The organism is Enterobacter cloacae complex sp. 385G4 (assembly GCF_057320665.1).
In genome coordinates this window covers 169,271-225,266 of sequence record NZ_JBXWDD010000003.1, presented here as the reverse complement: position 1 = coordinate 225,266, position 55,996 = coordinate 169,271, and the positions used below count along the sequence as shown (strand labels likewise).

Annotated in this window: 55 protein-coding genes (2 of these 55 cut by a window edge); 32 read left to right on the top strand and 23 right to left on the bottom strand. The window is 59.0% G+C overall.

The annotated features are described in order from the left end of the window. From hpaE to AC2FAJ_RS11510, 14 genes are all read left to right on the top strand, one after another. Positions 1–600, top strand: the 3' end of a protein-coding gene (gene hpaE, locus AC2FAJ_RS11575; RefSeq protein WP_045631049.1) for a 5-carboxymethyl-2-hydroxymuconate semialdehyde dehydrogenase. Its footprint begins 867 nt before the window's first position; the window shows 600 of its 1,467 coding nt (coding positions 868–1,467); the start codon falls outside the window, past its left edge; it ends in the stop codon at positions 598–600. 2 nt (positions 601–602) lie between these two features. Further along, the gene (gene hpaD / locus AC2FAJ_RS11570; protein WP_485454173.1) at positions 603–1,454 is read left to right on the top strand and encodes a 3,4-dihydroxyphenylacetate 2,3-dioxygenase; all 852 of its coding nucleotides are present in this window, start codon (positions 603–605) and stop codon (positions 1,452–1,454) included. Between the two features lie 9 nt (positions 1,455–1,463). Continuing rightward, a complete protein-coding gene (locus AC2FAJ_RS11565) occupies positions 1,464–1,844 on the top strand; it encodes a 5-carboxymethyl-2-hydroxymuconate Delta-isomerase (protein ID WP_309257906.1) in 381 nt (126 codons plus the stop codon). An 8-nt stretch (positions 1,845–1,852) separates the two neighbouring features. After that, the gene (gene hpaH / locus AC2FAJ_RS11560) at positions 1,853–2,656 is read left to right on the top strand and encodes a 2-oxo-hept-4-ene-1,7-dioate hydratase (protein ID WP_485454172.1); all 804 of its coding nucleotides are present in this window, start codon (positions 1,853–1,855) and stop codon (positions 2,654–2,656) included. Positions 2,657–2,666: 10 nt separating this feature from the next. After that, a complete protein-coding gene (gene hpaI, locus AC2FAJ_RS11555) occupies positions 2,667–3,461 on the top strand; it encodes a 4-hydroxy-2-oxoheptanedioate aldolase (RefSeq protein WP_309257905.1) in 795 nt (264 codons plus the stop codon). A gap of 21 nt (positions 3,462–3,482) precedes the next feature. Then, positions 3,483–4,826 carry a 4-hydroxyphenylacetate permease gene (gene hpaX, locus AC2FAJ_RS11550; RefSeq protein WP_485454171.1) on the top strand — a complete coding sequence of 448 codons (1,344 nt, stop codon included), beginning with the start codon at positions 3,483–3,485 and terminating at the stop codon, positions 4,824–4,826. After that, positions 4,798–5,688, top strand: a complete 891-nt coding sequence (gene hpaA / locus AC2FAJ_RS11545; RefSeq protein WP_485454170.1) for a 4-hydroxyphenylacetate catabolism regulatory protein HpaA — start codon at positions 4,798–4,800, stop codon at positions 5,686–5,688. The genes hpaX and hpaA overlap by 29 nt, the downstream gene beginning before the upstream one ends. Before the next feature lie 195 nt (positions 5,689–5,883). Beyond that, the gene (gene hpaB / locus AC2FAJ_RS11540) at positions 5,884–7,446 is read left to right on the top strand and encodes a 4-hydroxyphenylacetate 3-monooxygenase, oxygenase component (protein ID WP_485454169.1); all 1,563 of its coding nucleotides are present in this window, start codon (positions 5,884–5,886) and stop codon (positions 7,444–7,446) included. A gap of 17 nt (positions 7,447–7,463) precedes the next feature. Beyond that, entirely contained in the window at positions 7,464–7,976 is a 513-nt protein-coding gene (locus AC2FAJ_RS11535; protein ID WP_041911318.1) for a 4-hydroxyphenylacetate 3-monooxygenase reductase subunit, read from the top strand. A 176-nt stretch (positions 7,977–8,152) separates the two neighbouring features. Further along, on the top strand, positions 8,153–9,070 hold the full coding sequence (locus AC2FAJ_RS11530; protein WP_041911319.1) for a helix-turn-helix transcriptional regulator: 918 nt from the start codon (positions 8,153–8,155) through the stop codon (positions 9,068–9,070). Between the two features lie 191 nt (positions 9,071–9,261). Continuing rightward, positions 9,262–11,415 carry a carbon starvation CstA family protein gene (locus AC2FAJ_RS11525; protein WP_088204609.1) on the top strand — a complete coding sequence of 718 codons (2,154 nt, stop codon included), beginning with the start codon at positions 9,262–9,264 and terminating at the stop codon, positions 11,413–11,415. Between the two features lie 54 nt (positions 11,416–11,469). Then, complete coding sequence (locus AC2FAJ_RS11520; protein WP_003856610.1) at positions 11,470–11,673, top strand: YbdD/YjiX family protein; 204 nt, start codon at positions 11,470–11,472, stop codon at positions 11,671–11,673. A gap of 10 nt (positions 11,674–11,683) precedes the next feature. Continuing rightward, entirely contained in the window at positions 11,684–12,637 is a 954-nt protein-coding gene (yjiA, locus tag AC2FAJ_RS11515; protein WP_193358556.1) for a GTPase, read from the top strand. Between the two features lie 186 nt (positions 12,638–12,823). Further along, a complete protein-coding gene (locus AC2FAJ_RS11510) occupies positions 12,824–14,671 on the top strand; it encodes a 3'-5' exonuclease (protein ID WP_193358557.1) in 1,848 nt (615 codons plus the stop codon). Positions 14,672–14,748: 77 nt separating this feature from the next. Here the strand turns inward: AC2FAJ_RS11510 and AC2FAJ_RS11505 are convergent, their stop codons facing one another. Further along, positions 14,749–16,107, bottom strand: a complete 1,359-nt coding sequence (locus AC2FAJ_RS11505; protein WP_485454168.1) for an esterase-like activity of phytase family protein — start codon at positions 16,105–16,107, stop codon at positions 14,749–14,751. A gap of 411 nt (positions 16,108–16,518) precedes the next feature. Between AC2FAJ_RS11505 and AC2FAJ_RS11500 the strand changes: the two genes are divergently transcribed. Both AC2FAJ_RS11500 and AC2FAJ_RS11495 read left to right on the top strand, forming a co-directional pair. Beyond that, a complete protein-coding gene (locus AC2FAJ_RS11500) occupies positions 16,519–17,064 on the top strand; it encodes a YfaZ family outer membrane protein (RefSeq protein WP_028015391.1) in 546 nt (181 codons plus the stop codon). After that, positions 17,064–17,384 (top strand): hypothetical protein, encoded by a 321-nt coding sequence (locus tag AC2FAJ_RS11495; RefSeq protein WP_028015390.1) that lies wholly within the window; start codon positions 17,064–17,066, stop codon positions 17,382–17,384. The genes AC2FAJ_RS11500 and AC2FAJ_RS11495 overlap by 1 nt, the downstream gene beginning before the upstream one ends. Positions 17,385–17,427: 43 nt before the next feature. Here AC2FAJ_RS11495 and AC2FAJ_RS11490 read toward each other — a convergent pair whose 3' ends face one another. Then, entirely contained in the window at positions 17,428–18,798 is a 1,371-nt protein-coding gene (locus AC2FAJ_RS11490) for an NAD-dependent succinate-semialdehyde dehydrogenase (RefSeq protein ID WP_060573262.1), read from the bottom strand. A gap of 151 nt (positions 18,799–18,949) precedes the next feature. Between AC2FAJ_RS11490 and AC2FAJ_RS11485 the strand changes: the two genes are divergently transcribed. The 3 genes from AC2FAJ_RS11485 to AC2FAJ_RS11475 are packed head-to-tail and all read left to right on the top strand — an operon-like array spanning position 18,950 to position 21,675. After that, a complete protein-coding gene (locus AC2FAJ_RS11485; RefSeq protein WP_193358559.1) occupies positions 18,950–19,693 on the top strand; it encodes a helix-turn-helix transcriptional regulator in 744 nt (247 codons plus the stop codon). Between the two features lie 47 nt (positions 19,694–19,740). After that, a complete protein-coding gene (locus AC2FAJ_RS11480; RefSeq protein WP_485454167.1) occupies positions 19,741–20,394 on the top strand; it encodes a LysE family translocator in 654 nt (217 codons plus the stop codon). 3 nt (positions 20,395–20,397) lie between these two features. Further along, positions 20,398–21,675 carry a DUF445 domain-containing protein gene (locus AC2FAJ_RS11475; RefSeq protein ID WP_047363829.1) on the top strand — a complete coding sequence of 426 codons (1,278 nt, stop codon included), beginning with the start codon at positions 20,398–20,400 and terminating at the stop codon, positions 21,673–21,675. Here AC2FAJ_RS11475 and AC2FAJ_RS11470 read toward each other — a convergent pair. Then, the gene (locus tag AC2FAJ_RS11470) at positions 21,656–22,519 is read right to left on the bottom strand and encodes a LysR substrate-binding domain-containing protein (protein ID WP_485454166.1); all 864 of its coding nucleotides are present in this window, start codon (positions 22,517–22,519) and stop codon (positions 21,656–21,658) included. The two genes, AC2FAJ_RS11475 and AC2FAJ_RS11470, sit on opposite strands and share 20 nt — an antisense overlap. A 97-nt stretch (positions 22,520–22,616) precedes the next feature. Here AC2FAJ_RS11470 and AC2FAJ_RS11465 point away from each other — a divergent pair, with 97 nt between their 5' ends. Both AC2FAJ_RS11465 and AC2FAJ_RS11460 read left to right on the top strand, forming a co-directional pair. Beyond that, the gene (locus tag AC2FAJ_RS11465; protein WP_028015385.1) at positions 22,617–22,925 is read left to right on the top strand and encodes a carboxymuconolactone decarboxylase family protein; all 309 of its coding nucleotides are present in this window, start codon (positions 22,617–22,619) and stop codon (positions 22,923–22,925) included. Next, positions 22,925–23,305: a tautomerase family protein gene (locus AC2FAJ_RS11460; protein WP_485454165.1), complete on the top strand. Its 381-nt coding sequence runs from the start codon at positions 22,925–22,927 to the stop codon at positions 23,303–23,305. The genes AC2FAJ_RS11465 and AC2FAJ_RS11460 overlap by 1 nt, the downstream gene beginning before the upstream one ends. Here the strand turns inward: AC2FAJ_RS11460 and AC2FAJ_RS11455 are convergent. From AC2FAJ_RS11455 to AC2FAJ_RS11425, 7 genes are all read right to left on the bottom strand, one after another. Continuing rightward, the gene (locus AC2FAJ_RS11455; protein WP_045259544.1) at positions 23,296–24,360 is read right to left on the bottom strand and encodes a DUF2955 domain-containing protein; all 1,065 of its coding nucleotides are present in this window, start codon (positions 24,358–24,360) and stop codon (positions 23,296–23,298) included. The two genes, AC2FAJ_RS11460 and AC2FAJ_RS11455, sit on opposite strands and share 10 nt — an antisense overlap. Continuing rightward, a complete protein-coding gene (locus AC2FAJ_RS11450; protein WP_028015382.1) occupies positions 24,350–25,417 on the bottom strand; it encodes an HlyD family secretion protein in 1,068 nt (355 codons plus the stop codon). The genes AC2FAJ_RS11455 and AC2FAJ_RS11450 overlap by 11 nt, the downstream gene beginning before the upstream one ends. Beyond that, entirely contained in the window at positions 25,414–25,884 is a 471-nt protein-coding gene (locus AC2FAJ_RS11445; protein ID WP_028015381.1) for a MarR family winged helix-turn-helix transcriptional regulator, read from the bottom strand. Before AC2FAJ_RS11445 ends, AC2FAJ_RS11450 begins: the two co-directional genes overlap by 4 nt. A 149-nt stretch (positions 25,885–26,033) precedes the next feature. Continuing rightward, entirely contained in the window at positions 26,034–26,729 is a 696-nt protein-coding gene (locus tag AC2FAJ_RS11440; RefSeq protein WP_485454164.1) for an ArsR/SmtB family transcription factor, read from the bottom strand. Beyond that, on the bottom strand, positions 26,722–27,099 hold the full coding sequence (locus AC2FAJ_RS11435; RefSeq protein ID WP_485454163.1) for an amino acid-binding protein: 378 nt from the start codon (positions 27,097–27,099) through the stop codon (positions 26,722–26,724). Before AC2FAJ_RS11435 ends, AC2FAJ_RS11440 begins: the two co-directional genes overlap by 8 nt. Continuing rightward, positions 27,092–27,415 (bottom strand): antibiotic biosynthesis monooxygenase family protein, encoded by a 324-nt coding sequence (locus AC2FAJ_RS11430; RefSeq protein ID WP_041911331.1) that lies wholly within the window; start codon positions 27,413–27,415, stop codon positions 27,092–27,094. The genes AC2FAJ_RS11435 and AC2FAJ_RS11430 overlap by 8 nt, the downstream gene beginning before the upstream one ends. A gap of 75 nt (positions 27,416–27,490) precedes the next feature. Beyond that, positions 27,491–28,903, bottom strand: coding sequence for an aldehyde dehydrogenase family protein (locus tag AC2FAJ_RS11425; protein ID WP_153656733.1), 1,413 nt, complete (start codon positions 28,901–28,903; stop codon positions 27,491–27,493). Between the two features lie 100 nt (positions 28,904–29,003). Between AC2FAJ_RS11425 and AC2FAJ_RS11420 the strand changes: the two genes are divergently transcribed. Continuing rightward, entirely contained in the window at positions 29,004–29,906 is a 903-nt protein-coding gene (locus tag AC2FAJ_RS11420) for a LysR family transcriptional regulator (RefSeq protein WP_041911333.1), read from the top strand. Here AC2FAJ_RS11420 and AC2FAJ_RS11415 read toward each other — a convergent pair. Next, complete coding sequence (locus tag AC2FAJ_RS11415) at positions 29,893–30,372, bottom strand: carboxymuconolactone decarboxylase family protein (protein WP_014882392.1); 480 nt, start codon at positions 30,370–30,372, stop codon at positions 29,893–29,895. The two genes, AC2FAJ_RS11420 and AC2FAJ_RS11415, sit on opposite strands and share 14 nt — an antisense overlap. Before the next feature lie 101 nt (positions 30,373–30,473). Here AC2FAJ_RS11415 and pdxR point away from each other — a divergent pair, with 101 nt between their 5' ends. Further along, a complete protein-coding gene (pdxR, locus tag AC2FAJ_RS11410) occupies positions 30,474–31,862 on the top strand; it encodes a MocR-like pyridoxine biosynthesis transcription factor PdxR (protein WP_447087825.1) in 1,389 nt (462 codons plus the stop codon). 37 nt (positions 31,863–31,899) lie between these two features. Here pdxR and AC2FAJ_RS11405 read toward each other — a convergent pair whose 3' ends face one another. Beyond that, complete coding sequence (locus AC2FAJ_RS11405; protein ID WP_032644967.1) at positions 31,900–32,061, bottom strand: DUF1127 domain-containing protein; 162 nt, start codon at positions 32,059–32,061, stop codon at positions 31,900–31,902. Between the two features lie 176 nt (positions 32,062–32,237). On the opposite strand from AC2FAJ_RS11405, the gene AC2FAJ_RS11400 reads away from it, so the two are divergent. Further along, complete coding sequence (locus tag AC2FAJ_RS11400; protein ID WP_045631067.1) at positions 32,238–33,653, top strand: aminotransferase-like domain-containing protein; 1,416 nt, start codon at positions 32,238–32,240, stop codon at positions 33,651–33,653. Between the two features lie 79 nt (positions 33,654–33,732). Here the strand turns inward: AC2FAJ_RS11400 and foxA are convergent, their stop codons facing one another. From foxA to AC2FAJ_RS11385, 3 genes are all read right to left on the bottom strand, one after another. After that, entirely contained in the window at positions 33,733–35,841 is a 2,109-nt protein-coding gene (gene foxA / locus AC2FAJ_RS11395) for a ferrioxamine B receptor FoxA (protein WP_485454162.1), read from the bottom strand. 121 nt (positions 35,842–35,962) lie between these two features. Beyond that, positions 35,963–36,916 (bottom strand): AraC family transcriptional regulator, encoded by a 954-nt coding sequence (locus AC2FAJ_RS11390; protein ID WP_319879604.1) that lies wholly within the window; start codon positions 36,914–36,916, stop codon positions 35,963–35,965. Between the two features lie 138 nt (positions 36,917–37,054). Then, complete coding sequence (locus AC2FAJ_RS11385; RefSeq protein ID WP_003863067.1) at positions 37,055–37,288, bottom strand: DUF2171 domain-containing protein; 234 nt, start codon at positions 37,286–37,288, stop codon at positions 37,055–37,057. Positions 37,289–37,507: 219 nt separating this feature from the next. Here AC2FAJ_RS11385 and AC2FAJ_RS11380 point away from each other — a divergent pair, with 219 nt between their 5' ends. Further along, positions 37,508–37,696, top strand: a complete 189-nt coding sequence (locus AC2FAJ_RS11380) for a hypothetical protein (RefSeq protein WP_028015370.1) — start codon at positions 37,508–37,510, stop codon at positions 37,694–37,696. Positions 37,697–37,734: 38 nt separating this feature from the next. On the opposite strand, the gene AC2FAJ_RS11375 is transcribed toward AC2FAJ_RS11380, so the two are convergent. After that, the gene (locus AC2FAJ_RS11375; protein WP_485454161.1) at positions 37,735–38,856 is read right to left on the bottom strand and encodes a ribosomal protein uL16 3-hydroxylase; all 1,122 of its coding nucleotides are present in this window, start codon (positions 38,854–38,856) and stop codon (positions 37,735–37,737) included. Between the two features lie 135 nt (positions 38,857–38,991). Further along, positions 38,992–39,594: an ATP-dependent Clp protease proteolytic subunit gene (locus AC2FAJ_RS11370; protein WP_045631072.1), complete on the bottom strand. Its 603-nt coding sequence runs from the start codon at positions 39,592–39,594 to the stop codon at positions 38,992–38,994. 272 nt (positions 39,595–39,866) lie between these two features. On the opposite strand from AC2FAJ_RS11370, the gene AC2FAJ_RS11365 reads away from it, so the two are divergent. Then, positions 39,867–40,484 (top strand): response regulator transcription factor, encoded by a 618-nt coding sequence (locus AC2FAJ_RS11365; RefSeq protein ID WP_041911341.1) that lies wholly within the window; start codon positions 39,867–39,869, stop codon positions 40,482–40,484. A gap of 4 nt (positions 40,485–40,488) precedes the next feature. On the opposite strand, the gene AC2FAJ_RS11360 is transcribed toward AC2FAJ_RS11365, so the two are convergent. The 5 genes from AC2FAJ_RS11360 to AC2FAJ_RS11340 form a co-directional block, all read right to left on the bottom strand. After that, the gene (locus tag AC2FAJ_RS11360; protein ID WP_485454160.1) at positions 40,489–46,071 is read right to left on the bottom strand and encodes a trifunctional serine/threonine-protein kinase/ATP-binding protein/sensor histidine kinase; all 5,583 of its coding nucleotides are present in this window, start codon (positions 46,069–46,071) and stop codon (positions 40,489–40,491) included. A 9-nt stretch (positions 46,072–46,080) separates the two neighbouring features. Continuing rightward, positions 46,081–46,461 carry a response regulator transcription factor gene (locus AC2FAJ_RS11355; protein WP_041911343.1) on the bottom strand — a complete coding sequence of 127 codons (381 nt, stop codon included), beginning with the start codon at positions 46,459–46,461 and terminating at the stop codon, positions 46,081–46,083. Between the two features lie 20 nt (positions 46,462–46,481). Then, positions 46,482–46,745, bottom strand: a complete 264-nt coding sequence (locus AC2FAJ_RS11350) for a XapX domain-containing protein (RefSeq protein ID WP_041911344.1) — start codon at positions 46,743–46,745, stop codon at positions 46,482–46,484. Continuing rightward, positions 46,742–46,963: a DUF1427 family protein gene (locus tag AC2FAJ_RS11345; RefSeq protein ID WP_047363984.1), complete on the bottom strand. Its 222-nt coding sequence runs from the start codon at positions 46,961–46,963 to the stop codon at positions 46,742–46,744. Before AC2FAJ_RS11345 ends, AC2FAJ_RS11350 begins: the two co-directional genes overlap by 4 nt. Before the next feature lie 61 nt (positions 46,964–47,024). Then, positions 47,025–47,711, bottom strand: a complete 687-nt coding sequence (locus tag AC2FAJ_RS11340) for a hydrolase (RefSeq protein ID WP_023331928.1) — start codon at positions 47,709–47,711, stop codon at positions 47,025–47,027. A 218-nt stretch (positions 47,712–47,929) separates the two neighbouring features. On the opposite strand from AC2FAJ_RS11340, the gene AC2FAJ_RS11335 reads away from it, so the two are divergent. From AC2FAJ_RS11335 to mcrC, 6 genes are all read left to right on the top strand, one after another. Further along, positions 47,930–49,801, top strand: coding sequence for an amidohydrolase (locus tag AC2FAJ_RS11335; protein ID WP_485454159.1), 1,872 nt, complete (start codon positions 47,930–47,932; stop codon positions 49,799–49,801). Next, positions 49,801–50,172: a DoxX family protein gene (locus tag AC2FAJ_RS11330; RefSeq protein WP_485454158.1), complete on the top strand. Its 372-nt coding sequence runs from the start codon at positions 49,801–49,803 to the stop codon at positions 50,170–50,172. The genes AC2FAJ_RS11335 and AC2FAJ_RS11330 overlap by 1 nt, the downstream gene beginning before the upstream one ends. Positions 50,173–50,204: 32 nt before the next feature. Next, positions 50,205–51,824, top strand: coding sequence for an MFS transporter (locus tag AC2FAJ_RS11325; RefSeq protein WP_485454157.1), 1,620 nt, complete (start codon positions 50,205–50,207; stop codon positions 51,822–51,824). A 30-nt stretch (positions 51,825–51,854) separates the two neighbouring features. Beyond that, complete coding sequence (locus AC2FAJ_RS11320) at positions 51,855–52,676, top strand: alpha/beta fold hydrolase (RefSeq protein WP_485454156.1); 822 nt, start codon at positions 51,855–51,857, stop codon at positions 52,674–52,676. Between the two features lie 131 nt (positions 52,677–52,807). Then, the gene (locus tag AC2FAJ_RS11315) at positions 52,808–54,760 is read left to right on the top strand and encodes an AAA family ATPase (RefSeq protein WP_485454155.1); all 1,953 of its coding nucleotides are present in this window, start codon (positions 52,808–52,810) and stop codon (positions 54,758–54,760) included. Continuing rightward, positions 54,757–55,890, top strand: a complete 1,134-nt coding sequence (gene mcrC / locus AC2FAJ_RS11310) for a 5-methylcytosine-specific restriction endonuclease system specificity protein McrC (protein WP_485454154.1) — start codon at positions 54,757–54,759, stop codon at positions 55,888–55,890. Before AC2FAJ_RS11315 ends, mcrC begins: the two co-directional genes overlap by 4 nt. Before the next feature lie 40 nt (positions 55,891–55,930). Here mcrC and AC2FAJ_RS11305 read toward each other — a convergent pair whose 3' ends face one another. Further along, positions 55,931–55,996, bottom strand: the 3' portion of a protein-coding gene (locus tag AC2FAJ_RS11305; RefSeq protein WP_485454153.1) for an MFS transporter. Its footprint extends 1,329 nt past the window's final position; 66 of the gene's 1,395 nt are visible here — the last part of the coding sequence; its start codon lies off the right edge, out of view; it ends in the stop codon at positions 55,931–55,933.

Genomic DNA, 55,996 nt, shown 5'->3' with positions numbered 1-55,996 from the left:
ATTTACCCGGAGTTCGTCAAGCGCTTCGCCGAACGCGCCAATCGCCTGCGCGTGGGCGATCCGACCGATCCGAACACCCAGATTGGCGCGCTCATCAGCCAGCAGCACTGGGAGAAAGTCTCCGGCTATATCCGCCTCGGCATTGAGGAAGGCGCCACCCTGCTGGCGGGCGGCCCGGACAAACCGGTCGATCTGCCTGCACACCTGAAAGGCGGCAACTTCCTGCGCCCGACGGTGCTGGCGGACGTCGACAACCGCATGCGCGTGGCGCAGGAGGAGATCTTCGGGCCGGTGGCCTGCCTGCTGCCGTTTAAGGACGAGGCGGAAGGCCTACGCCTGGCGAACGACGTGGAGTACGGCCTGGCGTCATACATCTGGACCCAGGACGTCAGCAAGGTGCTGCGCCTGGCGCGCAGCATTGAAGCGGGCATGGTGTTCGTGAACACCCAGAACGTGCGCGACCTGCGCCAGCCGTTTGGCGGCGTGAAGGCCTCCGGCACCGGCCGCGAGGGCGGCGAGTACAGCTTTGAAGTGTTCGCGGAGATGAAGAACGTCTGCATCTCCATGGGCGACCATCCGATTCCAAAATGGGGGATCTGACAATGGGCAAGCTAGCGTTAGTAGCAAAAATCACCCACGTGCCGTCGATGTACCTTTCCGAGCTGCCGGGTAAAAACCACGGCTGCCGCCAGTCCGCCATCGACGGGCATAAAGAGATCAGCAAGCGCTGCCGTGAACTGGGCGTGGACACCATCATCGTGTTCGACACCCACTGGCTGGTGAACAGCGCGTACCACATCAACTGTGCGGATCATTTTTCGGGCGTCTACACCAGCAACGAGCTGCCGCACTTTATCCGCGACATGACCTACGACTACGACGGCAACCCGGAGCTCGGGCAGCTGATCGCCGACGAAGCGGTGAAGCTCGGCGTGCGCGCCAAGGCGCACAACATCCCGAGCCTCAAGCTGGAGTACGGCACCCTGGTGCCGATGCGCTACATGAACGCGGATAAGCACTTCAAAGTGATCTCCATCTCCGCGTTCTGCACGGTTCACGATTTCGCCGACAGCCGCAGGTTGGGCGAGGCCATCGTCAGCGCCATCGAAAAGTACGACGGCACCGTGGCGGTGCTCGCCAGCGGCTCGCTCTCGCACCGCTTTATCGACGACCAGCGCGCGGAGGAAGGGATGAACAGCTACACCCGCGAGTTTGATCGCCAGATGGACGAGCGCGTGGTCAAGCTGTGGCGCGAAGGCCAGTTTAAAGAGTTTTGCAGCATGCTGCCGGAGTACGCCGACTACTGCTACGGCGAGGGCAACATGCACGACACGGTGATGCTGCTGGGGATGCTGGGCTGGGATAAATACGACGGCAAGGTTGAGTTCCTCACCGAGCTGTTCGCCAGCTCCGGCACCGGCCAGGTCAACGCCGTTTTCCCGCTTCCCGCATAAGGAGTCGTTATGCCGCACTTTATTGCTGAATGTACCGACAACATCCGCGCGCAGGCCGACCTGCCGGGGCTGTTCGCCAAAGTGAACGAGGCGCTGGCCACCACGGGGATCTTCCCGCTCGGCGGCATCCGCAGCCGCGCCCACTGGCTGGACACCTGGCAGATGGCGGACGGTAAGCATGATTACGCCTTTGTGCATATGACGCTGAAGATCGGCGCGGGCCGGAGCCTGGAGAGCCGGGAAGCCGTGGGGGAGATGCTGTTTGGGCTGATCAAAACGCATTTCGCGGAGCTGATGGCAAGCCGATATCTGGCGCTGTCGTTGGAGATAGACGAACTGCATCCGACGCTCAATTACAAACAAAACAACGTGCACGCGCTCTTTCGCTGAGGTCTTTTATGCTGGACAAACACACCCATACCCTGATCGCCCACCGCCTGCATCAGGCGGAACAGTCCCGGGAGCAGATCCGCGCGATCTCGCTGGAGTACCCGGAGATCACCATCGAAGACGCCTACGCCGTACAGCGCGAATGGGTGAGCCTGAAAATTGCCGAAGGCCGCGCGCTGAAGGGCCACAAGATTGGCCTCACCTCGAAAGCGATGCAGGCCAGCTCGCAGATTAGCGAGCCGGACTACGGCGCGCTGCTGGACGACATGTTCTTCCACGACGGCAGCGACATCCCCGTCGATCGCTTTATCGTGCCGCGTATCGAAGTGGAGCTGGCCTTCGTGCTGGCTAAACCGCTGCGCGGCCCAAACTGCACGATCTTCGACGTCTACAACGCCACGGACTACGTCATCCCCGCCCTGGAGCTGATCGACGCCCGCTGCCACAACGTCGACCCGGAGACCCAGCGACCGCGCAAGGTGTTCGACACCATCTCCGACAACGCCGCCAACGCCGGGGTGATCCTCGGCGGTCGTCCGATTAAGCCCGACGCGCTGGATCTGCGCTGGATCTCCGCCCTGCTCTACCGCAACGGCGTGATCGAAGAGACCGGCGTCGCCGCTGGCGTGCTTAACCACCCGGCGAACGGCGTGGCGTGGCTGGCGAACAAGCTCGCGCCGTACGACGTGCAGCTTGAGCCCGGACAAATCATCCTCGGCGGCTCGTTTACCCGTCCGGTTGCCGCCAGCAGAGGCGACACCTTCCATGTTGACTACGGCAACATGGGCTCCATCAGCTGTCGCTTTGTGTAAGGAGGCGACCATGCAAAACGCATTCAAAGCGGCGCTGAAGGCGGGCCGCCCGCAAATCGGTTTATGGCTGGGGCTGACCAGCAGCTACAGCGCTGAGTTGCTGGCCGGGGCCGGTTTTGACTGGCTGCTGATCGACGGCGAGCACGCGCCGAACAGCGTGCAGACCGTCCTGACCCAGCTCCAGGCTATCGCCCCCTATCCCAGCCAGCCGGTGGTGCGCCCGTCGTGGAACGATCCGGTGCAGATCAAGCAGCTGCTGGACGTGGGGGCGCAAACCCTGCTGGTGCCGATGGTGCAAAACGCTGACGAGGCGCGGCTGGCGGTAAGCGCCACCCGCTACCCGCCTGCGGGCATCCGCGGCGTCGGCAGCGCCCTGGCGCGCGCGTCGCGCTGGAACCGCATCCCGGATTATCTGCATCAGGCTAACGACGCCATGTGCGTGCTGGTGCAGATCGAAACCCGCGAGGCGCTGAAAAACCTGCCGCAGATCCTGGACGTGGAAGGTGTCGACGGCGTGTTTATCGGCCCGGCGGATCTGAGCGCCGACATGGGCTTTGCCGGCAATCCGCAGCATCCGGAGGTGCAGGCCGCCATCGAGCAGGCGATCGCGCAGATCCTCAGCGCGGGCAAAGCGCCCGGCATCCTGATGGCGAATGAACAGCTGGCGAAACGCTATCTCGGCCTCGGCGCATTGTTTGTGGCGGTCGGTGTGGATACCACCCTGCTCGCCCGCAGCGCCGAAGCGCTGGCGGCCCGTTTTACCGACGTCATCACAGCAATTGATAACAATAAATCCGTCTACTAAACGTACGATGTGGAGCGCAACATGACGACCTCAACCCTGCATAATAAAAATGTAGAACATCGCGCAATAAATAAGCTGTTCCGTCGTTTGATCGTGTTTCTCTTTATCCTGTTTGTTTTCTCGTTTCTCGATCGCATCAACATCGGCTTTGCCGGGCTGACGATGGGCAAAGATCTGGGCCTCACGTCGACCATGTTTGGCCTGGCCGCGACGCTGTTTTACGTCACCTACGTGCTGTGCGGGATCCCCAGCAACATCATGCTGGCGAAGGTCGGCGCACGCCGCTGGATCGCCGGGATCATGGTGGTGTGGGGCATTGCCTCCACCTGCACCATGTTCGCTACCAGCCCCGAAACGCTTTACGTCCTGCGCATGCTGGTGGGCATTGCGGAAGCCGGTTTCCTGCCGGGGATTTTGGTCTATCTCACCTGGTGGTTCCCGGCCTATCACCGCGCCCGCGCCAACGCGCTGTTTATGATCGCCATGCCGGTGACCATGATGCTTGGCTCGATCCTCTCCGGGTATATTCTGGCGATGGACGGGCTGTGGAACCTGAAGGGCTGGCAGTGGCTGTTTCTGCTGGAGGGGCTGCCGTCGGTGGTGCTCGGCGTGGTGACCTGGTTTTACCTCAACGACACGCCGGACCAGGCCACCTGGCTGGACGACGACGAAAAGCAGGCGCTGAAAACGATGATCGCCCGCGAGCAGGAGGTCGCCATCACCCAATCCGCCACGCCGCGCTCGACGCTGCGCGAGGTGCTGACGCCCGCCGTGCTGCTCTACACGCTGGCCTACTTCTGCCTGACGAATACGCTGAGCGCGATCAACATCTGGACGCCGCAGATCCTGCAAAGCTTCAACACAGGGAGCAGCAATATCGTGATTGGCCTGCTGGCGGCGATCCCGCAGTTTTGCACCATCCTCGGGATGATCTGGTGGAGCCGCCGCTCCGACAGGCTGAAAGAGCGAAAAAAGCACACCATCCTGCCGTACCTGTTTGCAGCGGCGGGATGGATGCTGGCCTCCGCGACCGATCACAGCCTGATCCAACTGCTTGGCATCATCATGGCCTCAACCGGATCGTTTACCGCCATGGCAATATTCTGGACCACCCCGGATCGGGTTATTAGCCTGCAATCCCGCGCGGTGGCGCTGGCGGTGATCAACGCCATCGGTAATGTCGGATCCGCCGTCAGCCCGCTGCTGATTGGGATCCTGCGCGACGCGACCGGCAGCTTCAGCTCCGGGCTGTGGTTCGTGGCGGGTCTACTGGTGGTCGGCGCGCTGGTGCTGACGCGCATCCCGATGACGCAGCGGGTTCAACAGAGGAACGATCATGTGCCAGAGCCCTATCGCCAACATTGATATCAGCAAGGAGTACGACGAAAGTCTGGGCACCGACGACGTGCACTATCAGTCGTTCGCCCGCATGGCGGCCTTTTTTGGCCGCGACATGCAGGCGCATCGTCACGACCAGTATTTTCAGATGCACTTTCTCGATACCGGACAGATTGAACTCCAGCTAGACGACCACCGCTATTCGGTGCAGGCGCCGCTATTCGTGCTGACGCCGCCGTCGGTGCCGCACGCGTTTATCACCGAATCCGACAGCGACGGCCACGTGCTGACGGTGCGCGAGGATCTCATCTGGCCGCTGCTGGAGGTGCTCTACCCCGGCACGCGGGAAGCGTTCGGCCTGCCGGGGATCTGCCTGTCGCTTGCCGACAGGCCTGACGAACTGGCGGCGCTGAAGCACTACTGGCAGCTCATTGCCCGGGAATCCACGGAACAGCTGCCGGGCCGTGAGCATACGCTGGTCCTGCTGGCGCAGGCGGTATTTACCCTGCTGCTGCGCAACGCGAAGCTCGACGACCACGCGGCCAGCGGGATGCGCGGCGAGCTGAAGCTGTTCCAGCGCTTTACCCAGCTGATCGACACCCACTATCACCAGCACTGGACGGTACCGGAATACGCCAGCGAACTGCACCTGACCGAATCCCGCCTGACGGACATCTGCCGCCGCTTCGCCAACCGCTCGCCGAAACGGCTGATCTTCGACCGGCAGCTGCGCGAGGCCAGGCGCCTGCTGCTGTTTTCCGACAGCGCGGTCAGCGAGATTGCCTGGCAGCTGGGATTTAAAGATCCGGCCTATTTCGCCCGGTTTTTCAATCGCCTGACGGGCTGCTCGCCCAGCGCGTATCGGGCGCAGAAAGTACCGATTTCCTGAGCGCATCGCGGTATGTAGGGCGGGTAAGCGCAGCGCCACCCGCCAAAAACCCGCACAGATCACAAATCCCAATCCCGCCCGAAAAGTACCCGCCGTTGTCCCAATCGTCCCTTCACGTTCCGCCCCTCTCACGCTTCAATTAAACAACAAAAACGAAACATAAATTTAACAACCATCTTCCGATACGAGGTCCCTATGAAGCCTGAAGATTTCCGCGCTGATGCCAAACGTCCGTTAACCGGCGAAGAGTATTTAAAAAGCCTGCAGGATGGACGCGAGATTTATATCTACGGCGAGCGCGTTAAGGACGTCACCACCCACCCGGCGTTTCGCAATGCGGCGGCGTCCATCGCCCAGATGTACGACGCCCTGCACAAGCCGGACATGCAGGACACGCTGTGCTGGGGCACCGACACCGGCAGCGGCGGCTACACCCACAAATTTTTCCGCGTGGCGAAAAGCGCCGACGACCTGCGCCAGCAGCGCGACGCCATCGCCGAGTGGTCGCGCCTGAGCTACGGCTGGATGGGCCGCACGCCGGACTACAAAGCGGCGTTCGGCTGCGCGCTGGGAGCAAACCCTGCTTTCTACGGTCAGTTCGAGCAGAACGCCCGCAACTGGTACACCCGCATTCAGGAAACCGGCCTGTACTTTAACCACGCCATCGTCAACCCGCCGATCGACCGCCACAAGCCGGCGGACGAGGTGAAGGACGTCTACATCAAGCTGGAGAAAGAGACCGATGCCGGGATTATCGTCAGCGGTGCGAAAGTCGTCGCAACCAACTCGGCGTTGACCCACTACAACATGATCGGTTTTGGCTCCGCGCAGGTGATGGGCGAAAACCCGGACTTCGCGCTGATGTTCGTCGCGCCGATGGACGCCGAAGGGGTGAAGCTGATCTCCCGCGCCTCGTACGAGATGGTGGCAGGCGCAACCGGATCCCCGTATGACTATCCGCTCTCCAGCCGCTTCGACGAGAACGACGCAATCCTGGTGATGGATAACGTGCTGATCCCGTGGGAAAACGTGCTGATCTACCGCGATTTCGACCGCTGCCGTCGCTGGACGATGGAGGGCGGCTTCGCCCGCATGTACCCGCTTCAGGCCTGCGTGCGTCTGGCGGTGAAGCTCGACTTCATCACCGCCCTGCTGAAGAAATCCCTGGAGTGCACCGGTACCCTGGAGTTCCGCGGCGTGCAGGCGGATCTCGGTGAAGTAGTGGCCTGGCGCAATATGTTCTGGGCGCTGAGCGACTCCATGTGCTCCGAAGCCACGCCGTGGGTGAACAGCGCGTACCTGCCGGACCACGCGGCGCTGCAAACCTACCGCGTGATGGCCCCGATGGCCTACGCGAAGATCAAGAACATCATCGAACGTAACGTGACCTCCGGGCTGATTTATCTGCCGTCCAGCGCGCGGGACCTGAACAACCCGCAGATCGACCAGTATCTGGCGAAGTACGTGCGCGGCTCCAACGGAATGGATCACGTCGAACGCATCAAGATTTTGAAACTGATGTGGGACGCCATCGGCAGCGAATTTGGCGGTCGTCACGAGTTGTACGAAATCAACTACTCCGGAAGCCAGGATGAGATCCGCCTGCAATGCCTGCGTCAGGCGCAAAGCTCCGGGAATATGGACAAGATGATGGCAATGGTCGACCGCTGCATGTCCGAGTACGACCAGCACGGCTGGACCGTGCCGCACCTGCACAACAACAGCGATATCAACATGCTCGACAAGCTGCTGAAATAGCGCAGCGGGAGGTTACAATGCATTCAGATGAACAACGCCTGCGTTTTCGCGACGCAATGAGCAGCCTGTCGGCGGCGGTCAATGTGGTCACCACCGAGGGCGATGCCGGACGCTGCGGCATTACCGCCACCGCCGTCTGCTCGGTGACGGATACCCCGCCGTCGGTCATGGTCTGCATTAACGCCAACAGCGCCATGAACCCGGTCTTTCAGGGCAACGGCAGGCTGTGCGTCAACGTGCTGAACCACGAGCAGGAGATCATGGCCCGCCACTTCGCCGGGATGACCGGGATGGCAATGGAGGAGCGCTTTGCCCTCTCCTGCTGGCAGAAAGGCCCGCTGGGGCAGCCGGTGCTGAAAGGCGCGCTGGCGAGTCTGGAAGGCGAGATTACCCAGGTGCAAACCATCGGCACGCATCTGGTTTATCTTGTCGAAGTGAAAAACATCATCCTGAGTGACGCGGGACACGGCCTGATCTACTTTAAGCGCCGTTTCCACCCGGTAATGATGGAGATGGAAGCCGTCGTGTGATCCCCCTCGCGCTGGCCTTTTTTCGGGCCAGCGCCGCTTTCTACAAAAATTCCTAAGGTTTCCGCTAAATCACGCCGTTATATATCCAAAAGAGAAATTTTCTGTGCCTGAATACTGACATCTCCGGTCAGTGCTTTTGCATTGTTCAGCGCATACCCAATATACAGGAAGACCTTATGGCTAAAACGACGCGGAGCCGCTCGGCTGAACGTCTGGTCGATATTCTCCTTGAGCTACATTTACACGGGGTGGTAAACCGCAGTGCGCTAATGGAGAGATTTAAAATTACCGAGCGTACCGTCTACCGGGATTTAAATGCGCTCTCGCCCATTGTTGAACATACCGGTAACGGGTTATATCGACTGATCCATTCCGCCCAATCTCCCGGCGGGCAGGGATTACATCATGCTCTGGCTAACTTCCTGAATGCCGATAACTTTTTCCCTGAAAGAAATACGGACTTCTGGCAAAAGCTGGAGGCGCGCGTCGACGAAAACCATATTCTTATCCTCGGTAATGACGCAGAGCACACGGTGCAGCGTGATATCCGCCGCCATTTAGCGAAAATCGAGAAATCGATTAAGAACCATAATGTCTGTCAGATCGTTTATAAGGGTAAAACCCGTCTGATTAATCCCTATAAACTCATTAACAAAAAAAATATATGGTATTTACAAGCTACCGAAAATAGCCGGTTGAAATCCTTTTCATTAAGCCAGATTAGCTGGTTTGATGTTCAAAAAACCTTTTTTACTCCTGATGAAAATGTTCGGGAACTGCTGGAAAAAAGCCTCGACCCGTGGGTGTCCGAAACTACTTTCACCGTGAAAATATTCATTAAGGATAATATTTCACATTACTTCCTGCGCCGCGATCTCCTGCCGGAACAGGAGCTGCTGGAGGAGCGGCGCGGCGGCGTCACGCTGCGCTGCCAGGCGGCACACGAAAACCAGATCCTGCCGCTGCTGTTCTACTGGCTGCCGAATATTCAGATCCTGGAGCCGAGCTGGCTGAAGGAGAAGCTCATCAAGACGCTGGAAAGCTACCTGTCGATGGAGCGCAGCCCGGAAAACCACGTGATCTCAATCACATAATTTCCCCGACCAGCGGCGAGCCTGAACCACTCGCCGCGTCCTTTGACCGCTCACCCGTCACTTTCAACCACTCACTCATTTACCGTCCTTTACGCGCGCGCGGATCTGGCACGATCGCTCCAGCATTAATCAATACCTCCTCACAACGAACCCTGACCCTTTTTTCTTTACATAAAAAACCAGGTCTTACTATGGATACTAAAAAACTACTTAAGCACGTGCCCTGGGCCTTACTCGGGATCCTCGGCGCTTTCTGTCTGGCGGTTGTCGCATTGCGCCGGGGCGAACACGTCAGCGCCCTGTGGATCGTGGTCGCGTCGGTTTCCGTCTACCTTGTGGCTTATCGCTACTACAGCTTATACATCGCGCAGAAGGTCATGAAGCTCGACCCGACGCGCGCCACCCCGGCAGTCATTAACAATGACGGTCTGAACTACGTGCCAACCAACCGCTACGTGCTGTTTGGTCACCACTTTGCCGCTATCGCCGGTGCTGGCCCGCTGGTTGGCCCGGTACTGGCCGCCCAGATGGGCTACCTGCCAGGTACGCTCTGGCTGCTGGCGGGCGTGGTGCTGGCGGGGGCGGTGCAGGACTTTATGGTGCTGTTTATCTCCTCGCGCCGTAACGGTTCGTCGCTGGGTGAGATGATCAAAGAAGAGATGGGCCGCGTGCCGGGCACTATCGCCCTCTTCGGCTGCTTCCTGATCATGATCATCATCCTCGCGGTGCTGGCGCTGATCGTGGTGAAGGCGCTGGCCGAAAGTCCGTGGGGCGTCTTCACCGTCTGTTCTACCGTACCGATTGCGCTGTTCATGGGCATCTATATGCGCTTCCTGCGCCCTGGCCGCGTGGGTGAAGTGTCGGTCATTGGTATCGTGCTGCTGGTCGCCTCCATCTACTTCGGCGGCGTGATTGCGCACGACCCGTACTGGGGCCCGGCGCTGACCTTTAAAGACACCACCATCACCTTCGCGCTGATCGGTTACGCGTTCGTTTCCGCCCTGCTGCCGGTGTGGCTGATTCTGGCTCCGCGCGACTACCTGGCGACCTTCCTGAAAATCGGTGTCATCGTCGGGCTGGCGATCGGGATTGTGATCATCAACCCTGAGCTGAAAATGCCGGCGGTGACGCAGTACATTGACGGCACCGGTCCGCTGTGGAAAGGCGCCCTGTTCCCGTTCCTGTTCATTACCATCGCCTGCGGCGCCGTGTCTGGCTTCCACGCGCTGATCGCCTCCGGCACCACGCCGAAGCTGATGGCTAACGAAACCGACGCGCGCTTTATCGGTTACGGCGCGATGCTGATGGAGTCCTTCGTGGCGATCATGGCGCTGGTTGCGGCCTCGATTATCGAGCCAGGCCTGTACTTCGCGATGAACACCCCACCGGCGGGTCTGGGCATCACCATGCCAAACCTGCATGAGATGGGCGGGGAAAATACCGCGCTGATCATGGCGCAGCTGAAAGAGGCCAGCGCACACGCGGCGGCGACCGTCAGCTCCTGGGGCTTCGTGATCTCGCCTGAGCAGATCATGCAGACCGCGAAAGACATCGGCGAACCGTCCGTGCTGAACCGCGCAGGTGGCGCGCCGACGCTGGCGGTAGGTATCGCACACGTGTTCCACAAAGTGCTGCCGTGGGCGGACATGGGCTTCTGGTACCACTTCGGTATTCTGTTCGAAGCGCTGTTCATCCTCACCGCGCTGGACGCCGGTACCCGTGCAGGCCGCTTTATGTTGCAGGATCTGCTGGGCAACTTCGTGCCGTTCCTGAAGAAAACCGACTCTCTGGTAGCGGGTGTTCTGGGTACTGCCGGGTGCGTAGGGCTGTGGGGCTACCTGCTGTATCAGGGCGTTGTCGACCCGCTCGGCGGCGTGAAGAGCCTGTGGCCACTGTTCGGTATCTCTAACCAGATGCTGGCAGCCGTTGCCCTGGTGCTCGGTACCGTTGTCCTCGTGAAGATGAAACGCACCAAATACATCTGGGTGACCGTGGTTCCTGCGTTATGGCTGCTGCTCTGCACCACCTGGGCGCTGGGCCTGAAGCTGTTCAGCACCAACCCGCAGCTGGAAGGCTTCTTCTTCATGGCTAACCAGTACAAAGAGAAGATTGCCGCAGGCGGCGCGGATCTGACCGCACAGCAGATTGCCAACATGAACCATATCGTGGTGAACAACTACACCAACGCGGGTCTGAGCATTCTGTTCCTGGTGGTGGTGTACAGCATTATCTTCTACGGCATCAAAACCTGGATGAAAGTGCGCAACACCGATGGCCGTACGGATAAAGAGACCCCGTACGTGCCGGTGCCGGAAGGCGGCGTGAAGACCTCTTCACACCATTAATCTGGTTGTATTCAGCCCCGCTTCGGCGGGGCTTTGTTCTTATCAGGATGGACTATGTTTGGTAACTTAGGCGAAGCAAAAAAATACCTCGGTCAGGCGGCGAAGATGCTGATTGGCATTCCGGACTATGACAACTACGTTGAGCATATGAAGACCAACCATCCGGATAAGCCGTACATGACCTACACCGAATTCTTCCGCGAGCGTCAGGAAGCGCGCTACGGCGGAAGTGGAGAAGGCGGCGTCCGCTGCTGCTAAAGGAGAGACCATGACCCCGATTGCCGTTACCCTGCTGACCGGTTTCCTCGGCGCCGGTAAAACCACCCTGCTGCGCCACATCCTGAACGAGCAGCACGGCTTCAAAATCGCCGTCATCGAAAACGAATTTGGCGAAGTCTCCGTTGACGATCAATTAATCGGAGACCGCGCCACGCAAATCAAAACCCTGACCAACGGCTGCATCTGCTGCACCCGCTCTAACGAGCTGGAAGACGCCCTGCTGGACCTGCTCGACAGCCGCGATCGCGGTGACATCGGCTTCGACCGTCTGGTGATCGAGTGCACCGGCATGGCCGACCCCGGCCCGATTATTCAGACCTTTTTCTCGCACGATATTCTTTGCCAGCGCTACCTGCTGGACGGGGTGATTGCCCTGGTAGACGCGGTCCACGCCGACGAGCAGATGAACCAGTTCACCATTGCCCAGTCTCAGGTGGGCTACGCCGACCGCATTCTGCTGACCAAAACCGACGTGGCAGGCGACAGCGAAAAACTCCGCGAGCGCCTGACGCGCATCAACTCGCGCGCGCCGATTTACACGGTGACGCATGGCGATATCGATCTATCCCAGCTGTTTAACACCAACGGCTTTATGCTGGAGGAGAACGTCACCACGAAACCGCGCTTCCACTTTATGGGAGACAAGCAAAACGACGTGGCGTCGATTGTGGTGGAGCTGGACTATCCGGTGGACATCAGCGAGGTCTCGCGGGTAATGGAAAACCTGCTGCTGTCGTTTGCCGACAAGCTGCTGCGCTACAAAGGCATGCTGTGGATCGACGGCGAGCCGAACCGCCTGCTGTTTCAGGGCGTACAGCGCCTGTACAGCGCCGACTGGGACCGCCCGTGGGGCGATGAAGCGCCGCACAGCGTGATGGTGTTTATTGGTATCCAGCTGCCGGAGGATGAGATTCGGGCAGCGTTTGCGGGGCTGAAAAAGTAAATAGCCGCTCCCTTGTCCGCGGGAAAGGGAGCGTATTTTTCTGAAGCAGATTTCCTCGTATCACGCTTTCTGTTTGCCATATTGTCTGTTAATGTCCTTAATAATAAAAAATCATATCTCAATTAATATTCTCTGAAATATTAATTGAACGGAATTATATAATTTTCATGAATTGGTAGGCGTAATATGGCAATCATTATTCCCACAATCAGCAGCTGTAGCGAGAAGATAACAGCGGGAGAAAAAAGGCTGGCAAGGCTTCTTGAGGGTGGGCTCAGCGAACAGTGTACCTGCTGGTACGACACCCGAATGGGAGACAGGCAAGAGCATCCTGATTTTGTGATTCTGGCACCGGAAAAAGGTTTGTTGTTTATTGAGGTGAAGGACTGGTTTATCACGAAAATAAAATCCGCGAATAAAACGCATATTGATTATGAGACTAAAAACGGCATTGAGCCCCTAAAAAACCCGCTCGAACAGGTTCGACAATATACCTTCCACATCATTGACAGCCTGAAAAAAGATCCTCTGCTTCGCCAGCAGCAGGGGGATTATGAGGGCAGCTTTATTATGCCGTATGGATACGGGGTGTACTTGAGCAATATCACCCGGGCGCAACTGGAAAAGAATTTTACACCCGACGAGCTGAATGAAATATTGCCCACCAGCCAGGTGATTTGCAAAGACGAGCTCACCGAGTTTATGACCCGGGAACAGATCTCCGCCCGGCTCGAATCCCTTCTCAGACATCGCTTCGTTCATCACGCTACCCCACAACAGCTCGACCGCATTCGCTGGCATCTTTATCCCGACGTACGTATTAACGCGTCCGTTACGCGAGTCGATCTGGATAATTTTACGTTCCACACCCCTGATGTGGTCTGCATGATGGACAGGAACCAGGAACAACTCGCCAGAAGTATGGGGGCGGGACACAGGGTCATTCACGGCGTGGCAGGATCAGGCAAAACGCTCATTTTGCACCACCGATGTATTGAGCTTGCCAACAACATTGAAAATACCAAACCGATACTCGTGATTTGCTACAACATTACGCTGGCCAAAAAACTTAAAGCGCAGCTCGAACAATATAGCCTCAGACTTCCAGTCGAAGTTATCCATTTTCATGCCTGGTGTTATCAGCAGTTAAACGCGAATCGGCGTCTTCCACCCAAGAGCAAAAACTTCATTGAGCTCATGGAAAATGCGCTGACGGTGGCATTTGACGATGGAGTGATAAAACCGGAGCAGTACAGCGCCGTTTTGATCGATGAAGGACACGATTTTAAGCCGGAATGGCTAAGAATCCTCGCTAAGATGCCGGACAATAAAGATAGCTCCCTGCTTTTCCTCTATGATGACGCTCAGTCAATTTATCAGAAAAAGAAAGCGCTCGATTTTACCCTCTCCAGCGTCGATATAAAGGCTCAGGGCCGCACAACGATTCTGGATACCAATTATCGCAATACCCGGCAAATACTCCATTTTGCCAGCAGCGTAGCATTTAATTATCTCAATAATCACATAGAAGCCTCTCTCAAATACCAGCAGCCTGCCGCAGGAGGGCTGTCAGGGCAGTATCCGGCGCTGGACAGCTTTGATAATCAGGACGAGGAGATTACACGCGTCCTTGATTGGGTCACAGAGCAGCGTCAGCAGGGGGTTTCATGGTCGGAAATCGCCATACTGTGCCCCTCCACCTACAGCATTTCAGGTATGCTCGGACCACGGCTCGAAGCCCGCAAGATCCCCTACCAGATGATTGTCTCCAGCGATGATAAAAAGCACTGGTCACCGCAGAATGATTTCCTCTGCGTCATGCCGCTGCCCAGCAGTAAAGGTCTTGAATTTCACTCAGTCGCCATTATGGATGCGGCAAAGGAAAGGGACAGTGAAGATCTGAGTGACGATATCAAGCGCCTTTACGTCGGTTTTACCCGCGCACGACAGAATCTTCTGGTGACAATGCACGGAACCGGAAGCCTGCGAGATCATCTGGTCGAGACCTGGGAAAAGAGCGTTAAAACGATCTAGCTGCTCCGCGTTGATAAATATCTGCACCGAACAATCCCCTCTCCCCTAAGGGGAGAGGGTTAGGATGAGGGGTAAAATTATTTCAACGCCTCCGGCAGCGTCACAATCCACAGCTCGCTCTCTGACTCCGGCTTCTTCAGCGGCTTCACGCTGAGCGTGGTTTCCACCGGTTTATCGTCCAGCGTCAGCTTGCCTTCCTCGTTAACCCGATAGTCCTTGAGCTTTTTGCCCTCGACCGGATGCTGAATCGCCACCTTCACGCCAAAGTCGTTATCGTTCGCCACCGCAAGCCGTTTGCCGTCGATCAGCGCCAGCCCTTCGGCCTTCTCCTGCTTCCAGCCCAGCGCGCGCAGATCGACGACCTGCGTTTTTGCAGCAAGGGTAATGCCGCGCTGTGCCAGGGTTTTCTCATCATCAAACTCCGGGTACTCGCCCGGCTTGTCGAAAGCGGTCAGGTCGCTCGCCTTGCTGAGATCCACCTTGTAGATAAGGTTACGCATCGCGTCATTTTTATCCTCACCCTGTTCAATCAGCAGGATGTGCTGGTCGTCCAGCGCCACGATGTCGCCGATTTTGGCGTCGCTGTTTTTGCTGTAGGCCGCGCTGTCGATGGGGTAGCCGTACATCGCCGTTTTCCCGGTCGCCGGGTCGAAGCTGACCAGACGCGTAAACAGCGCCTGCTTTTTGCTCTTACCGTCGATATCCAGCGTGCTTTGCACGGCGGCGATAATCCGCCCGTCCGGCATCCGGGTCAGGCCTTCAAAGCCCCGGTTCGGCTGGCGCCATTTGATAACGTTTGGCAGACCGCCCGCGATGGATTTTTCCCCTTCCGCCGCCTGCGGCCCGTGGATCGCCAGAATTTTCCCTTTGCTGTCGACGTTAATCAGGAACGGGCCATACTCGTCGCACAGCCAGAAACCGCCCTTGCCGTCCGGGGTGATGCCTTCCGTGTCCAGCCCGCGGTTGTCACCCTTCAGAATTTTAAGGGTATCGCTGAACGCCACCTCATTGGTGGCTCCAATCACGCCGCTTTGCAGCGGCAGGCCGTTAATCTCGCCTTTATCATCATGCAGCGGGCGGGCATCCGTTGTCTCCGCTTTGCCGTTCTGAACGCGGATGGTCATCAGCAGCGGCGCGAAATCCGGCGTGACAAAAATTTTGGCTTCGTTTTTACCCATTTTGGGCGCATCGGCGTTAGGACCGCGATCGGTCACGGTCGCGAAGGTCAGAGCATCGCCCTGCTTGCCCGTAAACAGCAGGCCGGAGCCAATCCCTACCGGGAGTCCATTCGGAAACGCACCGGCAAACGCGCCGCTGTATTTCACGTGTGAGCCGTCAGGGAAGCTGACAACATAGCGCTCAGCCGTGGGCTGCGCCGCCAGGCCAGAGAAAGAGAGCATACAGCCGATAAGCACAGGAATGATTTTTCTTTTCATATTGTTAGCATCCGGAAAGTGAAGCCCACAACGTAATGAACAAACGTGTCAGAAAAATGACATGGAAAGGAAACGTGGCCGGACATCTGAACGAATAATGACCATAAAAATGTAAAAATTTGTTTTTTTTATGTGATTTTAGAAATGGAATTGGAAATTATTAGAAGCGCAATTAATGCATATCAAATCACTATCCCTGCCTCGTTCAGATTTCGTTTAGTCAAAAAATTAAACTGTTCCTCAACACCTGAAATTTGCGCGTTGACACACCGACAACCCAACTTAAGCGTTACAAATAAAGATAAAAGAATTAACAATTACAGCATGAAAAGTCGATTTGCATCACATTTGCAGTCATAAACATCGCTTGTTAAGGTGCCCCCAGATTAATTTGATGATGAGGCACGAAACATGAAAAAACTGAACATTCTTCTTCTTTCTGCACTGACCGCCATTTCGGGTTCCGCACTGGCAATGGGCGGCAGCATTGAGCAGGGTAAAAACTTTACCAACCTCAACCTGGAAATGGGCAAATCCTCATCCGGTGTTTATCTCGAAAGTAACTGGCTGAAAAACACCGACGACGGTACCCAGACTGGTGGCGTGGGTGCAGGCTACAACCTGGAAGTGGGCCCGGTGATGCTGAATGCGGGCGCAAAAGCCATCTACATCGGCCCGAAAAAAGGCGATAACGGCGTGGCCTTCCCGATTGGCGGCGGCGTAAACGTTGCGCTGACCGACAGCATCCACGTCTATGGCGAAGGCTATGCGGCACCAGAAGGCCTGAACAATAGCGTGAAAAACTACGTTGAAGCTAACGGCGGCGTAAGCTGGACCCCAATCAAACCGGTTACGCTGAAAGTAGGCTACCGCCACGTGAGCGTTGACGGTAAAGATGGTCGTCCAAACCACACCCTGATTGATGGCGCATATGTCGGCGGTGGAGTTAGCTTCTGATGAAACACCGCATTACCGCGCTTTGCGTTCTGAGCCTCACGCTGATGCTCACCGGCTGCGTCCAGTACAAATGGGTAAAACCGGGCGTGAGCGACGCTGAAATGAATAAAAAGCTCACGGAATGCGAAGCGCAGGCCCTGATCGATCTGCCTCCGGATAACGTAGTGACCGGTTCGAGCTCGGAAAAAACGGATAAAAAGAACAAGAAAAAGGATATTTCCACGAGCTACACGGTTGAAGACGCGAATGAATATCGCCGGGATACGTTAGTCGACAGCTGCATGTTCAAAAGCGGCTGGGACAAGATCGAAGTACAGTAATCAACTGAAAAAACCTGCCAACCGGCAGGTTTTTTATTACCTCTTACTTACGCACCACCACCAGCTTCTGGTTCACAAACTCTTTGATCCCCAGATCCGACAGCTCGCGTCCGTAGCCGGAACGCTTCACGCCGCCGAACGGCAGCTCCGGCGCGGTATCGGTGAGCCAGTTGATGTACACCATCCCGGTCTCGATCCGCGACGCCATTTTCTTCGCGCGCTCGATGTCCTGGCTGAACACCGCCCCGCCCAGGCCGTAGTGGGAGTCGTTCGCCAGCGCGACCGCCTCGTCGTCGTTTTTCACCACGTACATCTGCGCAACCGGGCCGAAGAACTCTTCGAAGTACGCCGGGTTATCGCGGGAGATATTCGTCAGGATCGTCGGTTCGAAGAAGCTCCCGTCGCGCTGCACCGGCTTGCCGCCAAAGTGCAGCGTGGCACCGTTTTTCACCGCCTCGTTAACCTGTTTGGTCAGCGTTTCCAGCGCATCTTTAGAAGAGAGCGGCCCCAGCGTGGTGCTCTCGTCCAGCGGATCGCCAATCTTCACCTGCTTAAACGCCTCGGTAAATTTGCTCAGGAAGGCATCCGCAATCTTTTCATGCAGGATAAAGCGCTTCGCCGCGGTACAGACCTGCCCGGCGTTGTTGAGCCGCGCATTCACGCCAATCTTAACCGCTTTATCCAGGTCCGCGTCGTCCAGCACCACGAAGACGTCGTTACCGCCCAGTTCGAGGGTCGATTTCTTAATGTGCTTCGCCGCCTGCGCGGCCACCACGCTGCCCGCCTTTTCGGAGCCGGTTAGCGCTGCGCCCTGCACGCGATCGTCTGCGATGATATTCGCCACCTGTTCGGACGAGATAAACAGGTTCGTCCACGCCCCTTCCGGCGCGCCCGCCTCGCGCACCAGATGCGCAAAGGTCTCGGCGCAGTGCGGCACGATGCTGGCATGCTTGGCGATAACGGGGTTACCCGCCGCCAGGTTTGGTGCCAGGACGCGCATCAGCTGGTAGTACGGGAAGTTCCACGGCTCGACGGCCATCAGCACGCCGATGGGGTGATGCTCCACCCACGCTTCCCCAAGTTCAGAGTCGTACTTCACCGGGGCGAGGAACTGCTTCGCGTTGTCGGCGTAGTAGCGGGCGATCTGCGCGCAAAGCTTCACCTCGCCGCGGCTCTGTTCGATGAGCTTACCCATCTCCTGGCTGGCGATTTTGGCCAGATCCTCCACGCGCTCGTCGATCAGGTCGGCAAGCTTATGCAGCACCGGCAGGCGCTGGCTGATGTCGCCTTTCGCCCATTCCGAATGGTAAAGCGCATCGGCCGCCTTCAGCGCCGCTTCGATATCCGCGTCGGTATGTGAGGGGTATTCTTTGATGAGCTGGTTAGTGGCAGGGTTTACTGTCTGATAAGCCATGTCGAATCTCCTTGTTTTACCGCTTAGGGTATTAAGAGTAGTCAACATGACTGGCTGTGGACGTAAAGTTGGGTATATCCGGAAGGTTCTGAGTTAAGCAGTGCCGGACGGTTCGCTGACGTGGTATAAAAAACGTCCAGAAGGAGTTTCCATGACCGATACCCGACACGTTCGCCAGACTTTTCACCGCGCCAGGGGCCTTGAGCTGCGCAGCACCTGGCAAAGCACGCGGGCGTACAAACGCCACTGTCACCCTCAACTCTCCATCGGCGCGATTGTTGAGGGCCAGACCTGCTGCGTGTGCCATGACCAAGAGTACATTCTTCATCCCGGGGACCTCATTGCGATCCCGGCTTATGCGCCGCACAGTTGCAACCCCGTCGACGGGCAGCCGCGCAGCTACCATATGCTCTATATCGACACCGATCTTCCTCTGGCGCTACAGGTGATTCGTAACCCTGCCCTGTTTGCCCATTACCTGGACGTCGTTAAGACAATGTCTCCAGCGTCCGTGGAGGCGCTGCTTTCTGCCCTTCCCCGCTGCGCGGATAACGCAGACGCGCTTCGCCCAACCAGCCAGCATGTGCGGCAGGCGTTTCTTGCCGACCTGGCCGCACCGCCTTCGCTTGACGAACTTGCCCAACGCTTCTCGCTGCGCAAGGAGACGCTGATCCGTACCTTCCGGCAGGACACCGGCCTGACGCCGGGCAGCTTCCTCAACATCTCCCGCGTGGAGTTCGCCAAAGCGCGGCTACGTGCCGGGGACGACATCGCCGACGTCGGCTACCAGAGCGGCTTTGCCGACCAGAGCCATTTTCATAAGACCTTCGTCAGCTATACCGCCGCCACGCCGCGCCAGTACGCCACGGGCCGATCAATATCAGACAATAAATAGGTTCTGCAGCGCCGTAGCCTGTCCTCAGATGGTTAACTGAGGTCGCTATGGAACTGTTCTTCCCTTCCGCTTTTCTCGCTCTGGCGCTGGCGCATTTTGTTGCGCTGTTAAGCCCGGGTCCGGATTTTTTCCTGCTTGTGGGCTACGCGGCGCGCTATCGGCTGCGCGGCAGCGCCGGGCTGTGCGTCGGCATCGCCACGGGTAACGCGCTCTATATTGTTCTGGTGATTATCGGCTGGAGCGCGCTGCGCCAGTTTACGTGGCTGTTTACGCTTATCGAGGTATGCGGGGCGCTGTACCTGCTATGGATCGGCTCGCATCTGGTGAGCAGCCAACCGCAGGCGCTGACGCTTGCAGAAACCCGACAGCGGTGCCCTTCTCTGATGAAGCAGATCCTGCTGGGGCTGGGATCGGCGCTGTTAAATCCAAAAAATGCGCTGTTCTACCTGGCGCTGATGACGGCGTTACTCGGGCCGGACGTCACGCTGCTTCAGCAGGCGACCTGCGGCGTCTGGATGGTGATGGTGGTGCTGGCGTGGGATCTGGCGCTGGTGTCGATGATGGGGCTATCGGCGGTGCAACAGAAGCTTAGCCGTTCGCTGTGGTGGATTGAGCGCACGGCGGGCGTGGTGCTGATGGGGTTTGGCGGGTGGGTGCTGTGGCGATTTTTGCACTTTTCCCCCGCTTCCCTCTATCCTTAACCCATGGAAAAAATCGCTGAACTCAAACGCGCCAAGCTGCTGGCGCTGTCGCTGCTGCTGATTGCCGCCGCGGCCTTTGTCACCACCCTCTTCCTGCCGCAGACCTTCTGGGTGCGCGGCGTCAAAGCCATTGCCGAGGCGGCGATGGTCGGCGCGCTGGCGGACTGGTTTGCCGTCGTCGCGCTGTTCCGCCGGGTTCCCATTCCGTTTATTTCACGCCATACGGCGATTATCCCGCGCAATAAGGACCGAATCGGCGACAATCTCGGCCAGTTCGTGCAGGAGAAGTTTCTTGATACTCAGTCACTTGTGGCGCTTATCCGCCGCTATGAGCCAGCGCAGATGATTGGCGCCTGGTTCAGCAAGCCCGACAACGCCCAGCGCGTCGGGCTGCATCTGATGCAGGTGATGAGCGGTTTTCTCGAGCTGACCGATGACGGACGTATTCAGCGCCTGCTCAAACGCGCGGTGCATAAAGCTATCGACAAGGTAGATTTCACCGAAACCAGCGCCGTCATGCTGGAGAGCATGACCAAAAACAACCGCCATCAGGTACTGCTGGACGCCATCATCAACCGCCTGATTACCCTGATTCAGCGGGAAAGCACGCGGGAGTTTATTGCCGATCAGATTGTCCACTGGCTCAAAACCGAGCATCCCCGCAAGGCGATGGTGCTCCCCACGGAGTGGCTGGGCGATCAAAGCGCGGAGATGGTGTCGAACGCGGTGAACACGCTGCTGGACGATATCAGCCACGACCGCACGCACCAGATCCGTCAGGCGTTCGACCGCGCCACGCTGAAGCTTATCGACAACCTGAAAAACGATCCGGAAATGGCGGCGAAAGCCGACAACATCAAGCACTACCTGAAAAACGATGAGGCGTTTAACCGCTATCTGGGCGAGATGTGGGCTGACCTGCGCCAGTGGCTGAAGGCGGATATGCAAAGCGATGACTCGCGCGTGAAGCAGCGCATCGCCAACGCCGGGCTGTGGTTTGGCGAAACGTTAACAAACGACGCCAGCCTGCGCGCGTCGCTGAACGAGCATCTGGAGCAGGCCGCGCACCGCGTCGCACCGGATTTCGCCGCGTTCCTGACCCGCCACATCAGCGACACGGTCAAAAGCTGGGACGCCAAAGACATGTCCCGCCAGATTGAGCTGAACATCGGCAAAGACCTGCAGTTCATCCGCGTCAACGGCACGCTGGTGGGCGGGACGATAGGCCTCATCCTGTTCTTACTCTCGCAAGTCCCAACGCTTATCCATTCAGCGTCCTGAGGATCAGCGCCTTCATGCTGGTAATAGCTGCATCGGGGGAGGCGCTCCCCTGATGCAGCGCGATCCCCAGCTCTCCTGCATCTGGCAGCAGGTGGCTGTCGATCCGTAACGTCTCGGGCAGACCAATACGCGTGCGGAGCGTAATACCCAGCCCCGCGCTAACTCCCGCCCACAGCCCGCTCAGGCTATAGCTGGTATAAGCGATACGCCAGGGAATACCTGCGGCATCCAGTGCCGCGATGGCCCGGCTTCGCAGTAGGCAGGGCGCGTCAAACATCACCAGCGGCAGCGGCTCACCTCGTTGCAGAAGAACCTCAATGTCCTCGCGGGACCGGCAAATCCATGCCAGCGGTTCGCTTCGCACGTAGTCGCCTTCTCGACCTTCCTGCCAGACCAGCGCCAGATCGAGTTCATTCGCCGCCACGCCGCGCATCAGCGGCGGGTTGCGATCGACACGTGCCGTCATGCGAAGCTCAGGGTGTTGTCTGTGAAAATCGCCGAGGACCTTCGGCATCACGGACTCGCCAAAGTCCTCCTGCATACCCAGCCGCACCTCGCCCTGAAGCAACTCACCTCTGATAGCCCGGAGCGCTTCATCATTTAATACCAGCATGCGTCGGGCGTAGCTCAGCAGAATTTCACCCTCTCGGGTCAGTGCCAGCGTACGCCCCTGCTTAACGGTCAGAGCCACGCCACACTGCTGCTCCAGCTTTTTTAGCTGGGCGCTAATCGCCGACGTGGACCGACACAGCCTGTCCGCCGCCTCGGCAAAACTGGCGGACTGAATCCCCTCCACAAAGCTGCGCAGCGCGTCCAGGTCTAATGCTGAAAGGCGTTTATCCATATCATCCTCATTTTCAGGACATTCAGTCCTGAACATTGCGATTTTATTTATGGTGGCAGCCTGCGAGAGTGATTTCCAGACGACAGGAGGAATAAAAATGAGCACAACACTGAATCGCGACACGCTTGCGCAGGTTTCCCCTAAGCTGGCGGAACTGAGCCAGCAGGTACTTTTTGGCGATATCTGGCAGCGTCCGCAGCTAGCCCCGCGGGATCGCAGTCTGATCACGCTTGCCGCGCTGGCAGCCCTGGGGCGCACCGCGCAGCTTCCCTGGCATATCGGCTTCGCCCGGCAAAACGGCGTGACGGACGACGAAATAGCCGAAGCGTTTACCCATCTGGCGTTTTACGCAGGCTGGCCGGCCGCCGTCAGCGCGCTGAGCAGCCTTGCAGAGGAGAAACAGTAATGCCGTTTGTTCGTATCATGACGGGTGACCGCTATAGCGAGATGCAGCAAAAGCAGATCTCGGACATTCTGCACCTGGCGCTGACGGAAACCTTCGCCGTTCCCGCACAGGACAGATTCCATTTTTTTGAATGCTTCGCGGCCGGGGATCGATACATTGATCGGCACTATCTCAGCACGGGCAGAACGGAGGGGGCGATACTGTTTAATATCGTTGCTGGTAAGCCAAGGAGCACTGAACAGAAATCTGCCCTCTACCACCAGCTGGCTGCGCAACTGAATGAGAAGATGGGCATTGAAGGTGGAGACGTGATGGTCGTTATCCAGTTTACGGCCGCTGAGGACTGGAGCTTCAGCGGCGGCAAACGCTATCAGCCCTGAATGACGTAGCGCGTGGCGGCGAAACGGTTCAGGATCAAATGCACCAGAAAGACCATCGTCAGCGTCGCCACCAGCGAAAAGGTCACGGAGGTGATGCGATAGAGATCGCTGAACACCAGGTCGCTGTCCGGGTGCATGTTCTGCCCGAACATAATGCCGATGGTCGTGATGCTGGAAAACCCCACGCCCGCGCCCACTTTCTCCATCACGTGCAGCCGCGCGCCAAACGCCAGGCCGAGGCCAATCAGCGGCATCATCAGCAGCATATGGCTGCTGTGATCGTAGAGGATAAGCTGCACCACCAGAATGTAGAGGCAGCCCAGCACTACCCCGACCACGCGCCAGATGGAGCTCATCACCGCGCCGCGGTAGTGCATAGGGAACAGGATCAGAATCCCTGCCATCAGCGCCGAGAGCGAATCGCTTAAGTCGCTAATCTGAAACACCACGAAAATCATCGTCGCGACGCTGCCGGAGAGCAGCGACTCGTGGCGCACGCGGGCGTCGTCTTTCTCAATCAGCGGCGGCGGCTTGCGGGGCTCCACGTCCGGCAGCAGGTAGTTCATCAGCGCGCTCAGGCACACCGCCATCACGCTCGCTTCAATGTTGGAAAACAGCAGCGTGTGCCAGTTGGTGGTGGGGTAGCTCATAAAGTTGAGCATCACGCTCTGGCACACAACGCCCATCGAGCCGAACAGGAACAGCGGCCCTTTGCTCATAAAGCGAAAACGCATCACGTAAAGGGCAAATACCACCAGCGTCATGATGACCGGCCATTGGGAAAGATAGCCGATGATAATCACCATTTCGACGCAGTTCAGCGATGCGCTGAAGATAAACTGCTTCGCCACGTGGCGGTTAAACACTGGCACCAGCGAGAGGAGCATGATCGGATAGACCACGAAAAACACGCCGTAGCTGGTGTTGTAGAAGCTCGATATGCTCAGGGCAATCATCCCGGCAAAAACGATGCGCAGGGTCTGGCGAAAGTCGTTTGCCGTGTAGACGATGTTGCCGTGCGGGGTAAAGACCCGCGCCAGCGTATTAATAGACATAGTGAAGCAGGCTCACCAGGTGGATCTGCATTCCGGAGAAGAAGCGCGCAAACGGCCCTTCGCTATTGTAGAGCTGCACGGTCGCCCGCGCGCCGGTTGGCAGCGGCTTCGGCAGCGGCTCATCCAGCGTGACGTGAATGCGCATGCGCTGAGCGTCTCGTACCCAGCGGTTAGAGGTCTCCGGCTGGGAGAGCTGGCCGTTAACCGCCTCCTGGCCTGCGAGGATCCCCGCGTCGCTGCTGGCCACGTGGGCGCGGAACACCTGCCCCGGGAAGGCGTCAAACACCACGGCGGCATCGGTGCCCTGACGGGTATGGCGCAGGCTCTTCTCACGGAAATCGGCCACGATATCGGTCTGGTTGTTTACCAGCGCCAGCGCGGCGGAGCCGGATGAGGCGTAAAAACCGGGGCTTAACTGCAGGTTACTGACCGTGCCGTCCGCCTGGGCGTAGACCTTTGTCCAGCCGAGGTTCAGCTCTGCTTCATCCAGCGCGTTGCGGTATTTTTGCAGCGTCACGTTGCGGTGTTCTTCGCGCTCGCCGCGCTGGATGCGCAGGTTCCGGATGTTGGCCTGAATCGTGCTGACGGACTGCTCGCTGCTCTGCCAGGCGGTGCGGACCTTATCCAGATCCGCCTGCGATACGTTCTGTAACGTGCTCAGCTTCTGATAGCGTTCGAAGGTCACCTTGTCGTTACGTGCGGTCAGCACCGCGGTTTTCAGGCTGGCCTGCGCGGCGGCGATCTGCGCGTCCAGCTGTTCGTTAGAGAGACGCGCCTGCTCCAGCGCGATTTGCGCCGCTTCCACTTTATTGCGAAACGGCGTGTCGTCGAGCTCAAACAGCAGATCGCCTTTCTTCACCTGGCTGTTGTTGTGGACATGTACCGCCGCCACGTAGCCGGAGACGCGCGGAGAAACCGGGGTTACCACGCGCATGACGGTGGAGTCCGGCGTCAGCGGGATCCAGATATCCGCGACGACAAAATAGATAAACATCAGCAGGAAAGAGGCAATACTCACCCTTACCCAGCGGGCAAACTTTTGTTCAGGGGTCATTATTTTTCGGTCTTGTTGTCTTCTTCGCGGATTGTCCGCAAATTGCAGGCGATTTGATTTAACGTGGCGCTGAAAATCTCGATATGCTCCGGCGCGATGTGTTGCGATACGCGCGCCTGATAGGTCTCAATCACCTGAGTGAGCCTTTTTAAAATGGCTTTTCCCTCAGGCGTCAGCGTCAGAAGCCGGATGCGCTTGTCATAAGGCGATGTGGTGCGCAGCAGGTAACCCTGTTTTTCCAGCTGTGTCAGGGTGCGCATCAGCGGCGGCAGTTCAATACCCTGCACCTCCGCCAGCTCACTCATTGAGACGTTATCCCCGAGCTGATGAAGCTGCATCATCACCGTCCAGCTCGACTGGGTTAAGCCGGTATCGAGAATGGCATCATCGATCACCGCACGCCACTGGCGCACGATCATCGCCATCCGCATGCCCATCGGCCTGCGGCTAAACAGCGCTTCTTCACTCATGGGGAAACCTCTCGTCACACGCGGTCAAGATAATAGTTATCAGGGTAAGTATCAAGAAACGTGAGACGAAAGAGCAGGAATTGCGAAAACGATGTCTCCCTCTCCCTGTGGGAGAGGGTCGGGGTGAGGGCCCCAGCCCGCAGTGGAGTTTAGCGGCTAAAATGCCTCCTGACGGCACTTTTTCCCGAAGCCGTCACCACCACCTCCCTGTACCCCGCCACCCGCTGGATCCACCCTTTGCTTTCCAGATGAATAAGCAGCGCCGCGCCAGCTTCGCCTCCGAGGTGAAACCGCCGCTCGCTCCAGTCCAGACAGGCGCAGCAGGCCTTACGGCGCGGATGAGCGCTTAACGACACGCCGAGCTTCAGAAACTGCTCCCGGCCATACAGCGTGAGCGCTGAACCGTCTGCCTCCAGCCAGCCTTCCGCCTGCATGAAATCGTAGATCTTTACCGCCACCGCGCCCGCCAGATGATCGTAGCAGGTGCGCGCCTCCCGCATGGCCTTCGGCGCGGTGGTTTCCGGCGGCGCAATGCGGCTCCAGGAGAGCCCCATCATCTGTTCGATCAGCTCCGCCACGTCGTGCCCCGCCAGACGATAGTAGCGGTGCCGCCCCTGAGACAGACAGGTAATCAACTTTCCCTCCACCAGCCGGGCGAGATGCCCGCTGGCGGTCGAGGGGGCGACGTCTGCCGCGGTGCTCAGTTCGGTAGCGGTCCACGCCCGCCCGTCCATTAGCGCACAGAGCATCTTCACGCGCGACGGATCGGCCATTGCTGCTGCCACCGCGGCAATCGCCTTTTCCAGCATCGCGCTGTTATCAGGGGGTAAACTCGTCTTAAGCATGGGCCGCCCAGGGTTCGGTGATCTCTGCGGCCAGCTTATCATCATCCGTCAGCAGAATAAGGTGATTCGCATGGTCGCTGTACTGGGTAAGAACAGACACGCCGCGTGCCGCCAGCGCCGCCGCAATTTCACCCAGCTCGCCGGGACGCGACTGCCTGAGTTTTCTGATAACCGGCCTGCGCACCGCCTGCACGGTAAACCCGGCCTCCACCAGCACGCGGCGGGCTTTTTCCCCGTCCTCCACCAGGAAATGGGCATCGGTACCGAATACGCCGCCCCCCTCAAGCCCTACGCCGTTGCGCCCCAACAGCTGTCCAAAGCGCGCCAGCTCGCCGGGCCCGTCGCGGAAAATCACGTGAACGTCATACATTCGCGCGCCCTCCCGTTTCGGAACTGTACTCCCGCACCAGCTGCGCCACGCGAATACGGTAGAAAGAGAAAATCGACTCCCGCCCTTCGGCCTGTGCCGCCTGATGAAAAACGTTCTGCTTCCAGCGGCGGACGGCCTCTTCATCCCGCCACCAGGAAAGGGAAAGAATTTTGCCGTCGGTCGTCAGGCTCTGGAACCGTTCGATATCGATAAAGCCGTCGATGTCGGCCAGCAAAGGCTTAAGCTCTGCGGCAAGTTGGAGGTAGCGCGCCTGATGGGCAGGCGCGGCTTTGGCTTCGAAAAGGACTGCGATCATGATGGTCTCTCCGCTGTGATGTTGAGGAGAGAATGCAGGATGGAAAAGCACAATGCTTCGGTAAAGAGCGAAGCTTTAGCCCAGAACCGACCTCGGCTCCATAAACGCGCGGATCCCCCACTCGCCCATCTCGCGCCCCACGCCGGAGTGCTTAAACCCGCCGAACGGCGCTTTCGGTTCATGGGCCAGGGTGTTCACCAGCACGCGACCGGAAACAATCTGCTGCGCCACGCGGCGCGCGCGGTCCGCACCGCCCAGCACCACCGCGCTCAGGCCGTAGTCCGTGTCGTTGGCAATGGCAATCGCCTCCGCCTCGTCACGATAGGGAATAACGCACAGAACCGGGCCAAAAATCTCGTCGCGGGCAATCGTCATTTGGTTGTTCACGTCGACAAACAGCGTCGGGCGCACAAACCAGCCGTCCTGCGTGCCTTCCGGCCGCCCCTCGCCGCCCGCCAGCAGGCGCGCCCCCTCTTCGACACCTTTGCGGATATAGCCCTGCACCCGCTGCCACTGCTTTGCGCTGACCATCGGGCCGACGTCCGTTGATTTATCGCGCGGGTCGCCGGAGTTCACCGCCGCTACGGCCTGCGCCAGCGCGGTTTCGATCTCCGCCTTACGCGAGTAAGGCACCAGAATGCGCGTACCGGCCACGCACGCCTGCCCGCTGTTCATAAAACCGGCCTGAATCACCAGCGGGATCGCCTGCGCCAGATCCACGTCATCCAGCAGGATCGTCGGCGATTTCCCGCCTAACTCCAGCGTCACGCGCTTAAAGCTTTCCGCCGCGTTGCGCAGGATCGCCTTGCCGGTATGCGTCGAACCGGTAAACGAGATTTTTGCCACGTCCGGATGGCGGCTGATTGTGTCACCGACCGTCTCACCCCGCCCGGTGACGATGTTAAACACGCCCGGCGGCAGAGCCGCATCGCGCAGCGCTTCGGTGACAATCTGCGTTTGCAGGGCGCTCATTTCGCTCGGCTTGATCACCGCCGTACAGCCCGCGGCCAGCGCTGCCGCCAGCTTGCCGCAGATAAATCCTGCGTCGCTGTTCCACGGCGTAATCAGCCCGGCCACGCCAAGCGGCGTCATCTGCACCGTGGCTGCACCCGCGGGGGTGACGAATTCAAACGCCTCCAGCGCCTCAATCGCCTGAGCAATCACCTCCGCCGGATAGCTGGCCATCCACGCGGAGCGCGAGGCGGGCGCGCCGTACTCTTCGATGACCGCTTCCAGCAGATCGTCGTGACGAGCGGCCACGGCGGCGTGCATACGTTTTAGCGCGGCAATGCGCTCCTGCTTTGTCGTCTGCGACCACGCGGGGAACGCCGCTTTTGCCGCCGCAACGGCGCGCGCTGCGTCAACCTCATCCGCCAGGCGTACCTGCCCGATGACCTGCGCCGTCGCCGGGTTGTATAAATCAAACCGTTCGGTGCCGTGCGGGGTAACAAATTCGCCGTTAATAAAGATCTGTTCGATAGTGTGCATATAAACCTCCTCAGGCTGTGTGAGCACAGTCTGGCACGGCTTCTCCGTTGCGATAATCCACACTATACTGCAAGGGTTGTTTCGATTTTCAGGATAATCTATGCATCGTTCAGGTCTGACAGAGCTGGAAGTGGTTATGGCGGTGGTGCGGCGCGGCAGCTTTCGCGGCGCGGCGCAGGAGCTCGGCATGTCCGCCACGGCGGTCAGTAACGCCATCGCCGGGCTGGAGAGCCGCCTGGATACTCGCCTCTTTAACCGCACTACCCGCAGCGTGGCGCTCACCGACGCCGGACAGCGCTACGTGGCGCGCGTTGGCCCGGCGCTGCAGGAGATCCGCCTCGCCAGCGAGGAGATCCACAGCGACACCGGGGAACCCGCCGGCACGCTGCGTCTGAACGTGCCGAACCATATCGGCACCCTGTTTCTGGACCAGCTGCTGATCGACTTTATGATCCGCTATCCGAAGATGCGCGTGGAAACCGTCAGCGAAGCGCGCATGATCGACATCGTCGCGGAAGGCTACGACGCGGGGATCCGCCTCGAGGAGTCCGTGCCGCAGGACATGATCGCCGTGCCGCTGACCGGAGAGATCCGTCAGCTGGTGACCGCCACGCCGGACTATTTTGCCCGTCACGGTACTCCGCAGACGCCGGACGATCTGCTTTCACATCAGGGGATCGGCATGCGCATGGCCCACGGGGGGATCTACCGCTGGGAGCTGGCGCGTCGGGGGGAAACGTACGCCCTTGCCGTACCGCCACGCTTTGCGACATCCGATCTTTTCGCCTCGATCCGCGCCGTAAAGGCGGGATTAGGGGTAGGATTTTTGCCGGAACTGTATATCCGGGAAGAGCTTGAGAATGGAGAGCTGGTGAGCGTTTTAAACGACTGGGCGCAGCCCTTTGCCGGGCTGCGCCTGTATTACCCCGGCCATCGCCACGTCCCGCCGGGACTGCGGGCGCTGGTGGCGATGATCCGCGAGCGCGGGATTATTCCAGGTTAGCCTTATTCAGCCCGTAAGCAGCGTCCAGCGAGCCGGGCGCCATGCGGGAGGTGATCCCAAGACGGTTCCAGGCGTTGATCGCCACGATGGCGAAGTTCAGCTCTGAAATCTCCACGTCCGAGAAGTGCTCCGCCACGCTGCGGTACAGCGCGTCGCTCACCCCGTGAACGCCAATCTGGGTCAGCGCTTCGGTGAAGGCCAGCGCGGCTTTTTCACGGGCGCTGAACAGCGGGGACTCGCGCCAGGCCGCCAGATGGTACAGGCGCAGCTCGCGTTCCCCGGCGATTTTGGCCTCTTTAGAGTGCATATCCAGACAGAACGTACAGCCGTTCAGCTGCGACACGCGAATGTCGATTAGGTGCTTCAGCGCCGGGTCGATGGAGGTTTTTGCCACCTCCATGCTCAGGGCAGACAGCGCGTTGGCGAGGGCAGGTGTAACTTTATGGTGGTTAACGCGAGTGCTCATTGTCTTTCCTCTTTTTGTGCGGCATGTGCCGTGCGATGAGGCAAATCTACGCCGTTCATGACATAGTAAAAAGATACAAAAAGCGTGAAATGAGGTAGGACATGAAGCCGGGCTATCACGACATTTATACCCGCTATCGCGACAACATCACGCGCGGCGTGCTGAAGCCGGGGGATAAGGTACCTGCCATCCGCGTGCTGGCGGAAGAGCTGAAGGTGGCGCGCAAAACCGTCGAAACGGCGTACGCCATTCTGACGGGTGAAGGGTATCTGGTGAGCCAGGGCGCGCGCGGCACGCGGGTCAACCCGGATTTACTGCTGCCGGATAACAATGCCCCTGCGGAACAGCCTACCGGCACGCTTCCGGCCTCGCTTATCAGCCAGCGCGAGCGGGCCGGATTTCTGCGCCCCGGCATCCCCGCCCTCGACAGCTTCCCGTATAAAAAATGGCTGCTGCTGGCGGGCCAGGCGACGCGCGCCATGCGTCAGGAGGAGATGCTCAACCCGCCCGTCCTGGGCTGGTATCCGCTGCGCCAGGCCATCGCCAGCTATCTCAATATCTCGCGCGGCTTGTCCTGCACCGCCGAACAGGTGCTGATCACCAGCGGCTACAGCGGCAGCCTGCGGCTGATCCTCGACACCCTCGCCAGCCGCAGCGACAAGGTGGTGTTTGAAGATCCGGGCTACTTTATGGGCCAGCAGCTGCTCAAGCGAATTGTGCCCCGCCTGCACACCGTGCCGGTCGATCGCGCAGGGATGGACACAGACTACCTGCTGCGTCACCATCGCGACGCCCGCTTCGCCATCGTTACCCCCTCGCACCAGAGTCCGCTGGCGGTGACGCTCTCCCTGCCGCGTAAGCAGCAGCTGCTCGACTGGGCGTCGCAAAACGAGGCGTGGATTATCGAAGATGATTATGACGGCGAATTTCACTACACCCGCAAAGTGCTGCCGTCGCTGAAAAGCCTCGATCGGCATGACAGGGTGATCTTTATGGGCACCTTCAGCAAAACCATCATGCCGTCGCTGCGCATAGGCTACGTGGTGATGCCCGCCAGCACCGTCGGCGCCTTTACCGACAGCGCGGATATCCTCACCAGCGGCCAGCCGGTGCTGACGCAAAAGATCCTCACTGCCTTTCTCAACGAGGGGCATTTTTTTCGCCATATCAAGAAGATGCGCGCGCTCTATCAAACCCGCCGCGACTGGATGATTGCCGCCCTGCGTGAGGTCTATGGCGATCTGTTCTTCACCGAGCAAAACGACGGTGGAATGCATATTGTCGCGTTCCTCGCAAAGGGAAGCGCTGACCGGGAGATCGCACGCTGCTGGCAGGAACAGCAGTTGCAGGTCAATGCGCTCTCGGCGTGGTATCGCGGGTCGGGCAAACGCTATGGGCTGGTGATGGGCTATAACAACGTGCGGACCTATCAGGAGGCGGTGGAGCTGCTGGAAAGGCCGAAACGGCAGACGCTCGCGCTGTTGAACTGAACCGCCGGGTGGCGGTTGCGCCTTACCCGGCCACGGTTTAAATATCATTGCGGGATAACCCGACGTCCTTGAGCTGCTCGTCGCTCATCTGGCTCAGGATGCGGCGGGTCCGGTTGATGCGATACCAGTTGCGGATCGTTTTGCCGATCCAGACAAATACGACGAACGGACGTTTTGAACGGTTTTCGTAGAATTCCATAATGCTCTCCTCACTGTGCCAGTGGGGTTATCATCCTGGAAATCGACCTGGGCAATACAGATGCAAAAACAACTTTTGTTTAACATACAGATCCGCTAAAACGGTATCTGCATGCCGTTTTTTGCGGCAATCTGTACTGGTTTAATGCTCTGTATGGTGAAAACAAAGGATACAGCATGACGCGCTATCAACACCTCGCCAACCTTCTGGCAGAACGCATTGAACAAGGGCTGTATCGCAGCGGCGAGCGTCTGCCGTCGGTGCGCGCCCTGAGCCAGGAGCATGGCGTGAGCATCAGCACCATACAGCAGGCCTACCAGATCCTCGAAAACCTTCAGCTGATCACCCCCCAGCCGCGCTCCGGCTATTTTGTCTCGAAACGCAAAGCCCAGCCGCCCGTCCCGGCGATGACGCGCCCGGTGCAGCGCCCGGTGGACGTCACCCAGTGGGATGAGGTGATGATGCTGCTGGACGCCCGCGCCGACAAAGAGATGATCTCCTTTGGCGGCGGCTCGCCGGACATTAACCAGCCGAGCCTGAAGCCCCTGTGGCGCGAGATGAGCCGCCTTGCGCAGCATAACCCAAGCGAGATGCTGAGCTATGACGTGCTCGACGGCCGCCTTGAGCTGCGCGAGCAGATCGCCCGCCTGATGCTGGACGGCGGCTCTACCGTGGCAGCGAATGAGATTGTCATCACCAACGGCTGCCACGGCGCGCTGTCGATCGCCCTGCTGTCGGTTTGCAAACCGGGGGACATCGTGGCGGTGGAGTCGCCATCTTTTCACGGCACCATGCAGATGCTGCGCGGGTTTGACATCAAGGCGATTGAAATTCCCACCGACTCTGAAACCGGGATCAGCATCGAGGCGTTAGAGCTGGCAATGGAGCAGTGGCCGATCAAGGCGGTGATCCTGGTGCCCAACTGCAATAACCCGCTCGGGTTTATCATGCCGGAGTCTCGCAAGAAGCAGGTCTTAGCCCTGGCACAGCGGCACGATATCGTGATTGTTGAGGATGACATTTACGGCGAGCTGGCGGCGGAGTACCCGCGTCCGCGCACCATTCATTCTATGGACATAGATGGCCGCGTGCTCTTATGCAGCTCGTTTACCAAGACCGTGGCGCCGGGACTGCGGGTCGGCTGGATTGTGCCGGGGCGCTATTACGACCGGGTGATGCACATGAAGTACGCCGCGGGCGGGTTTAACGTGCCGGGCACGCAGATGGCGGTGGCGGCGTTTATTCGCGACGGCCATTACCATCGCCACGTGCGCCGTATGCGTCAGATTTATCAGCAGAATATGGAGACCTATACCTGCTGGGTGAGGCAGTATTTTCCGGCAGAGATATGCGTCACCCGCCCGCAGGGGAGCTTCCTGCTGTGGGTTGAGCTGCCGGAGAAGGTGGATATGGTGTGCGTCAGCAAGCAGCTGTGCCGCCTGAAGATCCAGGCGGCGGCCGGGTCGCTGTTTTCCGCCTCCGGGAAGTACCGCAACTGCCTGCGGATCAACGTGGCGCTGCCGCCGACGGATAAGCATCGCGAGGCGTTGAAGAAGATGGGCGAGGCGATTGTGATTGCGATGGAGGAGTAGTACGTTTTTTAGCGCCGGTGGCGCTACGGAACAGAGTAGGCCGGGTAAGGCGAAGCCGCCACCCGGCAAAATCAACGACTCAGAACTTCCACGAAACGCTGCCCACAATGCTGCGTTCTGCACCGAAGTAGCAGTAAGAGAGCGAGTTACACGCCGCAACGTAGCTTTTGTCCGTCAGATTATTGACGTTCAGCTGCGCACTCACGCCCGTAAGCCCCACTTTTGACAGGTCATACCCCACGACCATGTCAACCAGCGTGTACGATGGAAGCGTATGGGTGTTCTGGCGATCGCTGGCGATCCCGTTGACATAGCGCACGCCGGAGCCGACGGTCAGGCCGTCCAGCGGGCCGGTTTTGACGTCGTAGCTCAGCCAGGCGCTGGCCATGTTACGCGGGGCATAGACGGCGCGCTTGCCCTCCTCTTCCGGGCTGCTCTTCTTATAGCGAATATCCGTGTAGGTATACGCCGCCTGCATGCGCAGGCTGTCGGTCAGCTGACCAATCGCCTCCAGCTCAACGCCTTTGGATTCGATTTCACCGATGGAACGGTACGGATCGGTCGGCTCCTCTTTAGTGGCAATGTTCTTCTGGTTAATGCGGAACACCGAGGCGCTGAACTGGCTGTTCATCCCTTCTGGCTCATACTTCACGCCCGCTTCCCACTGCTTGCCCTTCATCGGATCCAGGATATTGCCCTGCTCGTCGGCAAAGCTGGTCGGCGTAAAGGCGGTGGAGTAGCTGACGTACGGCGCAACGCCGTTATCAAACAGATACAGCAGCGCCGCGCGGCTGCTGAAGTTGTTTTTATCCAGATCGCTGCGGGTGTGGTTAAAGTTGTCGACGTTCGACACGCTCACCTGGTCGTAACGCCCGCCGAGCGTCAGGCGCCAGCGGTCAATGGACATCTGATCCTGTAGGTAGTAACCGGTCTGGCGAAGCTTATGCTTTTCCCTGCTGTACTGGGTGATGTAGTCCGGCTTCGCACCGTAAACCGGGTGGAAGGCGTCAATCGGCGGGAAGCCGCCATAGTAGCCGGTCACGTTGTTGGTGCGGTCCTGATAGTCCATGCCGATCAGCACGCGGTGGTTCACCGCCCCGGTGTCGAAGCTGCCGTCGACCTGGTTATCCAGGGTGATGGCGTTCATCTTCTCGTCAGAGCCGGAATAGCCGCGATTCAGCTCGGTGTCATTCAGCCAGCCTGCGGCATACACCTGGTTCAGCTCCACTTTGGTGTGCAGGTAGCGCAGCTTCTGGCGCACGGACCAGCCGCTGTCAAACAGGTGCTCAAGGTTATAGCCGACCATGTTTTCCCGACGATCGTACTTGTCGTAATCGTCTTCACCTTCAAAGAACGTGTTGGAGATTTTCTTCCCGCTGTGCGGCACAACCGTGCCCTCATACGGCAGGCCGGAGTGGCTGCCGCCTTCCGGATCGCGGTGCAGGTAGGCCATCAGATCCAGACGGGTGTTGTCGGTGATACGCCAGGTCAGGCTCGGCATCAGGGCGTAACGCTCTTCCTTCAGCGGATCGAACTGGGAATTGGCATAGCGGGTCATCCCGCTGAGGCGCACCGCCACGCGGTCGTTATCATCAACCGGGCCAGTAACGTCGAACATCGCCCCACGCTGGCTATTGTTCCCGGCGAAGAGCTTGATCTCCCCGCCCGGATCGAACGACGGCTTACGGGAGGTAAGCGCCACAATCCCGCCCGGCGATGAACGACCATAGAGCACGGAGGCCGGACCGCGCACGACTTCGATACTGTCCAGGAACCACGGATCAACCACCAGCGAGCTGTGGGAGTTGGTGTCGCCCATCATCTTCAGGCCGTCCAGGTAGACGTTGTCCAGGCTGCCGTCAGAGAAGCCGCGTAGCACCATGTAGTCAAAGCGGTTAGACGCCCCAATCTGGTTGCTGTAGACCCCCGGCGTGTAGCTCACGGCCTGACGCACGCTGGTTGCGCCCTGCTCTTCGAACTGCTCGCGCGTGACGATAGAGACCGACTGCGGAGTTTCAATATCCGGCGTTTCAAGCTTGGTGGCCGCAGACTGCATCTGCGAGGTCACCACCACGGTGTCAGTTTTTTGCGCATCCTGCGCCAGTAAAGGAAAAGCGACGCTACCGGTAACCCATCCCACCAGCAGTGCCAGACGCGATTTAGCAAACATAACCCTCTCCAGAGACATTTCTTATTGTTAATAAGAATTATTACCTTTTTGAGGATGCAAACGGCTATGCGCGCCGCCAGGTTACGTATGCGCGATGCTAAACCGCACGGGATGCGTTCGCGCGATGGGCGAAATTACGTTAGCGGAGTTTGCGCACGTCGCCCGGTGAAATCCCGTAATGACGACGAAACGCGGTGGCGAAATTGGTGGCATGCTGATACCCGCACATCCAGGCCGCCTGCTGCACGCTGTGGCCTTCCAGCAGATAGCGGCGCGCCAGCGCAAGGCGACAGTCGCGAAGATAATCGAAGAGGGTGCAGCCGTAGCGCTGACGGAACTTGCTGCGCAGGCTACTTGGGCTCATTGCAGCCAGGGCTGCCAGCTGCGCGAGAGTATGATCCCGCTCAGGAGACTGTTCCAGCAGGCTCCGCACGCGTTCAAGACGCGCATGCTCAGGGCGGCTTGGGCAAGGCTGCTGGCGCTGGCTGAGGCCGTGGCCGAGCAGCTGATACATCAGCCCCTCCAGCACCAGCTTGCGTGAGAGCACGCGTCCCCTCTGCTGCTGCGCATGCTGAATGCCTGACATAACAAACTCGGGAACGTGCCAGACAAACGTGGGTGTATTCAGGTTTTGCCATTCCAGCAGCAGCGACTCAAGCAGGGCTTCACGCCCGGCTTCATGCGGGTACACGCCAAACGAGAGCGTTTTTAGCGCGCTATCAGCGTCGTGACGCGCACTCATCACCTGTTCCTCACTCAGACGGGCGCTGAACGCCATGCCGGGACGAATGTGATAGTCGATGCCATTGAGCGCGATCGTAACGCACCCTTCCAGGACTACCAGCATATAGAGCGGGCTGCTGTGGCGAGATGTGGTTTCGTAGGGTTGTAATACATGCACGTCGGAGTGGGTCAGCGAAATGCCGGACGAGAGCGTCATCTCTTCCACATTCCCCTGCAACACCGGGCTGCCGCTGATCTGCTCCCCTTTTAACAGCGGGAAACGGTAGTCGATGCCGTAGCGCTCGCCGAATACTTGAAAATCCTCAACAAAAAATATGCGTTTCGCTGATCTATTTTCACTCTGGAGCATAATTCGGGGCCTGCATCGGGAAAAGGACAGGCAAAACAGTACCATCCCTTTGCAATGGCAGCAATCACCGGGCGCAGACATTATTACGCTCCGGACGAAGCCGGAGCGAAGTCATATATTTCCTTGCGAGAAATATATTTATGCTTCCTGCCACTCAGCAAAAACCTCTTTATGGTTTTTGGTCAGGACAACTTTATTATCTTCGACCTTATCGACCCAGCCGAGAGGAATAAAGTGGTGTTTGCCGCCCGATTCCGGATCGCTCTTCGCAAGCTTGATGCGCTCACCATCAAGATGGTCCACAACCCCGACGTGCGTTCCGCAGCTGGCGACAACCTGAGTGTGATCCTTAATTGCGCTTTTATCTACCATAATTATTCTCCTGTTTCGGTTATTTGCCTGTTGCACGAAATTAACTGTAGCGCATAAATTCAGGCTTAAAAGGCTTATTAGTATTTTGAAACATCATTGACAGAATCGAATATTATGTCTATTTAGCGCCGAATTGAAAAAATAAGAATGAGATGAATTCTTACCGACTGATTATTTCCCGTTCATAATTAAATTATCGCAACCAACGAGGAGGTATTTATGACGATTCGCAATAATAATCGGGCAGAAATTTCGCTGGCTCTTGGTGAAGCGGTCCTGGACATCGTGCAAAAAGGCCATGAGTTATCGCGAGAGAATCTCGCCCAGGCGATGAAAATCAAAGCGGAGAAAGAGCGCGACGACGAGAGGCTTTTGAACTACTGGAAGGCGTGTAATATGCTGGTTTGAACGTAGCGGCGTTTAGGCTGACTAAACGCCGCCTCCTGTTACTCGTCGAAGTACCAGTACCCCTGGTTAATCAGCCCGGTGAGTTCGTCAACAAACGCCAGGTTTTTCAGCGCATCGCCCAGCTCGGCCTGGCCGAGTTCGGTGTAGCGGCACAGCGCATCCGCGCCCTTCGCGTCTACCGTCTCCAGCTGTTCGCTGTTAATGAAGAAGCTGCCGTTAACGTTCAGCACGCGCAGGCCGCTCAGGCGCGACAGCGTTTCGCCCCCTTGCAGCGCGTCGAGCACCTCTTCCACTGAATACGGCGGCTCGGCGGCGGCGATATCCAGCTCGTGGCGCGGCGTGGAGACGAAGCTGCCAAACCATTTCGTGAAATCGTCCGGCTTGCTAATCATGTCGATCATCATCTGACGGATACGATCGAGCTCGTACTGCTCCACGCGGCCCGGGTGTTCGCGGCAGGTCAGATCCGGATCGCTGTAGTGCTCGCCACCCAGATCGTTTTCCAGCGCGTAGTCGGCAAAGCTGCTGATCAGATCGCGGCCGTTCGGCCCGCGGAAGCCGACGGAGTAGTTGAGCGCGGTTTCATGGGTGAAGCCGTCATGCGGGAATCCAGGCGGAATATAGAGGATATCGCCCGGCTCAAGATCTTCGTCGATGATCGGCTCAAACGGATCGACATGCAGCAGCGCCGGATGCGGGCAGAACTGACGCATCGGCAGCTTGTCGCCCACGCGCCAGCGGCGGCTGCCCATCCCCTGAATGATAAACACGTCGTACTGATCGATATGCGGACCCACGCCGCCGCCCGGCACGGAGAAGGAGATCATCAGGTCATCAAGACGCCAGTCCGGCAGGACGCGGAACGGACGCACCAGTTCGGCGGCGGGCATATGCCAGTGGTTCACCGCCTGCGCCAGCAGCGACCAGCCGGTTTCACCGAGGTTATCGAAATGCTCAAACGGACCATTGCTGGCCTGCCATTTGCCGTTAGCGTGGCTCACCAGACGGCTATCGACTTCCGGCTCCATCGCCAGGCCTGCCAGCTCGTCCGGGGTAATCGGGTCGACAAAATTCGGGAAGGCATTTTTCAGCACTACGGGTTGTTTTTGCCAGTATTTCTCAAGAAATTCCGGCCAGTTCAGGTTCAATTGATACGCCATGGGTAGCACCAGTGAGAGGGGAAACAGGCGCGATTATAGGCAAGAAGGCAGAGGGGGAACTTGTCATGGGTCAAACGAGCGCGCGTAGGTCGGGTAAGGCGAAGCCGCTACCCGACACGTACACGGTAGTAAAACTTAATCCAGGTTCAGCTCGTCGTAATGGGTAATCAGTTTGCCCACGATGCCGTAGTCCAGCGCTTCTGCCGGAGACATCCAGTAGTTGCGGTCGGTGTCTTTTTTCACTTTTTCCAGCGGCTGGCCGGTGGCGTCAGCGATCAGCTTGTTGACGCGATCCAGCATGCGGATGATCTCGCGCGCTTCGATCTCAATATCCGTCGCCTGACCGCGCACGCCGCCCAGCGGCTGGTGGATCATAAAGCGGGTATTCGGCAGCGAGTAGCGGTGCTCTTTTTTCGCGGCCAGGAAGATGGTGATCCCGGCGCTCGCCACCCAGCCGGTGCCGATGACGTGCACTTCCGGGCGGATGAACTTGATGAAGTCGTGAATGGTGTCACCCGCTTCCACGTGGCCGCCCTGGCTGTTGATGTACAGCTTGATCGGATCGTTGCTGACGCTTTGCAGCAGGATCATCTGGGTAATGACCTTCTGCGCCAGCTCCTGGTTGATCTCACCGGAGATGACAATCGAACGGGACTCCAGCAGTTTTTGCTGTAGAGCGCCCGCGCCGTTTGACCCTTCCGCTTTTTCCTTGTCGCTCTCTTTCAGTGTGTAGTGCATTGTTATGTCCTCAGCTTGTCGCGCTCAAAACCAGAGTGTAGCCTGTTTTACGGGGTAAAGTCCTCAGAGACAAAGCGTGAAGACAATGATGAAGACGACCCGGGCAAACCGCACACCAGTCGGCAACGACTCGCTATACTTCCTCTTCATACGGTTATCATATTGTTAAATGATAATGATATTTAATGTGTTAAGATGAAAGTCAGCATAAACAGTCTCTTACGTTACCGTTGGGCTGTTTCCATTCTTTTAAATCAGCACCGGGGCGGTGAATGGAACACATTGTATATGTGGTAGATGACGATGACGCAGTCAGACAGTCCGTGATCGGATTGCTGGAATCGGCAGGCCTGAACGCTATCGGCTTTTCATCGGCAGAAGCGTTTCTGCAATACCGCTTTGAGGACCTGCCGTCGTGCGTGATCCTCGATATGCAAATGCCCGCCATTTCGGGTTTTGAGGTGGCGGACGCCCTCAAGGACAGCGGGCGAGAGATCCCGATTATTTTCCTCACCGGCCACGGCACCATTCCGATGTCGGTGCGCGCCATTAAAGGCGGCGCGTACGAATTTCTCACTAAGCCCGTCGAATCAAACGCGCTGATCGACGCCATTGAGTCCGCGTTACAGCTGGCGGAAAACAATGCCGAGCGCAATAAAGAGCGCTACGCCCTGAAGCAGCGCCATCTCTCCCTCACGCCGCGCGAACACGAGGTGCTCACGCTGGCGATAAGCGGCATGCTGAACAAGCAAATTGCCGCCGAGCTGGGCGTCAGCGAGATCACGGTGAAAGTGCACCGTCGCCGCGTGATGGAGAAAATGCAGGTGCGCTCGGTTGCCGAGCTGGTCAGGGCCGTTGAGCGCCTGACCAAAAGCCAGCCCGCGGAGTAACCTTTTACCCTTCCTGCGCCGCCAGCGGCAGCGCAAACGCGAACACCGTGCCGTAAGGCTCCCGGCGGCGCGCGCTCAGCTTCCCGCAGTGGCGCTCGATGATGCTGGCGCTGATGGTCAGCCCCATCCCCATCCCCTGTGGCTTGGTGGAGTAGAACGAGTCAAAAATCTGCTCCAGCCGCCCGGGCTCAATGCCGCTCCCGGTATCGGCGATCTCAACGATCACTTTCCCTTCCGCGTTGGCGGTGCTGAGGATGATGGTACAGGCGCGATCCTTCACCTCGGCCATCGCCTCCACCGCATTCATCACCAGGTTGAGCAGCACCTGCTGGATCTGCACGCTATCGCCAGTGATAAAGCTGTCCTGCGCCTTCAACAGATAATCAACGCTAATGTGTCGCTGCTCCAGCTCGCTGCGCGAAAGCGTGATGATATGGTGGATCAGATAGTGCAGATCGATGCGCGCGAAGGTGGGCTCCTGCTTGCGCGTCAGGGACTGAATGCTGCGGATGATCTCTCCCGCCCGCGCGCCTTCCGCCGCGATCTCCTCCAGCCCTTCCCGCACTTTATCCAGCCGGGCAGGCTCGCGGTTAAGCCAGCGCAGGCTCGCCCCGGCGTTAGAGACGATGGACATCAGCGGCTGGTTGATCTCGTGGGCGATGGAGGAGGTTAACTGTCCGACGGTGGTGGCCCGCGACACCCGCGCCAGTTCCGCCTGCGCCACCCGCATGGCATCCTCCGCGGCGCGCTGGCTGGTGATATCGGTAATGATGCCGTAATACTCGTTCACCTCGCTGCCCACGCCCACCGGATCGCCAATCCCGAGGATATAGCGCGTTGAGCCGTCGGTACGCTTAACCCGAAACTCCGCGCGCATCGAGAGCCCTTCCCGCACGCTCTGGGTGACGATGGCGCTGATGCGGGCGTAATCGTCCTCATGAACGAAGGTCAAAAACTCCGCCATGGAGATCGTCTTTTGCCGCTCGGGCAGGCCGAGGATGCGGGCATACTCCTCCGAGACAAACATCAGATCCTGCTCCAGCTCCCAGCGCCAGCTGCCGGTGTGGCTGATCTGCTCGCCCAGCATCAGCGAGGTCTGGCTGGCGCGCAGCTCTTTTTCCACCCGGCGGCGCTGGATGTTCTCCGCCAGCAGCTCGGCGTACAGCCGCGCTGTCTCCAGGGAGACCGCCGCCTGCGCGCCCAGCAGGCTGACCACGCGCGAGTGCTCGGCGGTAAACACTTCCGGCATCAGGCGGTTTTCCAGGTACAGAACGCCCACCAGCCGCGCCTGTTTGAACATCGGGACGCACATGACGGCCGCCCCCGAGGTCACCAGATAGGGGTCCTGACTGAAGGGGTGAAACTCCTCCGGCCTGCCGGTGCGGATCTCCTGCCCGGTGCGGATCACCGCCGCGAGCACCGACAGGGGCATGTCGGTCGCCGTCGGCACGTCTTTCAGGATCCGCACCCGCACGCCTTCGGTGCTGGTCCAGGCGCTGGCTTCGATCTCCGGGATGAGGCTATCGCTCACGCGAAGCAGCAGGCCGCGCTGCGCCCCGGCGCGTTCGAGCAGGCTGGTCATCAGGTTTTCGATCAAGCGCTCGAGATTGATCTCTTCCGACAGCGCGCGGGAGGCTTTGATGACGCTTTGCAGATCGCGGATCGTCTCGTTCTGGGCGAACGCCACCGTGTCATAGGCGCTGGCCTGCCCGGAGGCCAGCAGGTGCGGGAAATCCTGCTCCAGCTGGCGCACCTTGGCCTGCGCGCCCGCCCGCCCCCAGGCGGCAATTGCGCCGCGGAAGTGCGCGTCCGAGGCGGTCGGGTAGCCGCAGGCCAGCGCGAAGCGCCCAGCCAGCTCGTGGGCCAGGGCGTTAATGGGGTTAAAGCCGCCCTCGCGGGAGAGCCGGACCGCCTTCTCATACTGCTCAAGCGCGATGCTGTTCATCCCGTCCAGACGCACGATTTCGGCGTAGATCAGCGCCTCTTTATCCGCGAACGTGCCGGGATTGATGCGCGCCCAGAGGGCGATTTTGTCGTAGTGGGCGTGAATGCTGCGGCGATGATTCGCCGAGAAGGTCTCCGGCGTCAGCTGACGGGAAAGCGCCAGCGCGCTGTAAAGATGGTAATCCAGCAGATGGATGTGGCCCGGCGCAGACCACGCGTACCACCCCGCCGTCTCGAGATCCGCCTGCGCGTCGGCATATTCGCCGCAGGTAAAGTGCGCCATGCCGCGGTAGAGCCAGTACCAGAAAAGCATGGTGGAGGTCTGCTCCGGCGCCTGCTCCGGCGACGCGGGCAGCAGCGCCTCGGGCAGCGCCTGCGACGCGGTCCAGGTGCCGATGACCGGCGTGCGCAAAAACGCAACAAAGGTGCGCTGGATCGTCAAAATGGTTTCCACGTCCTGGAAGTGGGTTTTTCGCACAAACGCCAGGCCGCGATCGATGCTGGTCAGCACCCCGTCCAGGTGATCGCCCCGCGAGAGGAAGTTGATCACCTGGTGGCAGGCCGCAAAGCAGGCCATCGTCATATCCCCGTGGGTCACCGCCGAGGTAAAGCAGGCCTTCGCGCACTCGATGGTAAACGACAAAGGCTGGGTCCAGACGCTGAGCTGGTCGAGCGGCAGCAGGGTTTTGGCTTCGAACGCGTCGTAGCCGTGGCGACTCACCAGCTCGCGGGCGAGGGTGCCGTACTGGAACCCGAGGCGATACTCGGCGTAGCGGTGGCCCATCAGCACGCCAAACCAGGCCATCGCCGTGGTGGAGGCGCCGGTAATGCCGTGGTCGAGGGTCAGGTGCATCATGCGGCAGAGCAGTAAAAAGTGCAGGCGCGGGCAGATGAAGCTGGCGCAAATGCTGGCGCTGTAGAGCAGGTTCATCACCGCTTCGGTTTCCGGGTTATCCATCCGCGAGAGCGGGGCAAACAGGTTTTGCGGCGCATCATTCGCGCGGTTGCAGAAGCGTTCCCAGGCCTCGTCGCAGTCGGCGTCTTCCGGGTGGCGGCCGATCTGGATCCCAAAAATCCCCAGCCAGCAGAGCGCCGCCTCCAGCGCCAGACGGCTATCTGACTGGCGAATATAGACTTCCACCAGCAGGTTGGCCGCCAGCGCTTTTTCGGTCAGCCCGCCGGGGCAGCCAAGGATCGCATCGCACAGCTCGCGGGTCCGCTCCAGATGGCCGAGCGCAAACTCGCAGCCCGCCTCTTCGATATCGAGCATAAAGTCTGACACCGTCCCGGCGTTTCCCAGCGCTCGGGCGGTCTGGATATAGCTGAGCGCCGATGGGTAATCCCCCGAACGCTTCGCGCGTCGCGCGGCCAGCAGGCTCAGCTCGCGGAACATCTGGCGCTGCGGCGCGGGCTGGACGCTGTCCAGCGCGGCCGTGACGTGGTGAACGGCGCGGAACAGCAGCTCGTTCCCCGCCGCCTGACGCGCGGCATCGGCCAGCAGGCTGGCGGTCGTCAGGTGAATATGGCTTTTCTCATGCCGGTCCAGCAGCGCAAAGGCCGCCTCCTGCACCCGGTCGTGGGTGAAGGAATACGCCTTTTCCGTCAGCACGATGAGCTGGGCCATCACCGCCGGATGCAGCGCGTAGCGCATCTCCGCCATCGATATACCAACCACGCGGCAGATCATCTCCATTTCACCCGTGCCGCCGAGACAGGCAAGGTTGCCCAGCAGGCGGCGCGTCTCGTCGGGCAGCTCTTCAAGCTGCTCCAGCACCAGAGCCACGACGTTTTCGGTGTAATGCCGGGCGCGGATCGCCTGCAGATCGTAGCGCCACTTGTCCTGATATTTGTTGTGTACCACCAGCCCGTCATCGACGATGCGGCGGAAAAACTCGTGTACAAAGAGCGGGTTGCCCCCGGTCTTTTCATGGATCAGCGTGGCGAGATCGGTCGTCGCCGTGCTGCGGGTGCGAAATACCGTCCCCAGCCAGCGCGCCACCGCTTTCACGGAAAGCGCCTGCGGGACAATTGCGCTCGCGTGCTGCGCCGCCTCCGGCAGGCTCGCCAGCAGCTGTTGCAGTGCGGGTTCGGACAAGGCATCGATATCGCGGTGAGCGACCACCACCAGCAGCGGGATCGCGCCGCAGTTCACCAGCAGGTAGTTGAGCGTTTGCAGGCTGGCGGCGTCGCTCCACTGGAGATCGTCGAGCACCAGCACCAGCGGGCAGCCCTGCGAGGCAAAGGTTTTCACCAGCGCCAGCACCATATGGCTGAAGCGCGCCCGGGCATCAATGGAAAACGTATCCGCCGAGAAGCGCGGCTTGCTCTCGAGCAGCAGGCCCAGCTCGGGCACCAGACTCACGGCCAGCGCCTCGTATCCCTCCAGGGCGCGAGACAGGCGGATTTTCCACTTCGCCACCTCGTCTGCCGGCAGCCCCAGCAGGTGCAGCGTCAGGGTGCGGAACGCGGAGCTTAATGCGCCGTAGGGCAGCGACGGCGAAAACTGGTCGACTTTGCCCACCGCCAGCAGCACCGTCCGCTGCTGTAGCGTTTTGAGCGCCGTCGCGATAATTGAGGATTTGCCGATCCCTGACGGCCCGGCGATCGTTACCAGCTCCGGCACCCGGTTCTGCCCCACCCGCTCAAACGCGGCAATGACGTCGTTCGCCTGCGGATGCGTCGCGAACAGGGAGTCCGCCAGATGGATCGCGGGAGTGCGGTCCTGCTGGCCGGGGGTAAAGGCGACGATCTCGCCCTCGCAGGTTAGCGTCGCCTGGCAGCGGCGGAGGTCGGCAATCAGCCCGTCGACCGTCTGGTAGCGGTTATCGGGGTGCTTCTCCAGCAGCTTGAGGATGATGGTCGACAGCATCCCCGGCACGTCCGGGCGAATCTCGTCCGGGGCCAGCGGCTCCGAGGCAATATGGTAGTGCGCCCAGTTGGTTTGATCGTCCTCTCCCAGCTCAAACGGCAGGCGTCCGGTCAGGAGTTCATACAGCACCATGCCGAGGCTGTAGAGATCGCTGCGGCCGTCAACGGGACGCCGGGTGCGGGTGGTGTGCTCCGGCGACATATACGCGGGCGTACCGCCTGAAACGGCAAGCCGGGTCTGGGAGAAAGCATCGGAGAGCGTGCAGGAGAGGCCAAAGCTGCCCAGACGGCAGGTGCCATCGTGATGAATAAAAATGCTGCCGGGCTTGATATCGCCGTGGATCAGATTTTGCAGATGCATCTGGCGCAGGGGGGCGCAGATCTGGATCGCCAGCTCGATAAAGCGCGCGATCCCCGAGATCGCCCTGCCCGCGCGCCGCGCCAGCAGCTCAAAGGCAAACGGGGCGTACACCAGCGCGAAGCGTCCCCGGTACTGGGTGGACGCGACGGCGCGAATGGCCCAGCTGTCCTGCATCACGTCACGCAGCGCAAACTCGTTTTTCAGCAGCCGGGTGGCCCGCTCTTCCTCTTCGTCGCTGACCGCGGTGGCGATAATGAACGAGCCGCCGGAATGAGGATGTCGCGCATGCATCCAGGCGATACCGCCCTCCTGCGCCAGCACGGTAAACATCACATCCTCTTTAAGGACAAAAACCCGCCCCTGGTGAAGATTTCCCTGGGCGGGCCAGAATGCAGGCTGCTCGTGTTCGTTCATCCGCGATCCTTATTGTCGGCGGGCCAGCTCCCGCTGTATATGATCCAGCAGAATATCGATGTTAATGGGCTTACGCAAAAAAGCAGCGGCGCCCAGATTAAGAGCGTACCGCTGCATATTTTCATCAGCATGACCGGAGATAAAGAGCACGGGCGGCGGCGGTACGGCCAGCAGCCGCAGCTTGTCAAACAGCTCCAGGCCGCTCATGCCCCGGAGCTTGATATCGGTGATCACCAGCGCCGCGCCGGACAGGGCAAGCGGATGGCTGAGAAACACCTCTGCCGAATCAAAGGTGTCGGTTGAATAGCCTTCCGACTCCAGGAGATTACTCAACCCGCTGCGGACGGAACGTTCGTCATCAATGATGGCAATGCGCCACGGCAGCGTCATGCTGTTTTTCCTCTAACCAGTCATTTAACGTCGCGAGGGTCCTTCGCGGGCGCAGGGGGCGCCGTGCCGCTGATTTTCGGCACGCATTCGTGACGAAACCAGGCGAGGGTAAACGGTTCGCGACTCAGTAAACGCCGTCCCACCGGGATGAGCTGTTCACCCACCAGCATGCCAAACAGGCCAAGCAGGGCGACAACCGGCGGTGCCGGGGAATGAACGTCGAGCAGGGCGTAAATTACCCCAGCAACCACGCCGCACACCAGCGAAATTATCCATGCTCTCATGACGTCGCTCCCGTCTGCGATTTCACCTGCGGAACCGTTACCTGAGGAGGCGGCGCGCCGTCGCGGGATAACAGATGGCGCGTCGCCTGTTCACCCACCAGCATCCCCAGCAGGCCAATCAGCGCCAGCGCGGGCGGCGCGGGGGAGCGCACCTTCAGCACGGCATACATCAGGCCAATCAACACGCCTGCGGCAAGGGATATCAGCCCAGTACTCATTGTGAACTCCAGAGAAAAAGGCAGCGGCGAGCCGGATGAGGGACCAGCCCGCCAGCGGAACTTAGCGAGCCGGGACCGGCGCTAAGGTGCGGTGCTCGCTCTTCTGGCGAGACGGTGCTTTGTGCACCATGGTGTAGGCGTAATCCACGCCCATGCCGTACGCGCCGGAGTGTTCGCGCACGATATCCATCACCGCGGTGTAGGTTTCTTTACGCGCCCAGTCGCGCTGCCACTCCAGCATCACCTGCTGCCAGGTCACCGGGATCACGCCTGCCTGGATCATGCGCTGCATCGCGAAGTCGTGGGCTTCCTTGGAGGTGCCGCCGGACGCGTCCGCCACCATATAAATTTCGTAGTCGCCTTCCAGCATCGCGCACAGGGCAAAGCTGTTGTTGCACACTTCGGTCCACAGGCCGGCAACCACCACCTTCTTCTTGCCGTTAGCCTTCAGCGCGTCGCGCACCTTCTGGTCGTCCCAGGAGTTCATGGAGGTACGCTCCAGAATGTCCTGGCCCGGAAACACGTCCAGCAGCTCCGGATAGGTGTTACCGGAGAAGCTTTCGGTCTCAACGGTGGTGATGATGGTCGGGATGTTGAACACTTTGGCCGCTTTCGCCAGCGCCACGGTGTTGTTTTTCAGCACCTGGCGGTCAATTGACTGCACGCCAAACGCCATCTGTGGCTGGTGATCGATAAAGATGATCTGACAGTTCGCAGGGGTTAACACTTCGAGCTTTGAAGAGGTCATAGCATTTTCCAGTGGTTAAGGGTAGAAATCGCCGCGAGCGACGCGGCGATAAAGTCACCCTCATCCTGCGGTTTATCGCGCCTGGGCGTAATTATCTCTTCGTATAGTTAACCTTAGGTATAGTTATACTTTGGTATACCTATCCTATTGTATAACTGGATCTTTGCCGAAACCGGTTCCCATAATCCTGACCATTCCCCTCTCAGTCAGGAGCAGTTATGGATACCCCAGGTAAAGCCGATCTCATTCTGGTTAACGGCCAGTTTCACACCGTCGATCGCGAGAACCCTGTCGCGGAAGCCGTTGCCGTGCGCGACGGAAAATTTCTGGAAGTGGGTACCGTCGCCGAAGTGATGCAGCACCACTGCGACGGTACTAAGGTGGTGGATTTGAAAGGCCACACCGCGATCCCCGGCCTGAACGACTCGCACCTGCACCTGATCCGCGGCGGGCTGAACTACAACCTCGAGCTGCGCTGGGAAGGCGTGCCGTCCCTGGCCGACGCCCTGCGGATGCTGAAAGAGCAGGCCCTGCGCACGCCGTCGCCCCAGTGGGTGCGCGTGGTGGGCGGCTGGAGCGAGTTCCAGTTTGCCGAGCGCCGCATGCCGACGCTGGATGAGATTAACGACGCCGCGCCGGACACCCCGGTCTTCATCCTGCACCTGTACGACCGCGCCCTGCTCAACCGCGCCGCGCTGAAGGTGGTCGGCTACACCAAAGAGACGCCGAACCCGCCGGGCGGCGAGATCCAGCGCGACGCCAACGGCAACCCGACCGGGATGCTGATCGCCCGTCCGAACGCCATGATCCTCTACGCCACGCTGGCCAAAGGGCCGAAGCTGCCGCTGGAGCAGCAGGTCAACTCCACGCGTCAGTTCATGCGCGAGCTGAACCGTCTTGGGCTGACCAGCGCCATCGACGCGGGCGGCGGCTTCCAGAACTACCCGGAAGATTACGAGGTGATTGCCGAGCTGCACGAGAAAAAGCAGATGACCATCCGCATCGCCTATAACCTGTTTACCCAGCGTCCGGGTCACGAACTGGAAGACTTTGAAAAATGGACCGACATGCTCACGCCGGGACAGGGCAGCGATTTCTTCCGCCACAACGGCGCGGGCGAGATGCTGGTCTTCTCCGCCGCCGACTTCGAAGATTTCCTCGAGCCGCGCCCGGACCTCGCGCCGGGCATGGAGGACGAGCTGGAGCGCGTGGTGCGCCATCTGGTGGAGCACCGCTGGCCGTTCCGCCTGCACGCCACCTACAACGAATCCATCAGCCGCATGCTGGACGTGTTCGAGAAGGTGAACCGCGACATTCCGTTCAACGGCCTGCACTGGTTCTTCGACCATGCGGAAACCGTTACCCAGGCCAACATCGACCGCATCAAAGCGCTCGGCGGCGGCATTGCCGTCCAGCACCGCATGGCCTTCCAGGGGGAGTACTTTGCCGAGCGCTATGGCATCGAAGCTACCCGCCACACGCCGCCGGTGGCAAAAATGCTCGAGACCGGCGTACCGGTGGGCTTAGGCACCGACGCCACCCGCGTGGCGAGCTATAACCCGTGGACCGCGCTCTACTGGCTGGTCTCCGGCCGCACCGTCGGCGGGATGCAGATGTACGACCACAGCGCCCGTCTGGACCGCGATACCGCCCTGATGCTCTGGACCCAGGGCAGCGCGTGGTTCTCCAGCGAGCAGAACCAGAAGGGGCAGATCAAGGTCGGCCAGCTCGCCGACCTGGCGGTGCTCAGCAAAGACTACTTCCGCGTGCCGGAAGAGGAGATCAAGGGCATCGAGTCCGTCCTGACTGTGGTGAACGGCGATATCGTTTACGCCGCAGGCAGCTTTGGCCCGCTCGCGCCGCCCGCCATCCCGGTCCTGCCCGAGTGGTCCCCGGTGGTGAAGGTGCCGGGCCACTACCGCAGCGCGCCGCCGCAGGCTACTCGCGTCGGCTTGAGTGTGGCTCACCACTGCAGCGGCCCGTGCGGAGTTCACAGCCACCAGCATGATTTCGCCCGCACGTCAGAGATGCCGGTGTCCGACGATAACGCTTTCTGGGGGGCGCTGGGCTGCAGCTGCTTTGCATTCTGATGAAAAACACTACTATGCCGCCCCGGGTCGATCTGGGGCTGTTCTTCCTGCGCCTCACCGGCAGCCTGCTGCTGCTCTACGTGCACGGCCTGCCGAAGGTGCTGCACTTCAGCGAAGAGCTGACGCGCATTGAAGATCCGTTCGGCTTCGGGCCTTACGCGAGCCTGATCCCGGCGATCGTCGCCGAGGCGATCTGCCCGCTGTTGATCATTGCGGGCGTGTACACCCGCCTGGCGTGCCTGCCGATTATCGCCGTGCTGCTGGTGGCGATGCTGGCGGTCCACCCGAACTGGTCGATTGCCGAAGGGCAGTTTGGCTGGCTGCTGCTGATTATCTTCACCACTCTCGCCCTCACCGGGTCGGGCCAGTAGCGGCTGCAGCGTAAGGCAACGGAGAGGTTCGCATGACCCAGGTTAACGACGTTCGCGACGCCCACGTCGAGACGACGCCCGCACCGACGGTTTCACCCTGGCAGCCGCTGAGCCAGCCGGTGTTCCGCATGCTGTGGATCGCCACGGTGGTCTCTAACGTCGGCTCATGGATGAGCGACGTCGGCATCAACTGGAGCATGCTGACCCTGAGCGCCGACCCGCTGGATATCGCGCTGGTGCAGGCAGCCAGCAGCCTGCCGATGTTCCTCTTCGCCCTGCCGTCCGGGGTGATGGCGGACATCGTCGACCGACGTAAATACCTGCTCTTCTCTCAATTATGGGTGTTCATCGCCGCCGCCGGGCTGACGGTGCTCTCCTTCACCGGACACGTCACCCCCACCGTGCTGCTGGTGGCGACGTTTCTGCTGAGCGTGGGCGCGGCGATGAGCTCACCGCCGTTCCAGGCGGTGGTGCCCGACCTGGTGAGCAAACCGGAGCTGGGCGCCGCCGTGGCGCTGAACTCGCTCGGGGTGAACATTAGCCGGGCGATTGGCCCCGCGCTGGGCGGTTTTCTGCTGTCGCTCGCCGGGCCGTGGATGGTGTTTGCCCTGAACGCGCTGTCCGTTGTGGGTGTAGCGTGGGTGCTGTGGCGCTGGCGTCCGGCCCCGTCCGTGCAGCGTCTGCCGCCGGAGCACTTCTTCTCTGCGGTGCGCTCCGGGATTCGCTACGTGCACGCCGCGCCGGTGCTGCGCAACGTGCTGGTGCGCACGGTGGCCTTCTTCGTTTTCGGCAGCGCGGGCTGGGCGTTACTGCCGCTGGTGGCGCGCCGCGAGCTGGGCTTAGGTCCGGCGGGCTACGGCGTGATGCTGGCGTGCATTGGCCTGGGGGCCATTGCCGGGGCGATCCTGCTGCCGCGCCTGCGCCAGCGGCTGAACGCCGACCGCCTGATGGTCGCCGCGAGCCTGACCTTTGCCCTCACCATGCTGGCGCTGGCGTTTGTGCGCCACGTCTGGCTGCTGAACCTGTTTGAGTTCTTCACCGGCTTCGCGTGGATTGCGGTGCTCTCCACCCTCAACCTCGGCGCACAGCGCAGCGCCGCCCGCTGGGTGAAGGCCCGCGCGCTGGCGGTCTACCTGACGGTGTTCTTCGGCTCGATGACCACGGGCAGCGCCATCTGGGGGCAGATCGCTTCCCAGTTCGGTACGCCGACCTCGCTGGTGATCGCCACGCTGGGGATGGTGCTGGCGAGCGCCACCGTGTTCCGCTGGAAGCTGGAGAAAGATCCTGACTTAAACCTCGACCTGAGCGGCCAGCCGCTGGACGGCGTGGAGATCGACCTGCCGAACGAGCGCGGCCCGGTGCTGGTCTCGCACGAGTACATCATCGACCCGCACAACGCGAAGGCCTTCCTGGAGGCGGTCCACGAGCTGCGCCGGGTGCGACGCCGCGCCGGGGCGATGAGCTGGGCGGTGTACGAAGATATTGAACGTCCGGGTCTGTTTATCGAAACCTTCCTGATGGGTTCCTGGATCGAGCATCTGCGCCAGCAGGAGCGCCACACCATGAATGACCTCCTGTTGCAGAGCCGCGTTCTGGCTTTTCATCAGGGCACAACATCACCGGCTATTCGCTACCTGGTCGCGCCGGTATAACCATAACCATCACCTGTACAGGAACACACTATGGCAACGTTTAAGGCAAAAGACGGCACGCAGATTTACTACAAAGAAGGCGGCGCGGGCAAACCGGTTCTCTTCAGCCACGGCTGGCCGCTGGACGGCGACATGTGGGACAGCCAGCTGAACTACCTGGCCGAGCGCGGCTTCCGCGCTATCGCCTTTGACCGTCGCGGCTTTGGCCGCTCGGATCAGCCGTGGAACGGTTACGACTACGACACCTTTGCGTCCGACATCAACGACCTGATTACCACCCTGGATCTACGCGACGTGACGCTGGTGGGCTTCTCCATGGGCGGCGGCGACGTGACCCGCTACATCAACAACTACGGCAGCGCGCGCGTGGCCGGGCTTGCGCTGTTGGGCGCGGTGACGCCAATCTTCGGCAAATCCGACTCCTTCCCGCAGGGTGTGGATCAGAGCGTGTTCGACGGCATTCGCGACGGACTGCGTAAAGATCGCGCCCAGTTCATAAGCGACTTCGCCACGCCGTTCTACGGCACCAACGCCGGGCAGACCGTTTCAGCGGGTGCCCTGACGCAGACGCTGAACATCGCCCTGCTGGCGTCGCTGAAGGGCACCATCGACTGCGTAACCGCCTTCGCCGAAACCGACTTCCGCCCGGATATGGCGAAAATCGACGTGCCGACGCTGGTGATCCACGGCAGCAACGACCAGATCGTGCCGTTTGAAAGCACCGGCAAGCTGGCGGCGGAGATGATCAAAAACGCCACGCTGAAGGTGTACGACAACGCGCCGCACGGCTTCGCGCTGACCCACCAGGACCAGCTCAACGAAGATCTGCTGGCGTTTGTGAAGTCGCTGTAAGGTCGTCCAGGGGCATGTTGATCCGGCATGCCCTTATAGATCACTGTTTTAGGTAGTTATTCACTCAGGCTTGCAATCCCGTAAAATTCATTCGCCAGGTTACTGAAGCCTGTAATTTTACTGGAGAGCATATGGACGCAGTTGAGCAAGACGTCAGATTCGAATGGGCAGACTTTTATCAGGCTTTTGCCTCTCAGCTACTGACCTGGCGAAATCGAAGAGAGGAGTTGGTGGCGGGTATTCACCGCATTGCTGCTGAGATTGGTAGTATGTCACACCTACAGGACAAGCCCGCTAATGGCGTCCCCCATCCTTTGAAAGACATTTGTCCTTTCACCACTATGGGCTTGTTTAATCGCTCGCTTACCGTTACCAACCGAAGAAATATCGCAGCCAGCCTGGCAAAACTGATAGGCGTACGCGAAAAGGTTCCTGAATCGTTCGACGGTATTCCGCTACTTAACAATCAGAAATCATGGTTCTTTGGCTATGAGAAATCACGTAAGCCTGAAGACATCGATACGCTGTGGGAAATGTTTTCTCAGGCAATCTCCTTCGCCGACACCCCAAACGCCGATCCCGCTGACTTCCTCTTTTCTTATGACGCCGCATCTAACGTGCGCAATGTGGGCTGGAACCTGACAATGGGATTGTACTGGCTACGCCCCTGGTTCTACCCTACGCTGGATAGCCAGTCTCAGTACTACATCCAGAAAGTCCTGAACATTAAAATCATTAAAAAAGGTGCCAAAGGGCGCTGTAGCGGACACAATTATCAGACCGTAGCCCTGGCGCTCAAAAAGGCTTTTACCCAGCCAAACTATCCGGTTCACTCCTTCCCTGAACTCTCTCTGGCGGCATGGAATATCGATTTGCAACAGTCAAATGATGAAGTCGAGCGGCTGACATGGAAAGCGTATTTGCTCAATAAGATCAAGGTGCTGTGCCTACGAAAAGACAGCCCATTTTTCTCTTTGAGGGAGTTAAAAGAGGCCTATCTGGATGAGATTAAGGCGGATTATCCCAATAACAATACTATTGAATCATCCATTTCATATTATCTGCAAAAACTACGTGATGATGATGAACTGGAGTTTCAGACCCCCGGCAATTATGAATACCTCAACTTCGATAAAGGTGAATTGCAGAGCATCACCGAGGAAACGGTTGAAGAGAACGTGCCCGCAGAAATCCCCCACAAGCCTTACGCGATAAGCAATTTGATCGATGAGGGCTGCTTTTTAGAAGAGGAAAAAATCCAATTCATCCTTCAGCGGTTACAGGCCAAAAAAAACCTGATCCTTCAGGGCCCGCCGGGAACCGGTAAAACCTGGCTTGCGCGCCGTCTGGCGTATTGTCTGATGGGCGAGGAAACCTCTAAGCGCATCAGCGCGGTGCAGTTCCACCCTACCCTCTCCTACGAAGACTTTATTCGGGGCTGGCGTCCTAACAATGAAGGACGTTTAGCACTGGTAGACGGGCCTTTTCTCCATGCAATCGACAAAGCAGTAAACGATCCGACAACTAAGTACGTGGTCATTATTGAGGAGATTAACCGGGGCAATCCTGCGCAAATTTTTGGCGAAACGCTGACGCTGATGGAGGCGGATAAACGTACGCCGAATGAGGCGCTTGAGCTCTCATATCGATCTGATATGGATGAAAAAACCTACATTCCTGAAAACCTGTACATCATCGGGACGATGAATATCGCTGACCGCTCGCTTGCCCTGCTAGACCTGGCATTACGGCGCCGCTTTGCGTTTATTGATCTTAAGCCCGAGTTTAACGACGCGTGGAAAAAGTGGGTTAACCAACGGTTTAATGTGAGCCTGGAAACATTAGCCCTTATCGAATCCAAATTAACCGCTTTAAATGAAAAATTGTCCAGGGATGCGGCCCTGGGACCTCAATTTTGTATCGGGCATAGCTATGTTACCCCACCTGCGGGGTTGAAAATTGACGACGGGATGACCTGGTACGAGCAGATTGTCGAAACCGAAATCTGCCCTTTACTTGCCGAATACTGGTTTGATGCGCCGGAGAAAGTCCAGGATTCCAGAAAGGGACTTCTCAACATATGACCGATCTTGATGAACGTAGCGATACGCAGGCTCGGGCAGCTGTATCGCGCATTCCTTTGCGCAATATCTGGCTATTGATGCTGTACGCCTCCAGCTTGTTTCGCCACCACGGGCGCAGCATGGTTGCCGCTGAAAACAACCCGGAGGAAATCCCGGCGCTGGTGGCCAGGATCCTGCTTCACGAAGTGGAGCAGCGGCTGTTAAGGCATTTAAGTTTGGGATACCAAACTCGCCGCGCCACGCTAAACAGGGTAAGGGGACGCATTGATGTTCTGCGCACAACCAGTCGACAATTGCTTGAGCGGGCACAGGTAGCCTGTCAGTTTCAGGAAATGACGCTGGACACACCACGAAATCGCTATGTTCGCTCTGCGTTAGAGCACCTTGTTCCGCTGCTCAGCAACGGCACGCTGGCTGCACAATGTCGCACAATGGCAATCAATTTGCGTCGTCGTGGTATTGAGGGGGGTATGCCCGGCAAAGGTGAACTGCCGTCAATCACACGTTTTGGCCGCCATGATGCGGCGGATAAAGCCATGGTCGATGCCGCGAAGCTGGCATTTGAATTATGGCTACCAACCCAAACTGCGGGGCAAAAACTGTTGCCAACGCCTTCTGATGACCCTTATTGGATGCGCAAGCTCTTCGAGAAAAGTATGGCGGGTTTCTATCACTTCCATCTTCCCAAAAAAGACTGGACAGTCGCTGCCGGAAAAGAGTTGAAATGGGGATTAACGTCTCAAAGTGCAGGGAGCGAAAGTATTTTCCCAACCATGAACTCGGACATTATTCTTGAGCACAAGCAACCTCCACAGCGCGTCATCATCGACACCAAATTCAATAACATTCTGACTAAAGGCTGGTATCGCGATAAGAGCTTGCGCAGCGGTTATATCTACCAGATTTATACCTATCTGCGAACGCAGGAGAACCGAACAGACCCATTATCTCTCCGTTCAGCTGGATTATTACTTCATCCAGCCGTCGATGTAATGCTCTACGAATTCGTTGAGGTACAGGGGCATAAAATCCACTTTGCCACCTTAGATTTAGCAGCAGATGCCGCCACAATGACTCAGCAATTATTGAAATTAGCGCGTGATTGCTGTGGGATAACTGACGTGAATTAAGTTCTGAAGTGGACGCCTGCGTGACAGGCGCCCATTTCTCTTAGTTCGCCGGGGCCGGACGCTCCAGCCGCTCATTCTCCGCACGGCTATTTTCTACATGATGCCG

Bases quoted from the DNA above. Each gene is read 5' to 3' on its own strand.
- hpaD (WP_485454173.1), top strand. From the start codon at position 603: ATGGGCAAGCTAGCGTTAGTAGCAAAAATCACCCACGTGCCGTCGATG.
- AC2FAJ_RS11565 (WP_309257906.1), top strand. From the start codon at position 1,464: ATGCCGCACTTTATTGCTGAATGTACCGACAACATCCGCGCGCAGGCC.
- hpaH (WP_485454172.1), top strand. From the start codon at position 1,853: ATGCTGGACAAACACACCCATACCCTGATCGCCCACCGCCTGCATCAG.
- hpaI (WP_309257905.1), top strand. From the start codon at position 2,667: ATGCAAAACGCATTCAAAGCGGCGCTGAAGGCGGGCCGCCCGCAAATC.
- hpaX (WP_485454171.1), top strand. From the start codon at position 3,483: ATGACGACCTCAACCCTGCATAATAAAAATGTAGAACATCGCGCAATA.
- hpaA (WP_485454170.1), top strand. From the start codon at position 4,798: ATGTGCCAGAGCCCTATCGCCAACATTGATATCAGCAAGGAGTACGAC.
- hpaB (WP_485454169.1), top strand. From the start codon at position 5,884: ATGAAGCCTGAAGATTTCCGCGCTGATGCCAAACGTCCGTTAACCGGC.
- AC2FAJ_RS11535 (WP_041911318.1), top strand. From the start codon at position 7,464: ATGCATTCAGATGAACAACGCCTGCGTTTTCGCGACGCAATGAGCAGC.
- AC2FAJ_RS11530 (WP_041911319.1), top strand. From the start codon at position 8,153: ATGGCTAAAACGACGCGGAGCCGCTCGGCTGAACGTCTGGTCGATATT.
- AC2FAJ_RS11525 (WP_088204609.1), top strand. From the start codon at position 9,262: ATGGATACTAAAAAACTACTTAAGCACGTGCCCTGGGCCTTACTCGGG.
- AC2FAJ_RS11520 (WP_003856610.1), top strand. From the start codon at position 11,470: ATGTTTGGTAACTTAGGCGAAGCAAAAAAATACCTCGGTCAGGCGGCG.
- yjiA (WP_193358556.1), top strand. From the start codon at position 11,684: ATGACCCCGATTGCCGTTACCCTGCTGACCGGTTTCCTCGGCGCCGGT.
- AC2FAJ_RS11510 (WP_193358557.1), top strand. From the start codon at position 12,824: ATGGCAATCATTATTCCCACAATCAGCAGCTGTAGCGAGAAGATAACA.
- AC2FAJ_RS11505 (WP_485454168.1), bottom strand. From the start codon at position 16,107: ATGAAAAGAAAAATCATTCCTGTGCTTATCGGCTGTATGCTCTCTTTC.
- AC2FAJ_RS11500 (WP_028015391.1), top strand. From the start codon at position 16,519: ATGAAAAAACTGAACATTCTTCTTCTTTCTGCACTGACCGCCATTTCG.
- AC2FAJ_RS11495 (WP_028015390.1), top strand. From the start codon at position 17,064: ATGAAACACCGCATTACCGCGCTTTGCGTTCTGAGCCTCACGCTGATG.
- AC2FAJ_RS11490 (WP_060573262.1), bottom strand. From the start codon at position 18,798: ATGGCTTATCAGACAGTAAACCCTGCCACTAACCAGCTCATCAAAGAA.
- AC2FAJ_RS11485 (WP_193358559.1), top strand. From the start codon at position 18,950: ATGACCGATACCCGACACGTTCGCCAGACTTTTCACCGCGCCAGGGGC.
- AC2FAJ_RS11480 (WP_485454167.1), top strand. From the start codon at position 19,741: ATGGAACTGTTCTTCCCTTCCGCTTTTCTCGCTCTGGCGCTGGCGCAT.
- AC2FAJ_RS11475 (WP_047363829.1), top strand. From the start codon at position 20,398: ATGGAAAAAATCGCTGAACTCAAACGCGCCAAGCTGCTGGCGCTGTCG.
- AC2FAJ_RS11470 (WP_485454166.1), bottom strand. From the start codon at position 22,519: ATGGATAAACGCCTTTCAGCATTAGACCTGGACGCGCTGCGCAGCTTT.
- AC2FAJ_RS11465 (WP_028015385.1), top strand. From the start codon at position 22,617: ATGAGCACAACACTGAATCGCGACACGCTTGCGCAGGTTTCCCCTAAG.
- AC2FAJ_RS11460 (WP_485454165.1), top strand. From the start codon at position 22,925: ATGCCGTTTGTTCGTATCATGACGGGTGACCGCTATAGCGAGATGCAG.
- AC2FAJ_RS11455 (WP_045259544.1), bottom strand. From the start codon at position 24,360: ATGTCTATTAATACGCTGGCGCGGGTCTTTACCCCGCACGGCAACATC.
- AC2FAJ_RS11445 (WP_028015381.1), bottom strand. From the start codon at position 25,884: ATGAGTGAAGAAGCGCTGTTTAGCCGCAGGCCGATGGGCATGCGGATG.
- AC2FAJ_RS11440 (WP_485454164.1), bottom strand. From the start codon at position 26,729: ATGCTTAAGACGAGTTTACCCCCTGATAACAGCGCGATGCTGGAAAAG.
- AC2FAJ_RS11435 (WP_485454163.1), bottom strand. From the start codon at position 27,099: ATGTATGACGTTCACGTGATTTTCCGCGACGGGCCCGGCGAGCTGGCG.
- AC2FAJ_RS11430 (WP_041911331.1), bottom strand. From the start codon at position 27,415: ATGATCGCAGTCCTTTTCGAAGCCAAAGCCGCGCCTGCCCATCAGGCG.
- AC2FAJ_RS11425 (WP_153656733.1), bottom strand. From the start codon at position 28,903: ATGCACACTATCGAACAGATCTTTATTAACGGCGAATTTGTTACCCCG.
- AC2FAJ_RS11420 (WP_041911333.1), top strand. From the start codon at position 29,004: ATGCATCGTTCAGGTCTGACAGAGCTGGAAGTGGTTATGGCGGTGGTG.
- AC2FAJ_RS11415 (WP_014882392.1), bottom strand. From the start codon at position 30,372: ATGAGCACTCGCGTTAACCACCATAAAGTTACACCTGCCCTCGCCAAC.
- pdxR (WP_447087825.1), top strand. From the start codon at position 30,474: ATGAAGCCGGGCTATCACGACATTTATACCCGCTATCGCGACAACATC.
- AC2FAJ_RS11405 (WP_032644967.1), bottom strand. From the start codon at position 32,061: ATGGAATTCTACGAAAACCGTTCAAAACGTCCGTTCGTCGTATTTGTC.
- AC2FAJ_RS11400 (WP_045631067.1), top strand. From the start codon at position 32,238: ATGACGCGCTATCAACACCTCGCCAACCTTCTGGCAGAACGCATTGAA.
- foxA (WP_485454162.1), bottom strand. From the start codon at position 35,841: ATGTCTCTGGAGAGGGTTATGTTTGCTAAATCGCGTCTGGCACTGCTG.
- AC2FAJ_RS11390 (WP_319879604.1), bottom strand. From the start codon at position 36,916: ATGCTCCAGAGTGAAAATAGATCAGCGAAACGCATATTTTTTGTTGAG.
- AC2FAJ_RS11385 (WP_003863067.1), bottom strand. From the start codon at position 37,288: ATGGTAGATAAAAGCGCAATTAAGGATCACACTCAGGTTGTCGCCAGC.
- AC2FAJ_RS11380 (WP_028015370.1), top strand. From the start codon at position 37,508: ATGACGATTCGCAATAATAATCGGGCAGAAATTTCGCTGGCTCTTGGT.
- AC2FAJ_RS11375 (WP_485454161.1), bottom strand. From the start codon at position 38,856: ATGGCGTATCAATTGAACCTGAACTGGCCGGAATTTCTTGAGAAATAC.
- AC2FAJ_RS11370 (WP_045631072.1), bottom strand. From the start codon at position 39,594: ATGCACTACACACTGAAAGAGAGCGACAAGGAAAAAGCGGAAGGGTCA.
- AC2FAJ_RS11365 (WP_041911341.1), top strand. From the start codon at position 39,867: ATGGAACACATTGTATATGTGGTAGATGACGATGACGCAGTCAGACAG.
- AC2FAJ_RS11360 (WP_485454160.1), bottom strand. From the start codon at position 46,071: ATGAACGAACACGAGCAGCCTGCATTCTGGCCCGCCCAGGGAAATCTT.
- AC2FAJ_RS11355 (WP_041911343.1), bottom strand. From the start codon at position 46,461: ATGACGCTGCCGTGGCGCATTGCCATCATTGATGACGAACGTTCCGTC.
- AC2FAJ_RS11350 (WP_041911344.1), bottom strand. From the start codon at position 46,745: ATGAGAGCATGGATAATTTCGCTGGTGTGCGGCGTGGTTGCTGGGGTA.
- AC2FAJ_RS11345 (WP_047363984.1), bottom strand. From the start codon at position 46,963: ATGAGTACTGGGCTGATATCCCTTGCCGCAGGCGTGTTGATTGGCCTG.
- AC2FAJ_RS11340 (WP_023331928.1), bottom strand. From the start codon at position 47,711: ATGACCTCTTCAAAGCTCGAAGTGTTAACCCCTGCGAACTGTCAGATC.
- AC2FAJ_RS11335 (WP_485454159.1), top strand. From the start codon at position 47,930: ATGGATACCCCAGGTAAAGCCGATCTCATTCTGGTTAACGGCCAGTTT.
- AC2FAJ_RS11330 (WP_485454158.1), top strand. From the start codon at position 49,801: ATGAAAAACACTACTATGCCGCCCCGGGTCGATCTGGGGCTGTTCTTC.
- AC2FAJ_RS11325 (WP_485454157.1), top strand. From the start codon at position 50,205: ATGACCCAGGTTAACGACGTTCGCGACGCCCACGTCGAGACGACGCCC.
- AC2FAJ_RS11320 (WP_485454156.1), top strand. From the start codon at position 51,855: ATGGCAACGTTTAAGGCAAAAGACGGCACGCAGATTTACTACAAAGAA.
- AC2FAJ_RS11315 (WP_485454155.1), top strand. From the start codon at position 52,808: ATGGACGCAGTTGAGCAAGACGTCAGATTCGAATGGGCAGACTTTTAT.
- mcrC (WP_485454154.1), top strand. From the start codon at position 54,757: ATGACCGATCTTGATGAACGTAGCGATACGCAGGCTCGGGCAGCTGTA.